A 57,671-nucleotide genomic window follows, 5' to 3' on the forward strand; every position below is an offset into this window, starting at 1 on the left:
CAGCAGCGAACTGGAGATCGGTCGGCGTGAAGCGGTGAACGTCACGCCGATATCTTTGACATCGGTTTTCCAGCTCAGCCCGCCCACCCAGTTGGTGACTTCAAAACCGAGCGGCGTGGTGCCGATATCGCCAGACCAGCGATCGTTATGCCAGCCAACGCCTATCGCCGTGCCTTCATCACGCTGGGTAAAGTCGCGGCTGCAGCCACCGGAGTTGTCATCATTACAGCTACCAAAGCGTTCGCTGTGGCTGCCATTGCTGGTGGCGAAGGTGCCTGCCGATACCAGCACATGATCGACGCGCACAAAGCTGCGACCGTCGGCCAGCGGGGTCTCCGCCTGCATCATGGTGGTGTGCGCGGTGAAATCGGAGATGCCGCCGGTGCCTTTATCGCGCGAATAATCCTGTTCGAGCGTGAAGGTGGTGTCCTGCTGACGATAGAGATCGGCGGCATCGCTGCGAATACCGCGCTTCAACCAGTCATCACTGGCGTCATTACGCGTCAGGCGGGTATAGCTGTCGTTATCCTGCGGCACGTCGCGGGTGATGCCGCTGGCGGCCATCGCCAGGCGATAATCCTGCTGCGCTGCATCCGGCTGTTGCTGCTGAGTTTCCAGACGTGCCGCATCGCGATAGACCAATACTTTGCTTTGCGACGGGGCTTCTTTGGCGGCGCGCATTTTTAAATCATTGAACAGCTGCTGCGCATGCGCCGCATCGCCGCTGTTTTGCCATGCCAGCGCCACGCGGCGTCCGCTGTTGATATTTTGCTGCGCCACGCTGGCGGGTAAAGCCTGCAGCGCTGTGCGTGCTTCGTCTTTGCGCTTCAGGGCGATAAGGGCTTCGATACGGCCCAGTGCTGCATCATTGTTGGTTGCATCCTGCTGCAGTACGTGTTGGTAACTCGCCAGCGCCGATTTCGCGTCGCCGCGTTCCAGAGCCCAATCCGCCAGGGTGATATCACGTCGCGTCGAGGCCGGTTGCTGTTGCAACAGTGCCAGCGCGGCAGATTCATTGCCGTTGGCGCGCAGCTCACTGGCACGGGCGTAGACTTTATCCTGCGTTAAGCGGTCCGCCAGCTCGTGCATATTGCTGTCCCAACGCGTTTCCGGCAGGCGATGCAGTGCCGCCAGTGCCGCATCATCCTGATCGCCGGACGAGAGCCACAGCGCCCAGGCATAGAGCGCGGCGGGTTCCTGCGCGTGCTGACGCACCATGGCATCCATCACCTGGGCGCCTTGTACTTCTTCGCCACTGCTGCGTAGCGCACCGGCTAAACGATACGAGAGCCAGATATCGTTGGGGTTATCCTGCGCGGCCTGGCGATATTTCACCACCGCCTGATGCCACTGACCTTGTTGGGCCAGCGCATCGGCTTCAGCCCGCAGGCTGTCGCTGCGCAGTGAACGCAACGTCTCCGCCAGCGACCGCTGTTGCGCGGTGGGCAGGGCATTGATAAACGCCATCGCGCGAGCCGGTGACTGCTGCTGATACAGCGCTGCCAGTCGGCGCACGGCGGTGGTATTGCTGCGATCCAGGCGCAGCGCCTGTTGCCAGTACTGTTCTGCCTGCGCGTCGTTTTTGCGCGCCTGCGCGACATCGCCGAGGCCAATCAACGCCCAGCTGTCACGGTTATCAATGGCCTGCGCACTGCGATACTGGTGTTCCGCACCGGCCGCATCGCCTTTTTTTAGCGCGTCGTCACCGTTGTTGATCGCCAGCCAGTAGCGGTTGGTTTGCAACAGTGATTGCCACTTGCCAATCTGGGTGCTGGCCTGTCCGGCCTGAATCGCTTTCTGCAGCCAGCCGATCGCCGCTGCGCGGTTATTGGCTCGCGCCTGCGCCTGACCCATCGCGCCCATCAGTTCGGCATCATTCGGGTTGGCTTTCAGCGCGGCGCTGAGTGACGCGATGGCACCTGCGCCTCCACCAGCATCGACCAGCGCCAGCCCGCGCATGCGTTGACGATAAGCGGGATCGGCCAGCAGCTTCTGCTGTCGGGCCAGTTCTTCCTCGCCGCGCTGTTGCGCATCACCGGAAGTGAATACCTGCAGATACTGCTTCAGACTGGCAACCGTGCTGTCTGACACCGGCTGATTTTGAATCTGTTGCAGCCAGAGTTCGGAGGCGGCATCACGCCCGCCGTCACGATTGGCCAGACGACGCAGCTGCACCAGCGCCTCGCCTGGCTGATTGTTATCAAACGCCATGCGCGCCAGCTGCAGTTCAACCCCAATATTGCCGGGATAACGCGCTTCCAGCGCCTGCAACTGGCGATAAGCGGTGGGCTGCTGGCCGGGTAAACGTGCCACCAGTCGCCAGTATTCCAGTTCAGTATTCACATCCGGGAACACGCCGTGGAACAAGGCATCCCAGGCCGTTTTCGCTTCTTCAACGCGACCTGCGGTGGCCAGCAAACGCGCCTGCTGCAGTTGCTGGCGCCCTTCAGCGCTCATCAGACGCAGGCCGGTTTCCGATTCACGCGTCGCCACGTCATTGGGCGCGACCTTCTTCAGTTCGTCCAGCAGCATCTGCGCTTTGGCCTGATCGCCCTGACGCAACGCCATGCGAATTTGCGCTGCCAGCACCTGCGGATTATCAGGGTCGATTTTTTCCAGGCGATAAAGCGACTGCTGCACCAAATCATACTTGTTGGTGGATTCACCGGTGCGAATCTGCATCAGCAGCCAGGCCACTGGTGACACCTGCGGGCCCTCGGCAGCCATGCCGGAGCCCGCCAGGATAGTGGCAATCAGCAGACCGAGTGGCAGTTTATTCATCGTCTTCCAGCTCGGCCAGGCGGCGACGGCTCACCATGCGCATCAGGCGCCATGCCATCAGTGCAAACAGTATCACCACCACCACGGCACAAATCGCCAGCCACACCGGATGCGTTGCCAGCAGATTCCACAGGCGCTCCCACCATGGAAGATGGCCGACGAAGTAGGTATCGCCGACGCGCACGCTGGTGACGCCCGATTCTCGCACAACGGTGGCAGAACCGAACACGGCAGCGCGCTTGCCGCTATCGAGCAGGGCATTATTCAGCAGATCCCAGCCGCGCGGGCTGTCGGCCAGCAGCGCAACCACGCTGCGCTGATCGTTAAACGGCGACTGGAAGCCGACGATGGCACCCATCGGGCCGCGTGAGCGGATACCGGTCTGGCTCTCTACCGCACGATCGCTGGCGGACACCGGTACATTCTGCGCGGTAATCGGGCGTGATGGCATGTTGATCCAGCTACGCGCCGCATCCGCCAGCAGGTTGATCTTTTTGTCATCCTGCAGATCCTGCGGAATGCCGCCGATCATTAGCAGGTCTGCGTCTTTATCTTTTGCCTGGTTCCAGTCATCGCTCATCTGCACGCGCAACGCCGGATAGCCGGTCTGGGCACCGATGGCGCCCAGTGCGTTCAGCATCGTGCTCACTTCACCGTTCGCGGGCTTCGGCTGTACTAACACCAGCGTCTGCGCCAAATCGGCATAACGGCTGTAAGGGAAACCGGCGTTGGCGTACGCGCCCAGTGAAGGCATTTCGATGTAGTGGCGATAGCCAGAGAAGTCGATGCTGGAGTTGTCATCGATCACCACATGGTGGCCCACCGCGGTGACGGTTTCGCAACGGCCGTCGGCGGTGCCACCAATAAAGGTGTTGGCGTAATCAAAGCTGAAGCGCAGTTGGTTGACCACGCCGAGGCGCAGCGCCGGGATGGTCAACTGGCGGTTGCTGTCCTGCAGGCCTTGCATCAGCGGAATGCGCATGATCTGCTGGCCTGCCGTGTCTTTCGGCGTCAGCGGGTAATCCTGCATGAATTGATTGTTCAGATGCACCGCCAGGCGCGAGCCATCTTGCTGGATCGGCGAGGTGTAGCGGTAAATCAGATCCATGTCGATGCCGCGTGCGCGGACCAGGAACAGGTCCGGTGGCAGGTTCAGCGTCAGACTGATCGGGTTCGGCTGCAAACCATCGGCCTGCAGCTGGTTCTGATACTGCGTCAGCTCGGCAAACGTGGTGCGGCGATCGGTGCGCACCCAGTTTGGCGCATCATAGGCCTGACGCGGTGCCAGCATTTTTACACTGTCGATGGTTGAGGTATCCCCGCGCAGCAGCAGTTCGCCTTGCGCAATACCTTCGACGGCGGTCAGCAAATCGTTGTCATCGCGGCCGAGAATCAGCAGCATTTTTTCGTAGGGATTGTCCGGCTGGCTCACCATTTCAACGGTCGGTTTCTCCACCGGTGGCAGATCTTTCAGGAAGTCCGGGCGATGATCGTTGGTGGCAAACACCACCGCATGCTGTTCTTTTGGTAACTGGTTATACAGGACCGGAAAGGATTGACCACGCCACTGTGCTTTGCTGCCGAACCACGAAGCCAGAATCCCTGCGGCACGCTGCTGCAGCAGGTTAGGCTGATTGCTGAACACCATTGGCAATTGCAATGGGCGGCTGTCGCGGGCATCAAAGAACGGTTCCGGGAAGTGCGACAGGTCGTTCTTTAACGGCAGCTTTTGCAGCGTCAGGTCGAGTTTGCTTTCTTTACCGATATCCATCCAGATGGTGCTGTTGGCCGGGTTTTCACACACGTTGGCGTAATGACCCACCAGTTCGAGGCGCACGCGGTTAAAGTCACCGATAAAGCGCGGATCGATCGGCAACTGAGTTTGATTTTCTTTGCCCAGCTGATCGGCGGTCACGGTGACCAGTCCCACCAATTCGTCGTTGAGATAGACCTTGAGTTGCGACAGCGTCGGAATCAGCGCCGGTGAAGGACGATAGCTGAGCGTCAGCATGGCGCGTGTCACCACTTCATCACTGCGCACGCCGAACTCAATCTGGCTGGTGGGCTCGGTGCCGCGCAGCGTCATGCTGCCCGGCGGCGGCGCGACCTGATTAAACATCAACTGGCTGTCGCGCAGCGGGGCATTGGCATCCAGCGGCTGGCTGACGACCGGCAGCGGTATCTGTGCACTGGCGCGCGGTGCTTCAGGGGCAGAAGGCTGCGGTGCGGCCTGTGCCAGCGTTGCAGTGCCCAGCAGCAGGGCAGTAAACCAGCTCAGTTTTCTCGTCATGGTCATATCATCAACTTATGAAAAATCGGTTTTGATTGCCGCAGGTGCGCGGCTAATGCCCTGCGGCAGCAGTGTTGCCAGCCAGCTCACCAGGGAAGTCAGTGCACGGAAAAGACGGCGCAGCGGGGCAGGGCCATACTCCGCCAGACGCAGGTAACCTTTGAAACCCAGCACCATAATATCGGCCAGACTCTGCACCGGTTTATCTTCCGGGAAGCCGTCCTGCCACAGCGCCCAGGTGTCGGCGCGGGCGAAGGTACACTGGATAAATTCAATATGCTGGCGGGTGGTGAGCTGATGCAGACGAATCCCCGCGCGACGGCCAAATACACGCTGAACCTGGCACGGGAAGCTGAACTCCTGCTGGCCACGGCGCAGCAGCAGCCACACCGGCTCATCCTCTTTCAGTGCATCCGCCTCACGCAGTTCAACACCGACACCACCATCTGAATAGTCGCGCAGGGTGCACGGCACCATATGGCCATCTTCACGTGCAATGGCGGCGGGCATGGCGATCTCCACGCGATGTGCTTCACGAATCTGGCGCGCTTCCACCGAAACCGCCACGGCACCGCCGAGAATAATCATGTTGTACACCACCCACACCAGGCTGACCCAGATGGTGAGTAACTCGTTGGCCGGGCCATACGCCATGCGCCAGAACGCCATGCCGATACCCGCGATATTCAACAGCACCAGCATCATATACGGCTTGGTGATCACCCAATCGAGATGGCGCTCTTCGACCAGGCCACCTTTGGCTGTGACGTTGAACTTGCCTTTGTGCGGGTTAAACAGCGCAACGGTGGTGGGGCGCGCGATATACCACGCCAGCACGGTTTCATACACTTCACTCCAGAACGAGTGACGCCAGCGTCCCTGAATGCGCGAGTTAGTCAGGCTGGTGTGCAGCATGTGCGGTAGCACATAGATGGCGATCGCCAGCGCCGGCGCGTAGATGATGTAGGCGTGGCATAGCAGAAACGCCAGCGGTGCCAGCAGGAAGATCAGACGTGGAATCCCGGCGAGGAAGTGCAACATGGCGTTGGCGTAGCACAGCCGCTGTACCAGCTTTAGGCCCTTGCCCATCAGCGGATTGTCGAGGCGGAAAATCTGCACCATGCCGCGCGCCCAGCGAATACGCTGGCCGATGTGTGCAGACAAACTCTCGGTGGCGAGGCCCGCCGCCTGTGGAATACGGATATAGGCGGAAGTGTAACCCTGACGATGCAGACGCAGCGAGGTGTGCGCATCTTCGGTTACGGTTTCCACCGCTATGCCGCCAATCTCATCCAGCGCGGCGCGGCGCAATACGGCGCAAGAGCCGCAGAAGAACGCCGCATCCCAGGTATCGTTACCGTCCTGCACCAGGCCGTAGAACAGCGAGCCTTCATTGGGGGTCTGGCGGAAGCGACCGAGGTTACGCTCGAACGGATCGGGCGAGAAGAAGTGGTGCGGCGTTTGTAGCATCGCAAGGCGGTGATCCTTCAGGAACCAGCCCATGGTCATCTGCAGGAATGAGCGCGTCGGTACGTGGTCACAGTCAAAAATCGCCACGTAATCGCTGCGGCAGGCCACTATCAATGCGTGATTGATGTTGCCGGCTTTGGCATGTTCGTGGGTAGGGCGCACCACGTAATTGATGCCCACGCTGGCGGCAAATTCGCGAAACTCCTCGCGGCTGCCGTCATCCAGAAGGTAGATGTTGAGCTTGTCCTGCGGCCAGTCGATGCCCATCGCGGCATAAATGGTTGGTTTCACCACGCTCAGCGGTTCGTTGTAGGTGGGCACCAGGATATCGACGCTGGGCCAGGAAGTGATCTCGGGTGGCATGGAGACCGGCTGGCGATTGAGTGGCCACAGCGTCTGGAAATAGCCCAGTACCAGCACCGTCCATGAGTAGGTTTCAGCGCCAATCAGCAGCAGACCGAATGTCAGACTCAGCGGATCGTCCCAGTTCAGGGTTTCAGTGTAGCGCCACCACAAATAACGACAGGAAATGGTGAGTGACAGCACAATCAGCATGATAGTAGAGAGGCGGCCCGGCACGCGGCGCACCATCATCGCCAGGCCCCACAGCAGCAGTACAAAGACAAATTGCGTGGTGATGCCAAATGGCTGTGAAATACACAACAGCGCCAGCAGGCTGGCGACAATCGCCGCGACCATAAACAGCAGCTGGCGTACACGCGGTGGCAGTTTCTGCAACTGCTGTTCGGTACGCAGATGAATGCCCGTTTTCGCTGTGTGCGCGGGAAGCGCTCCCAGCCACTGATAAAACTGCTGACGCCAGCGGAACAGGGGGCCAAACGCGTTAAACCGTTTACGCTCGCTGCGTGCGCTGTTGTCGAGCGGTAACACCAGCATCAGCCACAGGCTCTGCATGGCGTAACGCACAACGTCTAACGGGCGTGGACGTAGCGGCGAGATTTGCGGATAGTATCGCTGACGCTGTTGCAGCAAGCGCTGCCAGCCGGGCATTTCCAGCCGCAGCAGCGACCAGGCGAGCACACACCATAGCAGATGCAACATCACGGTTAAGCGGCCCGCGCCGTGCTGGCGCGCCACGCGGGCACGGCTTTGCAGCGCCTGCCAGGCCTGAGGTACCAGCAGCCAGCGCAACGGATTCACGCCGCACCGCCCGCAACGTTCAGCAATAGCCAGTTCGCCAGCGTATTGATTTCTTCGCTCGCCAGCGCATGAGGACGATATTCGCCCACCGGTTGTTTCATCATCAAGGCTTCTGCCAGTGCTTCATCGCGGTGAATCACCTGCGGAATCAGATTCTTTAGCGTGCGCAGCCACAGTTGATGCAGATCCTGTTGCAGCTGACTGTTGGCGTTGAATTGATTGATCAGAAACAGCGTGTGCGGCAAAAAACGCGGATGGTGCAACCGCAACTGGCAGTTAGCATCCAGCGATAGCACCTGCAGCAGGCGATCGGCGTGGAGGGTGAAGGATCGTTGCCACGGCAGCAGATCCGCTGGAAGGTCGAGGATCACCCAGCGATACTGTGATTTCAGGGCCGGCAACGCCTTCAGCAACGGCGTGGCGAACGAGGTGTCGGCGTTTTGCAGACTTGAGCACTGCTGAGAGGTTAATGCGCCAAACGGCAGGAAATCGAGACCGGTTTGATAGCGCTGCGCGCACTGCTGCCACGGCTGCTGTTCCAGCAGTGCGGGAACCCAGCCCTGGGTATGATTGAGCGGCAAGTTAAAATGGGCAGCCAGTTGATTCGAATCAGAAAAGTCGATGACCAGCACCGACTCCTGTAAAGCATTGAGCGCCCAGCCAAGTGCCGCACTGAGTGATGTTGCGCCACAACCGCCGCGCAAACCTTGTAAGGCAATGACCGGCATTAGCGTTCAGGCTCCTGGTCGGCGGATAATTCACGCAGCAGCGGCCAGCGCGTCAGCAGACTATTCAGTCGCTCTTCGCGGGCAATATCAATGTAACGAAATGCCTTAAGGGAAAAGGCTTCGCTCAGGGTATTAATGTCATCCTGATCTTCAGTGGTAGACGCGATCAGCGAAAAGGCATTCTCTGTTTTCATTACTTTTTGCCACCAAAAAACAGCAATGGATGAATTGTGGTTCTATTTTTTGTAAAGTTTAAACCCGGAAAAATGCGCAGACTATGTAAAAATCGATATCATTTGAGATAGCGCAGGTTTTAATTATTTCAGCAGTTCCAATCGTTGCCGTCTATATTAAACTAGCCTGGATTGTTCTGATCGCGAAACAAATATGAAAAATCGCTATGCGCTTGGCCTACAACAGGTTCAGCAGGAATTAGTTAACCTGCAAAATCCGGGGTTTTATTGGATTACCAGTCAGCGTCAGGAAGACGCGCGGGTACTGCTGCGTCAGGTGGTGAGCCATCAACAGGCGGCAACCCTGGTCAGTTCAGATGAGAAGCCTCAGTCTTTACTTACGCCGGACCCACTGACGGGCCCAGCGCGCATTCCCTTATTTTCGCTGCCGGCCAATAAAACCGGCCTGCAGCATCTGGAGAATGATTTCGCGCGTGTACTGAATAGCCGCAGTGGTTTAGTGCTGTTTTACAGCAATGCAGCGCTGTGGAGTAAATTATCCGAGGATGAACTCACGCTCTGGGTGAAACGCATGCGACGATTGTTAATCAAAAAACAAATCACGCTGCTACTGATCACTTCGGGGGCGTCAATTATTCATCTGCGTAATCATCTACAGCGTTATTTTCGCCAACTTGATGGTGTCGCACATTTAGAATTTCAACAGGATAGCTGGCAATATCGAATTAACTGGTGGTATTCCGCAGACAAATTACTGGCTGACCGTGCAATTCGATTGAGTTGTAATGAGAATCAATTCATTGCCATTAATGAAGTGGAACAAACTACGCCGCTTAGCCTCAATGATGAAAATCAGTTTCTGGCACAGGAAGGGGTGCTGGAAGGTGCGCCGCCGCTCTCCAGCCAGTGGCAACTGTTTAGCGACAATGAGAGCGTATTCTCGCGTGCCCAGCAGGCCAACGCTGCCACGGTCATTTTTAGCCTGGCCCATAACCAGGATATCAATGCCCTGGCAAAAATGGTCCATAGCTTGCGCCGCTCACGCGGTAACGCATTAAAGATTGTGGTGCGCGAAATTAGTACCAGTCTTAGGTATAGCGATGAGCGGTTATTGCTGGCGTGTGGTGTCAATGCCATCGTGCCCGGTGCACAAACGCTGTCACGCTTTCTCACCACGCTGGAAGGGATTCAGGGCCAGCAGTTTACGCGTCATGTTCCGGCCAACTTGCCCGCGCTGATGCAGGCATTACAGCCGCTGCAGCAAAAAGGGTATTTGCAGCTGGAGCCGTTCTGCGCGGCGGTACAGCAGCTGATGAGCAATACGCTGCTGCCGGAAAACGACAAGGGGCTGATGGTGGCATTGCGCCCGGTGCCGCAGCTGAAACCTGAGCAGATTCTGACGCTGTGTAAACCGCGTCGTTTTGGTGATTTGGTGACGCTGATTAACGATCGCATCTATCTGTTTCTATCATCCTGCCGCTTCAACGATTTGGATATCGCGTTGAAATCGATTTTCTCACTGCCGCACGATGAGTTGTTCAGTAATCGCGTGGTGTGGTTCGAGGACAACCAGATTTTGTCGGAAGTGCATAAGATTCGCCAGCTGACGCCGGTGGCGCAGCGTGAAGTGCCGATGGCACCGATTGAGGCCCCGCGGGCAAACAAGGTGTCCGCTTCTGACCTGCGTGGGGCGCAAACCCCGCAGCCTATTATTCTCAATCTCGATGGAGATCGCCGCTGATGACACTGATGGATTGGGTGCAGGTGGCGATCCTGCTGTTATTAATTTTACTGTTCCTGAAATCGTTGTTTGTGCGCTGGTTACCGCGCAGTAGCACCAGCCTGCTGATGCGTCTGCTGCCACCGCGTGCGCTGAAGTCGGAAGGGCAGTGGCAACGCAAATCTGCTAAAACGGATACCAAACCGTAATGAGTAATAACAAACCTTCGACGCTGCACGCTTCGTGGTGGCGCGGTCTCGGCGGCTGGAATTTCTACTTCCTGATCAAATTTGGTCTGTTGTGGTACGGCTACCTTAATTTTCATGCGCTGAGCAATCTGGTGTTCCTGGCGTGGCTGCTGTTCCCGCTGCCGTCACGTCGTTTGCATCGTGTGCGTCACTGGGTATCCTTGCCGATTGGCTTTGCGCTGTTCTGGCATGACACCTGGCTGCCGGGGCTGGAATCGATCATGAGCCAGGGTAGCCAGGTCGCGGGCTTCTCCTCAGCTTATCTGCTCGATCTGCTGGAGCGCTTTATCAACTGGCAAATGATTGGCGCAGGCTTTGTGCTGCTGGTGATCTATATGTTCGTGGCGCAGTGGATCCGCGTCACGGTGCTGGTTTCTCTGATGCTGATCTGGCTTAACGTGCTGACCATTGCCGGACCGGCGATGAATCTGCTGCCAACCAAAGCGGCGACACCGGAAGTGGCATTGAATAACCCTCCAGCCGCGACCAAAGCACCGGAGGGACTGGACCAGTCTGCACCACCGACCAGTGCCAATCTGACCTCCTGGCTCAATCGTTTCTACGACAGTGAGCGCCAGCGCGCCACCCATTTCCCGGATGCGCTGCCCGCGGATTCGCAGCCGTTTGATATTTTAGTGATTAACATCTGTTCGCTGTCATGGTCGGACATGGATGTAGCACAATTGCGTGACCATCCGCTATGGAAGCATTTTGATATCCTGCTGGACAACTACAACTCTGCCACCGGCTACAGCGGTCCGGCAGGGATTCGTTTGCTGCGCGCCAGCTGCGGCCAGACTTCACACTCCAATCTGTATAAGGCCACCGACCAGCGCTGCTATCTGTTTGATAACCTGGCGAAGCTGGGCTTTAAGCAGGAACTGATGATGGATCATACCGGCGTGTTTGGTAACTATCTCAAAGAGCTGCGTGAAGAGGGCAATTTGCAGGCACCGCTGATGTCACAAGCGGGAATTGCGCCAGAATTGACCTCCTTTGATGGTTCGCCAGTGTTCAATGACGGGCAATTGATGCAGCGCTGGCTCGACGATCGGACTAAAAGCAGCGATGCGCGCAGTGCCACCTTCTACAACCTGATTCCGTTGCATGACGGCACGCGCGAGTTGGGCAGCACGCGCACCGCTGACTGGCAGCCGCGCGCTAAAATGCTGTTTGATCAGCTGGATACATTCCTGACCAATCTGGAGAAATCAGGACGCCGCGTGATGGTGCTGGTGGTACCGGAGCACGGTGCTGCGCTGCAGGGCGATAAAATGCAGATGTCCGGTCTGCGTGATATTCCCAGCCCGAGCATTACGCATGTGCCGGTGGGCATTAAGTTTGTCGGGATGAAAGCGCCACACCAGGGACAGCCGTTGAGCATTGATACACCAACCAGTCTGCTGGCGATTTCCGAGATCATTTCCCGCGTGGTGGATGGTCAGGTGTTTAACGCGCCGAACGTCAATATGTCGGTGTTAGCGGATAATTTGCCGCAATCACCGGTGGTGTCCGAGAATGATAATGCGGTGGTGATGATGTATCAGGGCAAACCCTGGATTCGCCTGAACGGCGGCGATTGGGTGCCCTATCCGCAATAATCTCTCAATGGCGGTGCAGCAGGTTGCACCGCCAAATTCGGTGCACAATTCCTAATCACCGATTTATCTCGTGTTTCCCGCCTCTTTTCGACTTTATCCCGGCGCAAATCAAGGCTGACCTGCGATATACTCGCTGCGCATTTCATCTATACCCGTCATTCTTCAAGTTGCAGGTGCGTTGGCTGTGCTCATTTACCCCAGTCACTTACCTGAGTAAGCTCCTGGGGATTCATTCCCTTGCCGCCTGCCTGCACCTTGAATAATTTAGGGTATTCATAGTCGATTTAAGTGGTCGGGAGAGGGTTTTGTTGCGCGTCAGTCGCTCGTTAACGATAAAACAGATGGCAACGGTGTCCGCCGTGGCGATGGTGACCATCAGCATCTTTATCGTCATCCAATTATTCCACTTTGTGCAGCAGCGCAGAATCGATTACGCCCAGCAGATGGAAAATATCGCCCATACGGTGCGCCAGCCGTTGTCGGAGGCGGTGCTGAAAGGGGATATTCCGCAAGCCGAACGCATCCTGAATACGCTGAAACCGGCGGGCATTCTGTCGCGCGCCGATGTGGTATTGCCGAATGCGTTTCAGGCGCTGCACGCCGATTTTGTGCCGGAAAAACCGGTACCGCGCTTCGTGGCACGTCTGTTTGAACTGCCGGTGCAAATCACGCTGCCGCTTTATTCGGTAGAGCGTACTGGGCTGCCGAAGCCTATCGCCTATCTGGTGCTGCAGGCCGACTCTTCTCGGGTATACCAGTTCCTGCTCAGCACGCTCTCGACCATGATCACCACCTATTTGCTGCTGGCGCTGATACTTTCGGTGTCGATTAGCTGGTGTATCAATCGCCTGATCGTCCATCCTTTGAGAAGTTTGTCGCGTGATTTGCAGGAGTTGCCACCGCAGGCCATTCTCACGCACAAGCTCGACCTGCCGCATAATCATCGCGACGATGAAATCGGCATGCTGATCCGCAGCTACAACCGCAATCAGCAGGTGCTGGAGTCGATTCATGATGAAATGAGTCGCATGACCACCCATTTTGCTGTCACCGATCTGCCTAACCGCGCCCTGTTCCTCGCGTTGCTGGATCAGCACGCCAGCCATCGCCATAGCCGTCAGCCATGGGGATTGATGGTGATCCGTATCGAAACACTGCAGGAAGCCAACGGCGTACTGAGTGATGAGCAGCGCGATACGCTGATGCTGACGCTGGTAGAGAAAATTCGCAGCACCGTTGACGATCACACGTTACTGGCACAAACCGGGCCGAGCGATTTCGCGCTGCTGATGAAGCGCGCGCACAACCCGTTCCGCGCCATGCGTCTGGCGCGCAACCTGATGATTCGCATTAACCAGCCGGTGAACCTGCATCAACTTCAGCTGCGTCCAAACGCCAGTATTGGCCTGGCGCTGCATGATGACAGTGTCGTCAGTGCCAGCGAGCAACTCGACCGCGCGACCTCGGCAATGATGTCGGCGCGTCATCAGGGCAAAAACCAGATTCTGTTCTTTGATCCGGCGCTGACTGAGCGGGCGCAAAAACGCCTGACGCAGGAGCACGATATCCTGCAGGGGTTGCAGGATGGTCAATTTGCACTTTATCTGCAGCCGCAAATCAATATGCAAACCGGTGAGCTGGCGGGCGCGGAAGCGCTATTGCGTATGCGTATGCCGGATGGCAGCTATGGTTTGTCAGAAGAGTTTATCGCCAGCGCGGAAGAGATTGGGGTGATTTCCGCGATTGGGCGCTGGGTGTTTGAAGAAGCCTGCCGCATCCTTGCCGCGTGGCAGAAGCTCGGCATCAATATTCCGCTGAGCGTCAATATATCGGCAGTTCAGTTGCGTGACCCCAGCATGGTGAGCCATTTGCAAGGCTTGCTGGAGCGCCATCGTATTGCACCCGGCAATTTCGTGCTGGAAATTACCGAAACCGCGCAGATTGGCGATGCCGAGCAAGCGATTTCGCTGCTGCGTTCACTGCAGCAAACCGGCGTGGCCGTGGCGCTGGATGATTTTGGCATGGGTTACTCCAATCTCAATTACCTGCATCAGTTTAAAGCGCTGCCGGTGAACAAGCTGAAGATGGACCGCAGTTTTGTCGCGGCGCTACCGGATGATGACACCATGGTGCGTATTGTCGCGGCGATTGCGGACATCATTCATCTGGATGTTATTGCTGAAGGCGTGGAAACCGCTGAGCAGCGAGACTGGCTGCTGGCACGCGGAATTACTATAGGGCAAGGCTACTTATACGCTGAAGCGCTCCCTCTTAACGTCTTCAACCAACGCTGGCTTGACAGCTCGTCACATCCTGAATAATCACATTGTTTATTGATTTTTCTCACGAAATTGCAGTCAGATAGTTTGCTGAAGCGTTTCAGTTCATAGTTAGAGTTTTGTAACTTTTGTAAGGAATGTAAGGGTATATTAATCCTGTTATCGGAGTGTTATTTTCCCGCAATCGGTAAGGTTTTTCGCTTCCAGGCGGCTTGCCGCATGCGTTCTCCATAATAATGGCGGTGAATTCCGTCTATACCTGGACACCTGTTATGAAACTGTTCAAAAGCCTCTACTTCCAGGTGCTGGTTGCCATCGGCATCGGCGTCCTGTTAGGCCACTACTATCCTGAGTTAGGCGCGCAAATGAAGCCGCTTGGCGATGGTTTCGTTAAGCTGATCAAGATGATCATCGCCCCCGTGATTTTCTGTACGGTGGTGACCGGTATTGCCGGCATGGAGAGCATGAAAGCAGTTGGACGGACTGGCGCAGTTGCGCTGCTCTACTTTGAAATTGTCAGCACCATCGCACTGATTATTGGCCTGGTCGTGGTTAATGTGGTGCAGCCGGGCGCGGGGATGAACGTTGATCCCGCGACTTTGGATGCCAAAGCCGTGGCGGTTTACGCCCAACAGGCGCAAGAACAGGGTGTTGTTGCCTTCTTGCTTGATATTATCCCGGGTAGCGTGATCGGTGCCTTTGCCAGCGGTAATATCCTGCAAGTGCTGCTGTTCGCCATTCTGTTTGGTTTTGCCCTGCATCGTCTGGGTAACGCCGGTACTGTGATGTTCAACGTCATTGAGAGCTTCTCCAAAGTGATCTTCGGCGTTATCAATATGATTATGCGCCTTGCGCCGATCGGTGCCTTCGGTGCCATGGCGTTTACCATTGGTAAATACGGCGTGGGCTCACTGGTGCAACTCGGTCAGCTGATCATCTGCTTCTACATCACCTGCGTGCTGTTTGTGGTGGTGGTGTTAGGTTTGATTGCACGCTGGGCCGGCTTCAACATCTTCAAATTTGTTGCCTACATCAAAGAAGAGCTGCTGATCGTGCTGGGTACCTCTTCATCTGAATCTGCGCTGCCGCGCATGCTGGATAAGATGGAGAAGCTGGGTTGTAAGAAATCGGTGGTGGGTCTCGTTATTCCAACGGGATACTCTTTTAACCTTGATGGCACCTCGATTTACCTGACCATGGCGGCGGTATTCATTGCCCAGGCCACCAATGCGCACATGGATATCTTCCACCAGATCACGTTGTTAGTGGTGCTGCTGCTCTCCTCAAAAGGCGCAGCGGGCGTGACCGGCAGTGGCTTTATCGTGCTGGCGGCCACCTTGTCTGCAGTCGGACATTTGCCGGTAGCGGGTCTGGCGCTGATTCTGGGTATCGACCGCTTTATGTCCGAAGCGCGTGCATTGACCAACCTGGTGGGTAACGGCGTGGCGACGGTTGTCGTGGCGAAGTGGGTCGGTCAGCTGGATGAGAAGCAGATGAAAGCGACGCTTTCTTCAGCGAAAAAGGTCAATAACGCCTCACAAACCAGCGTCTGATCGTCTATTTGCGTTAATTTCCCGAGAAATGCCCGCTGTCGCTTGCCCTGACAGCGGGCATTTGCATAATAAACCCCATTGATTTTTTTCCCGATTTTTTACCTCGTTGCGCGACATCCTGACCTTCCTGTGGTCAAAGAGTCTGTTCTTCATTAAACGTGGCGGCTATGGGCCGCGCCGGTCACCAAAGATGTGACCGTACATGTCGCGATAACGAGCGTTGATCTGTTTATGTAGGGGTTCACATGCAGGGCACCAGAATTCGACTTTTGGTTGGCGGATTAATCCTTGCGGCATCCGGCTTTGGCGCGCACGCCGAGACACTCCAGCCCGATCCCGCGTGGCAGGAAGGCAAACTGGACAATGGTTTTAGCTGGCAGTTACTCACCACGCCACAACGTCCAAGCGATCGTATTGAATTACGTCTGATTGTTAACACCGGTTCACTGGTGGAGAGCGCTCAGCAAACCGGTTTCAGCCATCTGATACCGCGTCTGGCAATGGTGCACAACACCGCGCTGGATACCAATCAACAGCGTGCACTGTGGCAGCAAGCCATGGATCCGCAACGCCCGTTGCCGCCAGCGATCTCATCGTACGATTACACCCAATACAACCTGAGCTTGCCCAACAACCGCCCGGAGCTGCTGAAAGAAGCGCTGAACTGGCTGGCGGCGACCGCAGGGAAAATGACCATCAATGAGCAGGTGGTATCAACCGCGCTGACCGCGACCGATCCGATTGCCACCTGGCCGCCAAATACCCAGGATGTCTGGTGGCGCTATCGCCTGAAGGGTTCAGCGATGCTGGCGCACGATCCGGGCGAGCAGCCGCGTGCGCCGGTGGATATTGCACAGCTCAACAGCTTCTATCAGCAGTGGTACACGCCGGATGGCATGACCCTGTATGTGGTGGGCAACGTTGACAGCCGCAGCATGGCAGAACAAATCAACAAAACCTTCTCCGCGCTGAAGGGGAAACGGGTTGCGCCCGCAGCGCTGCCTACGCTCTCTCCTTTACCGCATCAGCCTGTCAACCTGGTGAATGGCGGGATGAGTCAGGATCGCCTGTCTCTGGTGTGGGATACGCCGTGGCAACCGATTCGTGACTCACAGAACTTACAGCACTATTGGCAGAGCGATTTGGCGCGTGAAGCGCTGTTCTGGCATGTGCAACGCGCTCTGGCGGACAGCAAAGCACAGAGCGTGCAGGTGGGCTTTGATTGCCGCGTGCTTTACCAGCGTGCGCAGTGTTCCATCAACATGGACAGCCCGAACGCATCGCTGGCGCAGAACATGAACCAGGTGGCGAAAGAACTGGCGGCAGTACGTGATAAAGGGTTACCGCAGGATGAGTTTGATGCGCTGATGGCGCAGAAGCTGCTGGAACTGAATAAGCTGTTCGCCACCTATGCGCGCACAGATACCGATATCTTGATGGGGCAGCGTCTGCGCTCGCAGCAAAATGCGGTGGTGGATATCGCGCCGGAGCAGTATCAAAAGCTGCGTCAGGCCTTTCTCAGTGGGTTGACGCGTGACCAGCTGAATCAGGAATTGCGCCAGCAGCTGACGCAGGAACTGACGATGGTGCTGATTCAACCCCAAGGTGAAGCTGAGACCAACGTGAAGATGCTGCAGGACGACTGGGATAAAGTGATGAAGGTACCGGATGCGCCTGCGGCACCGGCGGCTTCTGATGAAGCTAAACCGGAAAGTAACGGCAGCGCGAGCGCGACCGACCCGGCTCAACCCTCGTCATGACGCAGGATTTATCATTCATGGCCGAGTCATAAAGTCTTATGATTCATGGCATATGAGATCGCCAAAAAAATTTGAGTAGCAGCACAAAAGTGCCTTGAGGCGCTTTTGAACATCACATCCATGCAGCCACGTCGCTGCGTTTCAGGGCATGAATTATCCCTGAAATAATTTGAGCCGCATTAAGGCGGCAAGTATGTTCATCGCCAGTCACTGACTTAAGCCGGTGACTGGGGTGACTGCGTGCAGCCAGCGCCGCTGCGGTTCAAATTATGAAGGGGATTATGTCTTAGCGCGTAGCCATTCGGTGACCAGCATCGGCCAACTGGCGAGGGGCAGATCCGCGACGCCGCGAATGCCAAATCCATGGCCGCCTTTCTGATAAAAGTGAATTTCCACCGGCACCTTGTGCTCACGCAGGGCGCTGAAAAACACCATGCTGTTGTTTACCGAAACCGCGTCATCATCGCTAGCGTGAATCAGCAGCGTGGGCGGTGTCTGCGCATGTACGCGCGTTTCCATGGAATACGCATCAATCAACCTCTGATCCGGCCATGCGCCGAGCAGGCGAGTGCGCGAGCTTTCGTGTGCCAGACCGTCGCGCATGCTGATCACCGGGTAGAGTAGCACCATGGCATCTGGACGTGGCGAGAAGCTGTCGGCCTGATCCTGCACTGGATAAATTTTCTCACCAAAGCGCGTCCCCAGGCTGGCAGCCACGTGCCCACCCGCTGAGAAGCCCATCATCACAATGTATTTGCCGTTCATGCCGCGCTGCGCACGATCGCGCAACACGCGCACCGCACGTTGTGCATCGGCCAGTGGGGCATCGGGACCTTCGTGATGGCCATCGTAAGGCAGGCGATAAGTCATCACTGCCAGCGTATACCCCATCGATGTGAAGAACGTGGCGAGGGCACTGCCTTCACGGTCAATCAGCACTCGCTGATAGCCGCCGCCGGGCGCCACCAGCAGCGTAATGCCGTTGGAGGTTTCCGGGTGCCAGATTGCCATTTCAGGGCAACGCACGCCGGTCGCGGCGCGGTCATAAGGTTCGTACTCTTTGGCGAGATCGACAATTTGCGGTTGAGCGCGCGAATCACTCGCGCCTGGCGCATCACCGTGTGGCCAGATATTAATGATTTCTGTGTGCATAAATCAGTCCTGAGCGAGTCGTGTTGTCATTATTTTGTTCGCGGCCGGATTAACAGCGTCCTGCTGTTGTTGATTAAAACATGGTCTGTTTTCGCGCTGGCGTCCAGCCGAAAACCCACCATTTCTGCAGTTTCGGACTATGCCTGGCGGCCCGATTTCTGTCCGTAATCTATTGAATTTAAATTGATATGGTAAGGGTTGCTAAACTGGCGTAGGCGGATATGAGCCAAAGATGGATCGCTGGCGAGGTTAGTTAAAATTCACAGTGTAATCTCGGGATTTAAGGCAAATTATCCTGTGCATTGTGTAAGTCGTGATTATCAAATCAACAGCGGCAAAGTGAACGACTGGCGCCATGCATCGTGCCAACGGATATCCAGCGGCGCCACGCGTCGTGCCTGAAATAGCGCCGCTGGGAAATGTTGAGGGGAGGGTTATTGCGGCATAGCGCTTAAAGGGATAATGGCTCCGCGATGCTGGATCACCGTGCTGGCGGTGAGATGACCGCGCGCGGCCGCATCTACTGCCCTCCCTCCGGCTAAACGTACAGCCAGATAACCGGCGCTGAAAGAGTCGCCTGCGGCAGTGGTGTCGATCACCTTCTCTTTTGCCAGCTTGATGGCGGGCACTTCACGCAGCGGCTCATCGCCTATCGCCACTAAACAGGAATCGGCACCGCGTTTGATGGCAATTTCCTGCACACCGGCTTCGCGCGTGCGTGCAATCACTGCGTCCAGCGGCTGTTCACCCCACAGCAGGTGCTCATCATCCAGCGTCAGGAAGGCGATATCGGTGTGATGCAGCATCTCGGCATAAGCCTGTTGCGCGCTGGATTTGTCTGCCCACAGACGTGGACGATAATTGTTATCGAAAATGACCTTGCCACCGTTTTGGCGACAGGCGCTGAGCAGTGCCATCAGTTTCTCTCGGCTGGTGGCTGGCAGAATCGCCAGGCTTATACCGCTGAGATAGAGGTAATCGTAGTGGGCCAACTGGGCGCAAATCGCGTCAGACTCTGGGCCATCCAGCCAGAAGCGCGCAGCGGCATCATTGCGCCAATACCAGAAGGTGCGCTCGCCGTGTTCGTCGGTTTCAATGAAGTAGAGGCCCGGCATTTTATTGTCGAGGCGCTGAATGAGCTGGGTGTGAACCTGCTCCTGCTGCCAGGCAGCGATCATCTGGTCACTGAAACTGTCGGTGCCCAGCGCGGTGACATAGTCCACCCGCAACTGCTGGCTATCTGACTGGCGTGCCAGATAAACCGCCGTGTTTAGCGTGTCGCCGCCAAAACCACGTTTGATGTTCTCACCTTTTTCGGACAGCTCAATCATGCATTCGCCAATGATGGCAATGTTCTTCTGCGTCATGGTCTTCGGCCTGTAGTGAATTCTGCCCTCGAGTCTCGCGTCTGGTATGGCAGCTGTCAATGGTTTTTAAAACGATGTTTTAATTTAACTTAAGGTGCCTGCACCCACTTTCCACGGCGATTTAACGGACAAAGCGCCGCTTGTTTTGCCGATTAAGCCTGAAACGCGCTGATACACTCAACTGCTCGTGAGGTGGCTGAGACCAATAAAGTTATCGTGTTACTCGCCGATACTTGCCGCTGAGAAACAATTTGCAGGCACCCACCACCTACCAGGAAAAAACCATGGTGATGAACAATTTAAGTCATCGGCTGCCTATTTCAATTGAACTGGAGCAACAACAGGAAACGCGTTTCTTCTGGCAGCAGTGCCAACGATTCTATACTTTCCAGCCGATTTACCAGGTCTCCGGCCGTTTACTGGCTATTGAATTACTGACTGCGGTGACACACCCCTCCGCACCAGAGAAAAGGTTGTCGCCCGAAACCTATTTTGATGCGCTGACTATCGCGCAGCGCCTTGATGTCGTCGAGGAACAGCTTGAGCTGTTATTACAGTGGTCACACTTTTTCAGTCAGCGTCAGCTGGTGGCCTCGGTGAATATTGATGGTCCGACGCTGTTAGCCATTGAGCAGCATGACGATATCCGCCAGTTGATTACGCAACTCCCCTGGGTGCGATTTGAACTCACGGAGCACCACGCATTGCCGCAGGAAGAGATGGTGGCGAAGATGCCTGAACTGGGCCCGCTGTGGCTCGATGACTTTGGATCCGGCATGGCAAACTTCTCTGCGCTGACTGAGCTGCGCTATGACTACATTAAACTGTCGCGCGAACTGTTCATGCTGCTGCGCTCTACCGATGAAGGCCGCTCGCTGTTCTCCATGCTACTGGCGTTGATCAATCGCTATTGCAACGGCGTTATTGTTGAAGGCGTGGAGACCGAAGAGGAGTGGCAGCAGGTACGCAATTCACCTGCAATGGCGGCACAAGGCTATTTCTTCTCGCGGCCTGTTCCCTTCAGCACGCTGGAATCCCTGGCGCTCGAGCTTCCCTGATCCCGATCCGCAACGTCTCGACTACAGTTATGTGAGACGTTGAGGGCAAGGAGGAAGCAGAATGTCACGTACGGGAAAAGTCCTGAGTTGGGTTTTCGGGATTTTATTGTTGTTGGTTGTGGTGGTGGTGGTGATTATCGCCACGTTTGACTGGAACCGCCTGAAGCCAACCATCAACCAAAAAGTCTCCACTGAGTTAAACCGGCCTTTCGCCATTCGGGGCGATCTGGGTGTTGCCTGGGTGCGCAATCGCGAAGAACCCGGTTGGCGCAGTTGGGTGCCGTGGCCGCAGGTGCATGCTGATGACATTATGCTGGGCAATCCGCCGAATATTCCCGATGTCACCATGGTGCATTTGCAGCGCGTTGAAGCTACGCTTGCGCCGCTGGCGCTCCTGCATAAACAGGTTTTTTTGCCGTGGATTAAAATGCAGCAGCCCGATGCGCGGCTGGTGCAGACGGCGGATAAAAAGAATAACTGGACCTTCAACTTAGCCAGCAGCGAGAACAGCGATGCCAATGCGCCGCCTTCTGCCTGGTCTTTCCGCCTCGATAATATCCTGTTCGATAAAGGCCAGATTCGTTATCGCGATGCCATCAATAAAGCCGATGTGACCGTCACCCTTAATCCACTGGGCAAACCGGTGCCTTACGCGCAGGTAGCGGGCGGTAACGACCAGCAGAAAGGCGCGGGCGATTTTGTCTTTGGCTGGCAGGCGGAGGGGACATACAACGATCAGAAACTGACTGGCGACGGCAAGATCGGCGGCATGCTCTCGTTGCGCAGCAAAACCACACCGTTCCCACTGCAAGTTGATTTGCGCAACGGCACGACGCGCGTGCGCGTTGACGGGACGTTGCAGGATCCTTTAAATCTCGGCGGGCTGGATGTGCGTCTGCGCTTTGCTGGCGATACGCTGGCGAATCTGTACGGTTTAACCGGCGTGCTGCTGCCTGATACGCCGCCGTACGAAACTGACGGCCATTTGATCGCGCGCTTCAATGAAGAGAAAGGGCCGCTGTTCCGTTACGAAAACTTCAATGGGCATATTGGCGATAGCGATATTCACGGCTCGCTGGCTTATCACCAGGTGAAACCGCGCCCAACGTTGACCGGAGAATTAACCTCGAACCAGTTGCGCATGGCGGATTTAGGCCCGCTGATTGGCGTAAATTCGGGCAAGGGCAGTGAGAAAACCCAGCAGGCTAAAGCCCAGCGTGGTGACGCTTCGACTCAACCGGCCGATCGCGTGCTGCCACATGACAAGTTTGATACCAAAAGCTGGGACGTGATGGATGCGGATGTGAAATTCAGCGGAAAACGCATCGAACACAGCAGCAAGCTGCCGCTTAGCGACCTTTATACCCATCTGCAGTTGAAAAACGGTGACCTGCTGCTCGATCCGCTGCGCTTCGGCATGGCGGGCGGTAGTATCAACTCCACCATTCATCTGGAAGGGGATAAAAGCCCGATGCGCGGTCGCGCGGATTTGCATGCGCGTAAGCTGCAACTGCGTCAGCTGTTCCCGAATGTCACGGCGATGCAGCGTAGCCTGGGTCAGTTAAACGGCGATGCCAGCCTGAGCGGTACCGGCAACTCGGTGGCGGATATTCTGGGGACCAGCAACGGCGAGCTGAAACTGCTGATGAATGACGGATTGATCAGCCGTAGTCTGATGGAAATTGCCGGCCTGAATGTCGGTAACTATGTGGTCGGCAAACTGTTTGGCGATGATGAGGTGCGCATCAACTGTGCCGCCACCGATCTCAATATCCGTCAGGGTCTCGCCACGCCGAAAGTGTTTGTGCTGGATACGGAGAATGCGGTGATTAATGTCACCGGCAACGTTAACTTTGCCAATGAAAGGCTGGACTTATCCATTAATCCAGAGAGCAAAGGCATTCGTATCATCACCTTGCGATCGCCACTGTATGTGCGTGGCACCTTCAAAAATCCGGATGCGGGAGTGAAAGCCGGGCCGCTGATCGCACGTGGCGCTGCTGCGGTGGCGCTGGGCGCAGTGGTGGCGCCGGCCGCCGCACTGCTGGCACTGATTTCACCCAGTGATACAGATGCCAACCAGTGCAGCAACGTGTTGCAGCAGATGAAAAGTAAAAAGTGATCAGTTGCGCCACAGAACTTTGATGATGTGATAACCAAAGGCGGTTTTCACCGGCCCGTAAGGTTGCAATAGCGGGCAGGAGAACACCGCCTTATCAAAGGTGGGCACCATCTGGCCTTTACGGAATTCACCCAGATCGCCGCCGTTACGTCCCGATGGACAGGTGGAGTGTTTTTTTGCCAGCTGCTGGAAGTTTGCGCCCTTTTCCAGTTGGGCCAGCAGGGATTTGGCCTGCGCTTCATCCTTGACGAGGATGTGCAAAGCTGCCGCGGTTTTCGCCATGTTGGTGTCTCTGTATGTATGTATAATGTTCGGCGCATTATATCCCCGTCCTACTTCAAATTGCAGGTGCGTTGGCTGCGTATGCTTGATACGGTGACTGATTGAGTCAGTTTCCGGGAGTCGCTCACCTGTCCATATTCCTGCCATGCGAAATCGTCAGGGGATCTCCTTTTCATTAGTTGAGTGATATTCCGTTATGCGTTTAAACCCCGGCCAACAACGTGCTGTCGAATTTGTCACCGGTCCCTGCCTGGTGCTGGCCGGTGCAGGCTCGGGTAAGACCCGCGTCATCACCAATAAAATCGCCCATCTGATCCGCGAGTGTGGCTATCAGGCGCGCCATATCGCGGCCGTCACCTTCACCAATAAAGCCTCGCGTGAGATGAAGGAGCGTGTCGCGCAAACCCTCGGGCGCAAAGAGGCGCGCGGCCTGATGATCTCCACCTTCCATACGTTGGGACTGGAGATCATCAAACGTGAATACAAAGCGTTAGGAATGAAAGCGAGCTTCTCGCTGTTCGACGATCAAGATCAGCTGGCGCTGTTGAAAGACCTTACTAAACAGTGGCTGGAGGAAGACAAAACGCTGTTGCAGCAGCTGATCTCCACCATTTCCAACTGGAAGAATGATCTGGTCGATCCGCAGGGTGCGGCTGGCCTGGCCAAATCCCAGCGCGACCAGATTTTTGCCCACTGCTATCAGCTGTACGACCAGCATCTGAAATCCTGCAACGTACTGGATTTCGACGATTTGATTGCGCTGCCGACGCTGTTGCTGCAACGCAATCAGGAAGTGCGCGAGCGCTGGCAGCAGCGTATTCGCTATTTATTAGTTGATGAGTATCAGGATACCAACACCAGCCAGTATGAGCTGGTGAAACTGCTGGTGGGCGCGCGGGCGCGTTTCACCGTGGTCGGTGATGATGACCAGTCAATTTACTCCTGGCGTGGCGCACGACCGCAAAACCTGGTGTTGCTGAAAGAGGACTTTCCGACGCTGGAAGTGGTGAAACTGGAGCAGAACTATCGCTCAACCCAGCGCATTTTGAAGTCAGCTAACATCCTGATTGCCAATAATCCGCATGTGTTTGAGAAGCGCCTGTTCTCCGAGCTGGGTGAGGGCAGCGAGCTGAAGGTGCTGAGTGCCAACAATGAAGATCATGAGGCCGAAAGGGTCGCCGGTGAGTTGATTGCTCATCACTTCGTTAATAAAACCGCCTATAAAGATTATGCAATTCTCTATCGCGGCAACCATCAGTCACGTGTCTTTGAAAAGCAGCTGATGCAGAACCGTATTCCTTATCGCATCTCTGGTGGCACCTCGTTTTTCTCGCGCCCGGAAATCAAAGATTTGCTGGCCTATCTGCGCGTACTGACCAATCAGGAAGACGACAGTGCTTTCCTGCGTATCGTTAACACGCCGCGCCGTGAGATTGGGCCTGCCACGCTGCAGAAGCTGGGTGAATGGGCCAACTTACGCAATAAAAGTCTGTTCAATGCCAGCTTCGATATGGGGCTGGAACAGACGCTGAGCGGGCGCGGACTGGAGCATCTGCAGCGTTTTACTCAATGGCTGAATGAGATTATCCAGCTGACGGAACGCGAACCGGTGAATGCGGTACGCGATCTGATTCGCGGTGTCGATTATGAAAGCTGGTTGTTTGAGACCTCGCCAAGCCCCAAAGCCGCCGAAATGCGCATGAAAAACGTCAACACGCTGTTCCAGTGGATGACCGAGATGCTGGAAGGTGACGAACTCAATGAGCCGATGACGTTGGCGCAGGTGGTGACGCGCTTTACGCTGCGCGACATGATGGAACGCGGCGAGAGCGATGAGGAGAGCGATCAGGTGCAATTGATGACCTTGCACGCCTCCAAAGGGTTGGAGTTCCCGTATGTTTATCTGGTCGGTATGGAAGAGGGGTTGTTACCGCATCAGAGCAGCATTGATGAGAACAACATCGAAGAGGAACGCCGTCTGGCCTATGTGGGCATTACCCGCGCGCAAAAAGAGCTGACCTTTACCCTGTGCCGTAAACGTCGTCAGTATGGCGAACTGGTGCGTCCGGAACCGAGCCGCTTCCTGATGGAGTTGCCGCAGGATGATGTGGTGTGGGAGCGCGAGAAAAAGGTGATCAGCGCCGAGGAGCGGGTGAAAACCGGGCAGACGCGCGTCGCGGGCTTACGTGCGATGCTGGAGAATGCGAAGAAGGGGTAAATCCCCCGCCGTTCGTTCAGGCCAGGCCTGTAGCGATAACCGTTGCGAGCGTAGCGGAGGCAAGACGAAAAGCTCCCGGCAAAGCGGAGTTCACATGCCGTCAATGAGCATTTGACGGGAGCTTTTCAACGCAGCATCAGCAAGCGCAGCAGGTTTGATTAAGAGATAGTCAGCAACCAGTGCACATAAGACTGGTAATGACTCTCTTGTTCCAGCAACTCGGCACGCAGCGGATGTGCATCCAGCCAGCCAGCAGGGAGTGTCAGGTGCAGCGCATCATCATCCGCCTGTAAACGAACCGCAGGCAGCGTGTCATCGCGACGACGGCTGGAGAAAATAATCGCCAGACGCAGTAAACGGCTTAAGCGTTCCGCCATACGTGGTGGCACAGCGTTCTGCTGCGTCAGTAAAGCGAGATCGATACTGCCACTCTGATTCTGCAGCAGGCAGGCGAGCATTTTTTTCTGTGCGGGCGTAAAACCAGGAAGATCGAGATGGCGAATCAGGTAAGCGGCGTGCTGGGGTGCCTGGCGGAAATCGACGCTCAGGCCTATTTCGTGAATTGAACAGGCGCTCAGCAGCAGATCGCGACATCGGTTATCCAGCTTCCAGACAGTGCTCACCTGGCGGAAAAAGCTTTCAGCCAGCTGACGCACGCGGCTTGCCTGCTCCACATCGATAGAGAAGCGGCGCTGGACGTTTTGCAACGTGCGGCTACGAATGTCGCGGTCAATCGGCAGATGCAGCATGCCGTACACCAACCCCTCACGCAGTGCGCCACCGGCCAGCGTCATGCTGTCGATGCTTAGTTCATGGAAGATAGCGATCAGAATCGACAGGCCGCTGGGGAATACCAGCGCGCGCTCGAGTGTCAATCCTTCGATTTCCAGCTCTTCCAGCTTGCCGCACTGAATCGCACGCTGTTTTAGCTGCTGCAGCTTGCTCAGGGTGATGCGTTCATCCATGCCCTGCGCAACCATAATTTCCTGCAGTGCCTGCACGGTGCCAGAAGCACCGACGCAGATCTGCCAGCCTTTTTCGCGCAGTGCCGCCGCGACCGGACGAATCATGTCACGGGCCGCTAATTCAGCCTGCTCGAAATTCTCTTTCGCCAGGTGACGATCGCCAAAGTAGCGTTCCAGCCAGGTGACGCAGCCCATCGACAAACTAAACAACGTGGTTGCGTGCGAACCCTCGCCGGTGACCAGCTCGGTGCTGCCGCCGCCGATATCCACCACCAGGCGCTGATCAGAGCCTCCGGTAGTGTGGGCAACACCTTGATAAATAAGGCGTGCTTCTTCCTCGCCGCTGATGACATTCACCGGGCAGCCAAGAATTTCTTCGGCGTGAGTCAGGAAGTCCTGGGCATTTTCAGCAATACGCAGCGTAGCCGTGGCGACTACGCGGATTTGCTCGGGGGGAATATCTTGCAGCTGTTCAGAGAAGAGTTTCAGACATTGCCAGCCACGCTGCATCGCCTCGGCGGAGAGGTGATTGGCTTTGTCCAGACCGGCTGCCAGACGTACCTTACGCTTTATACGCGCAATGGTCTGAATACTGCCGGACACTTCGCGCACCACCAACATATGAAAGCTGTTAGAGCCTAAATCAATCGCAGCATAAAGTGACGATGCGCTCAGCATGGTGTGCTTAACTCGAACGTTTACGGTTGTTATTGCGCGGCGCGCCGCTACGACGGTTGCTGTTGTTCCCGCCACGGCGTGGGCCGTTTCCAGAACGGCTGCGCTGCAGACGTTTCGGCGGAGGCAGCTCACTCATCAGTGCTTCACTGCTGTACTTACTCACCGGAATACCGTGACCAATGTACTCTTCAATCGCTGGCAGGTTCAGTGCGTACTCTTCGCACGCCAGGCTGATGGAGTGTCCGCTGGCACCCGCGCGGCCGGTACGACCGATGCGATGCACGTAGTCTTCACGGTCGTCAGGCAGATCGTAGTTGAACACGTGGGTCACTGCAGGAATGTGCAGACCTCGCGCCGCAACGTCAGTCGCGACCAGAATATCCACATCACCTTTGGTGAAGTCATCCAGAATACGCAGACGTTTTTTCTGTGCCACATCGCCCGTCAGCAGACCTACACGGTGACCGTCCGCGGCCAGATGGCCCCAGATATCTTCACAGCGGTGTTTGGTGTTGGCGAAGATGATGGCGCGGTCGGGCCACTCTTCTTCGATCAAGGTTTGCAGCAGACGCATCTTCTCTTCATTCGAAGGGTAGAAAAGTTCTTCTTTGATGCGGTGGCCGGTTTTCTGCTCCGGTTCCACTTCCACGTATTCAGCGTTGTTCATATGTTCGAACGCCAGTTCACGTACGCGGTAAGAGAGGGTCGCCGAGAACAACATGCTCAGACGCTGGGTGGCCGGCGGCATGCGGCGGAACAACCAACGGATATCTTTAATAAAGCCAAGATCGAACATGCGATCGGCTTCATCCAGAACCACGACCTGAATGGCGCCGAGGTTGATGTGATTTTGTTTCGCATAGTCGATGAGGCGACCGGTGGTGCCCACCAGGATATCGACGCCATCGGCCAACACTTTCAGCTGTTTGTCGTAGCCGTCACCGCCATAAGCCAGACCCAGTTTCAGACCCGTGACTTTCGACAGTGGCTCTGCATCGGCATGGATCTGCACAGCAAGTTCACGCGTCGGGGCCATGATCAGCGCACGTGGCTGATTAATCTGGCGGCCTTCAGCGGCTGGATGAGAAAGAAGATGATGAAACGTTGACGTCAGGAACGCCATCGTTTTGCCGGTACCGGTTTGCGCCTGACCCGCAACATCACGCCCTGAAAGCGCAAAAGGCAGTGCCAACGCCTGAATAGGCGTGCAGTTAGAAAAGCCTTTGGTATCAAGGGCTTCAACCACCTGTGGGTGCAGGGCGAAGTCGGAAAACTTCTGTTCAGTTAAGTGTGTTTTGCTCATAGTGTGGTAGAATATCAGCTTACTAGCGCTTTACGAAAGCGTATCCGATGAAATAAAGTCAACCTACGTTGGTATATTTTACGCCAATTCGCCAGGCACAATCTTTGGAGTTAAACATGAGCAGCGATAAAATCGTTCACTTGACCGATGACAGTTTCGACACTGACGTGCTGAAAGCCGACGGTGTCACTCTGGTAGATTTCTGGGCTGAATGGTGTGGTCCTTGCAAAATGATCGCCCCAATTCTCGACGAAGTCGCAGAAGAGTACGACGGTAAGCTTACCATCGCCAAGTTGAACATTGATGACAACCCGGGCACTGCGCCTAAATATGGCATTCGTGGTATCCCGACACTGCTGCTGTTCAAGAACGGTGAAGTGGCTGCGACCAAAGTAGGCGCCTTGTCTAAAGGCCAGCTGAAAGAGTTCCTGAACGCTAACCTGGCCTAAGCCCGGCGCGGTGTTGTTCCGCAGTGGTGAATTTTTTCGCCACTGCTGGACGTCTCCCTTCAGGCGTGTTAAGTTGACCTCACTGCATTACGCACTTACCTTGTAGTTTGCATCTAAAGTTTTCCCTTGTCAGACCCTGCTCGCATTGAACGTTATCGTGGTTTGGCAATCTGATGACTAGCACATTCGGCATCACCTTTCGACCATCTCTTCGTTTCCTATCGCCACATCAGACGATAATCGTCGAGCAGAGTTGAAAAAGAGCCATTAACGGCATGGAATTTTTGCCATACCACCCACGACAATCATTTCGAGAATTACCCCGAGTTTAAGAACCCTCACTATGAATCTTACCGAATTAAAGAACACGCCGGTTTCTGAGCTGATTACCCTCGGCGAAAATATGGGTCTGGAAAACCAGGCACGTATGCGTAAACAGGATATTATTTTCTCTATCCTTAAACAGCATGCGAAAAGTGGCGAAGACATCTTTGGTGATGGTGTGCTGGAGATATTGCAGGACGGATTTGGTTTCCTCCGCTCTGGAGACAGCTCCTACCTCGCCGGTCCCGATGATATCTACGTTTCTCCCAGCCAAATCCGCCGCTTCAACCTCCGCACTGGTGACACCATTTCTGGTAAAATTCGCCCGCCAAAAGAGGGTGAACGTTACTTTGCGCTGTTGAAAGTTAACGAAGTTAACTACGACAAGCCGGAAAACGCGCGTAATAAGATTCTGTTCGAAAACCTCACGCCACTGCACGCAAACAATCGTCTGCGTATGGAGCGCGGTAATGGCTCAACCGAAGATTTGACCGCTCGCGTACTGGATCTGGCATCGCCGATCGGTCGCGGTCAGCGTGGTCTGATCGTGGCGCCACCGAAAGCCGGTAAAACTATGCTGCTGCAGAACATCGCACAGAGCATTGCGTACAACTATCCGGATTGCGTGCTGATGGTGCTGCTGATTGACGAGCGTCCGGAAGAAGTGACCGAGATGCAGCGTCTGGTGAAAGGCGAAGTCATCGCATCCACCTTCGACGAACCGGCTTCACGCCACGTTCAGGTCGCTGAGATGGTGATCGAGAAGGCTAAGCGCCTGGTCGAGCACAAGAAAGACGTTATTATCCTGCTTGACTCCATCACCCGTCTGGCGCGTGCTTACAACACCGTGGTACCGGCTTCCGGTAAAGTATTGACCGGTGGTGTGGACGCCAACGCCCTGCATCGTCCGAAGCGTTTCTTCGGTGCAGCACGTAACGTGGAAGAGGGCGGCAGCCTGACCATCATCGCGACTGCGCTGGTTGATACCGGTTCGAAGATGGACGAAGTGATTTACGAAGAATTTAAAGGTACAGGTAACATGGAACTGCACCTGTCGCGTAAAATTGCTGAAAAACGTGTCTTCCCGGCGATTGATTACAACCGCTCCGGTACCCGTAAAGAAGAACTCCTCACCACGCAGGAAGAGCTGCAGAAAATGTGGATCCTGCGCAAAATCATCCATCCAATGGGTGAAATTGACGCGATGGAGTTCCTCATCAATAAGCTGGCGATGACCAAAACCAACGACGAATTCTTCGATATGATGAAGCGTTCGTAAGTTGGCGATATTGGATCGCTAAGCGAAGCGATTCGGTCGCACAATTTGCCAGGATTTATTGCTAACGCCACGTCTTAACGTGGCGTTTTTCATTTATGGGCATTAGGATTAGCCCAGTCAGGAAGAAATATAATGATTGTGCCAGAAAGGTGCTGGTTTTTTCAGCAATCAGACTTTTCTCAGGCAGAATTCGGACAAAGGATATACGGCAATGGCAAGAATCTTGCTTATTGTTGTCGATGATTTTAGCTGAGAGCGTTAACGTGAATTTACTCACTATGAGTACTGAGCTTGGTTTTGTTTTTCTGTTTACTTTAGTGTTCCTATTTTTTGCCCGTAAAGCCGCTAAAAAAATTGGGCTGGTAGACACACCTAATTCAAGAAAACGACACCATGGCGCCATTCCGTTAGTGGGTGGGATCTCCGTTTATGCGGGGATTTGCTTTGCTTTCTCTATTTCAGATTATTATTTACCCCATGCGGCACTCTATTTAAGTTGCGCAGGGGTGCTGGTGCTGGTGGGTGCACTGGACGATCGGTTCGATATCAGCGTTAAAATCCGCGCATTAGTACAAGCGGCGGTGGCCATCGTGATGATGGTCGGCTCAAAACTGTATCTGCTGAGCCTCGGATTTATCATTGGTCCGGTGGAATTGGTTGTTGGACCATTTGGCTATGTACTTACACTGTTCGCCGTTTGGGCGGCCATTAACGCCTTTAACATGGTGGATGGCATTGATGGCTTACTGGGTGGGCTGGCCAGTGTGACCTTTGCCGCCATGGGCATCATCCTCTTTTTCGACGGGCAAACCAGTCTTGCGATGTGGTGTTTCGCCATGATCGCCGCCACCATCCCCTATATTTTGCTCAATCTGGGTCTGATTGGCCGCCGCTATAAAGTGTTTATGGGCGATGCAGGCAGCACCATGATTGGCTTCACCATTATCTGGATCCTGCTGGAAACCACCCAGGGTTTGAGCCATCCGATTACGCCGGTCACGGCACTGTGGCTGATCGCCATTCCGCTGATGGACATGGTGGCAATTATGTATCGCCGCCTGCGTAAGGGGATGAGTCCGTTTTCAGCTGACCGCCAGCACATTCACCATTTGATCATGCGTGCCGGTTTCACTTCGCGTCAGGCCTTTGTGCTGATTACCGTGGCTGCAGCGCTGTTGGCCGGTATTGGTGTGCTGGGCGAATACCTTGCCTTCATCCCCGAGTGGGTGATGCTGGTGCTGTTCCTGATGGCCTTTTTCCTTTACGGCTATTGCCTTAAACATGCCTGGCGTGTGGCGCGCAAAATCCGTCGTATTAAACGCCGCTGGCAAAGCAGTGGCGAAGATAAAAAATAAATTACCCCGATTAGTACCCCGATAAGGACTTTTGTTATGACCTCTGTCGTTGTGGAGAACGAACTGGATGTGCGCGGCCTTGGCTGCACGCTGTGGCGCGGCAAGCGCTGGATCATCGGCTTTGCGCTGCTGTTTGCCTTATTGGCATGGCTCGCCTCGATGCTGATGAAACAAGCCTGGAGCACTACCGCCGTTACCGATCGTCCAACGGTTAACATGCTGGGTGACTTCTTCGTGCAGCAGCAATTCCTCAATAATCTCGATGTGCGTAACAACACGCTCAATCTCAACACGCCCGCCCCAACGGTGATGGATGAGGTCTATCAGGAGTTCACTATGCAGTTGGCCTCCTGGGACACGCGCCGTGATTTCTGGCAGCAGACCGATTACTTCAAAAGTCGCAAAAGTGGCAACGCGCACAACGATGCCGCGCTGCTGGATGATTTGATTACTAATATTCAGTTCACGCCTGCGGAAACGGCGCATAACACGCTGGATAACATTAAGCTGATTGCTGAAACCGCCGGCGATGCAAATAACCTGCTGCGTCAATATATCGCCTATGCCAGCGAACGCGCGGCGCGCCATTTGAATGCGGAGTTGAAGGGTGCATGGCAGGCGCGCAGCGCGCAGCTGCAGGCACAGGTTCATCGCCAGCAGGAAGTGGCACAGGCGGTGTTTGATCGCCAGCGTCAACGTATTGAACAGGCCTTAAAGGTCGCTAGTCAGCAGGGCATCAAAGAAAACCGTGCACCGGCTATTGGCGAAGCGCTGCCTGACAGCGATCGCTTCCTGCTCGGGCAGCAAATGCTGCAGGCTCAGCTCGATACATTGCAAGCCAGCGGGCCCGCTTACGATTTGAGCTATGATCAGAACAGAGCGATGCTGGGCACGTTGCAGGCAGGCGCGCAGTTGGATAAGCCCTTCCAGACTTACCGCTATCTGCGCACGCCTGAAGAGCCGGTGTCGCGCGACAGTCCGCGCCGAATGTTTATGATGATCATGTGGGGCGTCATTGGCGCGCTGGTGGGTGCAGGTGTGGCGCTGGTGCGCCGTCCTCGTCCGACGTCACCAACGAGCCATTAAGAGAAGCCACGTGAAAGTTCTGACCGTATTTGGCACGCGTCCTGAGGCGATAAAAATGGCCCCGCTGGTGCAGGCACTGGCGCAGGACCCGGCGTTTGAATCGCGCTTGTGCGTGACCGCGCAGCATCGTGAAATGCTCGATCAGGTGCTGCGGCTGTTCAAGCTGCAGCCCGATTACGATCTCAATATCATGCGCCCGGAACAGGGGCTGACGGAGATCACCAGCCGCATTTTGCAGGGGATGAAAACGGTGCTCGCCGATTTTCAGCCCGATGTGGTGCTGGTGCACGGTGATACCACCACCACTTTTGCTGCTAGCTTAGCCGCTTTTTATCATCAGATTCCGGTGGGGCACGTCGAAGCAGGATTGCGCACCGGCAACCTGATGTCGCCCTGGCCGGAAGAGGCTAACCGCACCTTAACCGGTCATCTGGCGAGCTACCATTTCACCCCAACCGAGAGTTCGCGGCAGAATCTGCTGCGTGAAAATTTGCCGGATGACTGTATCGTTGTTACCGGCAATACGGTGATTGATGCGCTGCTATGGGTGCGCGATCGGGTGCTGGATGATGGCGATCTGAATGCACGTCTTGCAGCACGTTATCCGTTCCTTGATGCGGATAAAAAACTGATTCTGGTCACCGGCCATCGTCGTGAAAGCTTTGGCGGCGGTTTTGAACGCATTTGCAGCGCGCTGGCGCAGATTGCACGTCAGCATCCGCAGGCGCAAATCGTCTATCCGGTGCACCTCAATCCCAACGTCAGCGAGCCGGTAAATCGTATCCTGAGTGGTATCGACAATATCATTTTGATTGAGCCACAGGAGTATCTACCTTTTGTCTGGCTGATGAACCGTTCCTGGCTGATCCTCACCGATTCCGGTGGTATTCAGGAAGAAGCGCCATCGTTGGGCAAACCTGTTCTGGTCATGCGTGATACGACTGAGCGTCCGGAAGCGGTGGATGCGGGCACAGTAAAACTGGTCGGTACCGATATCAACCGGATTGTCGAAGAAGTCAGCCTGCTGCTGCAGGACGAGGAAGCCTGGCAGAGGATGAGTCGCGCGCACAATCCGTATGGCGATGGACAAGCCTGCTCGCGCATCCTGCAGGCACTGAAACAACACAGAGTATAATTATGCGTTTTGAAACCATTTCCGTTATCGGACTGGGCTACATTGGGCTGCCAACGGCGGCCGTTTTTGCCTCAAAGGGAAAAAAAGTGATCGGCGTGGATATCAATGTCCGCGCGGTCGAGACCATTAATCGCGGCGACATTCACATTGTCGAGCCGGAGTTAGGTGACGTGGTGCGTGAAGCCGTGCAGGCAGGTTTTCTGCGAGCTACCACGCAAGCCGAAGCTGCGGATGCCTTCTTAATCGCCGTACCTACGCCGTTTATCGGCGATCATCAGCCGGACCTGAGCTATGTACAGGCAGCCGCGTTGTCGATTGCACCGGTGCTGAAAACGGGTGATTTGGTGATCCTCGAATCGACCTCACCGGTTGGCGCGACCGAACAGATGGCCGCCTGGCTGGCGGAGGCACGTCCTGACCTGCGTTTCCCGCAGCACGGTGATAACTGTGACGTGTTTATCGCTTACTGCCCGGAGCGCGTGCTGCCCGGCAAAGTGATGGTAGAGCTGCTGGAAAATGACCGTGTGATTGGCGGCATGACGCCTGCGTGCTCAGCACGGGCCAGCGAACTGTATCGCATCTTCCTGCGCGGCGAATGTGTGGAAACCAACGCGCGTACTGCCGAGATGTGCAAACTCACGGAGAACAGCTTCCGCGATGTGAATATTGCGTTTGCCAATGAGCTATCGCTGATTTGTGCGGAACAGAAGATCAACGTGTGGGAGTTGATTGCGCTGGCGAACCGCCATCCACGCGTCAACATTCTGCAGCCCGGACCAGGTGTTGGTGGCCACTGTATCGCTGTCGATCCCTGGTTTATCGTGGCGCAAAATCCGGAACTGGCGCGTCTGATTCGTACCGCGCGTGAAGTGAATGATGCGAAACCGACGTGGGTGTTAGATCAGGTCAAACAGCAGTTGGCGGATTGCCTGACTGCCAGCGGCAAACGTGCTTCTGAGGTGACGATTGCCTGCTTCGGCCTGGCGTTTAAACCGAACATTGATGATTTGCGCGAGAGCCCGGCAATGACAGTGGCGCACCTGATTGCCGAGTGGCACAGCGGCAGCACGCTGGTGGTAGAACCGCATGTGGCAGACATTCCTGCGCGACTGGCCCATGAAGCGGCTCTGGTTTCCACCCAGGATGCATTGCAGCAAGCAGATATCATCGTGATGCTGGTTGATCACGCGCAGTTCCGCGCTATCGATGCCAGCGAGATCACGCAGCAGTGGATTATCGATACCAAAGGTGTCTGGCGATGAAACAGTTCCTGGTGACAGGTGGCGCAGGCTTTATTGGGTCCGCACTGGTGCGATTTCTGATTGAGCAAACCGACCATCAGGTGGTGGTGGTGGATAAACTCAGCTACGCAGGCAATTTAGCCTCTCTGGCTTCAATACAGAATGATGCGCGCTATGCCTTTGAGCAGGTGGATATTTGCGACCGAGCCGAACTGGATCGTGTCATGGCCCAATATCAACCGGATTGCATTATGCATCTGGCCGCAGAAAGCCATGTGGATCGCTCGATTGATGGCCCGATTGCCTTCATCGAAACCAATATCGTGGGCACCTATCAGTTACTGGAAGCCGCACGCCATTACTGGAATGGTATGGCGGATGAGCGTAAAAAAGGCTTTATCTTCCATCACATTTCCACTGACGAAGTGTTTGGCGATTTGCATGGCAGCGATGATTTCTTTACCGAAACCACGCCGTATGCGCCCAGCAGCCCTTATTCAGCGACGAAAGCCAGCAGCGATCATTTGGTTCGCGCCTGGTTACGCACTTACGGCTTGCCGATCATCGTCACCAACTGTTCGAACAATTATGGCCCTTATCACTTTCCTGAAAAATTGATTCCACTGACTATCATCAATGCGTTGGCGGGTAAGCCTTTGCCGGTGTATGGCAACGGCAGCCAGATTCGCGATTGGCTGTATGTAGAGGATCATGCGCGAGCACTCTACAGTGTGGTGAGCAGCGGCAAAGTGGGTGAAACCTATAATATTGGTGGTCACAACGAACGCCGTAATATTGAGGTGGTGGAAACCCTGTGCGATCTGCTGGACGAACTGGCACCGCAGCAGCGCGCCACGCATCTGACGCGCTATCGAGATCTGATCACTTTTGTCACCGATCGTCCCGGTCACGATCTGCGTTACGCCATTGATGCCAGCAAAATTGCGCGTGAATTAGGCTGGATGCCGCAGGAAACCTTCGAAAGTGGAATTCGCAAAACCGTGCAGTGGTATTTGGCAAACCCACAATGGTGGCAGGCGATTCTCAACGGTAGCTATCGTGGTGAGCGGTTGGGTTTAACCACGCCGCGCTGAGGCGCAATACAGGAGCAGCAACGATGAAAGGTATCATCCTGGCGGGCGGTTCGGGCACGCGTTTGCACCCTATTACTCGCGCTATCTCAAAGCAGCTACTGCCAGTTTACGACAAGCCGATGATTTACTATCCGCTGTCGGTGCTGATGCTGGCGGGGATCCGCGAGGTCCTGATTATCACCACGCCGGAAGATCGCGCGCACTTCGAGCGTTTGCTCGGTGATGGCAGCGAGTTCGGCCTGCAGCTAGAGTATGCTGAGCAACCCAGCCCTGATGGTTTGGCGCAGGCGTTTATCATTGGTGAGTCCTTCATTGGCAATGACAGCTGCTGTCTGGTGCTGGGCGACAACCTCTATTTTGGCCAGGGCTTCAGTCCGAAACTGAAAAAAGTGGCTGCGCGCAGTAGCGGTGCGACGGTGTTTGCCTATCAGGTGATGGATCCCGAGCGGTTTGGTGTGGTGGAGTTTGATGACGACTTCAATGCGCTTTCCATTGAGGAGAAGCCGCAGCAACCTAAATCACGTTGGGCGGTAACCGGCCTCTACTTCTACGACAATCGCGTGGTGGAGTTTGCCAAACAGGTGCAGCCTTCTGCACGGGGCGAGCTGGAAATCACCGCGATTAACCAGATGTATCTTGAGCAGGGTGAACTCTCCGTCGAGTTGCTGGGACGAGGTTTTGCCTGGCTGGATACCGGTACACACGACAGTCTGATTGAAGCGAGTATGTTTGTTCAGACCGTGGAGAAACGTCAGGGCTTTAAAATTGCCTGCCTGGAAGAGATTGCGTGGCGCAACGGTTGGCTAAGTGACGAACAGTTGCTGGCGGCGGCGCAAGCGTTGACCAAAACCGGCTACGGCCAATACCTGATGGATGTTCTCCATGCCCGTCCGCGTCAGTATTAACCCCCTTGAGTGGGAAAGCGATTTCTTTGGCGTGAACAGCGCGCGTATCGACCTGGATGGCGACTTCACCCTTGCCGACGCGCTGCAACAGCCAGATACGTTGTGGCAGGCCAAAGTGCCCGCCGAGCGCACCGACGCCATTGATGCCTTAAGCCAGCACGGTTTTCAGTTGGTGGAAGGTGAGGCCGATCTGGCTATCAATATCAAACGCACCGAGCGCCAGGTTGGCGTGCGCATCGCGCGTGAAGCACAGATCCCGGCATTGCGTGAGGCGGCATCGCATGCCTTTCGCCAAAGCCGTTTTCGTGCGCCCTGGTTTAACGCCGATGACAGCGGTCGTTTCTATGCACAGTGGATTGAAAACGCGGTACGCGGCACCTTTGATCACCAATGCCTGGTGGCCAGCGACGAATCCGGCCAATTACAAGGCTATGTCTCGATGCGTGAAGTGAACGGTGATGCGCGTATCGGCCTGCTCGCCGTGCTGCCCGCAGCGCAAGGGCAGGGCATTGGTCAACGCTTGCTGTTGGCGGCAGCGGATTGGGGCCGCGTGCGGCAACTTGAACGACTGCGCGTCGCGACCCAGCTTAGCAATCTTACGGCGATGCGCCTCTATTTACGCAGCGGTGCACGCCTTGAAAGCACCGCCTACTGGTTTTACAGGACAGCTACATGATCCCATTTAATGCGCCGCCAGTCGTGGGCAGTGAACTTGAATATATGCAGTCGGCGATGGCCAGCGGCAAACTCTGCGGTGACGGTGGATTTACCCGCCGCTGTCAGCAGTGGATGGAGCAGCATTTTGGCAGCAAAAAGGTGCTACTGACGCCATCCTGCACCGCCTCACTGGAAATGGCCGCGCTATTAATCGATATCCAGCCCGGCGATGAAGTGATCATGCCGAGTTATACCTTTGTCTCTACTGCCAATGCTTTTGTGCTGCGCGGTGCCGTGATCGTGTTCGTCGATGTGCGCCCCGATACGCTAAATATCGATGAAACCTTGATTGAAGCGGCGATCACCGAGAGAACCCGTGCGATCGTGCCGGTTCACTACGCGGGCGTGGCCTGCGAGATGGATAGCATCATGGCGCTGGCGGCGAAGCATCAATTGTTTGTGATTGAAGATGCGGCGCAGGGGGTGATGTCGCAGTACAAAGGACGTGCGCTGGGCACTATTGGTCATATTGGCTGCTTTAGCTTCCACGAAACCAAAAATTACACCGCCGGTGGCGAAGGTGGTGCGACGCTGATTAATGACGCGAAGCTGGTGGAGCGCGCTGAGATCATCCGTGAAAAAGGCACCAACCGTAGCCAGTTCTTCCGTGGTCAGGTGGATAAGTACACCTGGCGCGATATCGGTTCGAGCTATTTGATGGCAGATCTGCAAGCTGCCTACCTGTGGGCGCAACTCGAAGCGGCTGAGCGTATTAACCAGCAGCGTTTGCGACTGTGGCAGCGCTATTATGATGCCCTGCAACCGCTGGCGGCGGCGGGACGCATCGAGCTACCAGTGGTGCCGGAAAACTGCCGCCACAATGCGCACATGTTTTACATCAAACTGCGCGACAGCGACGACCGTCAGGCACTGATTAACTGGATGAAAGAGGCGGAAATCCTCACGGTGTTCCATTACATCCCCTTGCACTCTTCGCCAGCCGGTGAACGTTTTGGTCGCTTGCACGGTGATGACCGCTTCACCACCAAAGAGAGTGAGCGCCTGCTGCGCCTGCCGCTGTTTTATAACCTGTCGGATAACAATCAGCGCACCGTTATTAGCTCACTGTTGAGTTTCTTTGCCTGATGTCGTTAGCCAAAGCTTCAGTCTGGACGGCCTCATCGACGTTGGTAAAAATCATTGCCGGACTGCTGGTGGTGAAACTGCTGGCGGTCAGCTTTGGGCCAGAAGGGGTTGGCCAGGCCGGTAACTTTCGCCAGATGATTACCGTATTAGGTGTATTGGCCGGGGCGGGCATTTTCAACGGCGTGACCACCTACATCGCGCAATTTCAGCAGCAACCTGAGCAACTGCGTGCCGTGACGGGTACGGCATCCACCATGGTGATTGGCTTCTCCACGCTGGTGGCGCTGGTGTTCTTGCTGGCAGCGGGGCCGATCAGTCATGCGCTATTTGGTCACGACGACTATGCCAACGTGGTGCGCATCGTGGCTTTTCTGCAGTTTGGCATTGCCTGGGCCAATTTGACACTGGCCTTGCTCAAGGGTTTTCGCGATGCGCGCGGCAATGCGCAGGCGCTGATTATCGGTAGTCTGGTGGGCGTGCTGGGTTATGTGTTGTGCTGGTGGCTGGGTGGATATGCCGGAGCGTTAGTCGGCTTAGCGCTAGTGCCTGCACTGTTGGTGTTCCCGGCACTGCTGATGCTGCGCCGTCATCGTCAGGTACTGCCACTGCGCTGGTTAACACCGAGCTGGCAGCCGGATTTGGCGCGAAATCTGACAAAATTCACCCTGATGGCGCTTATCACCTCCGTGACCCTGCCAGTGGCGTGGGTGATGATGCGTAATCTGCTGGCCGAACAGCAGGGGTGGGCGCAGGTAGGCCTGTGGCAGGGTGTGACCAGTATTTCCGATGCCTATCTGCAATTTATCACGGCGACTTTTAGTGTCTGGTTACTGCCGACGCTGGCGCGACTGGAAAGTAAGCCGCAGATTGCGCGTGAAATTGGGCGTGCGCTGCGTTTTGTGTTACCTGCAGTGGCGGCTGCGAGTTTCTGCGTGTGGTTACTGCGTGACATTGCCATCTGGCTGCTGTTTTCACCGCAGTTTACCGCGATGAGGGACCTGTTTATCTGGCAGTTATGCGGTGACGTCTTTAAAGTTGGCGCCTATGTTTTCGGATATCTGGTGATCGCTAAAGCTTCACTGCGCTTTTATATTTTGACGGAAATCAGCCAGTTTGTGCTGTTAACCGCGTTCTCACATTGGCTGATTCCATTACATGGAACCGCCGGAGCCGCACAAGCCTATATGGCGACTTACGTGCTCTACTTCGCCCTTTGCTGTGGCGCCTTTATGATTTATTGCCGAAAAAAATGACTTTATTTCACGTGCTGGGATCGGATATCCCACATCATAACCATACGGTGTTGCGCTTCTTTGATGAGGTGATGAGCACCGAATTGCCGGGTGCTGGACCGCGCCAGTTTATGGTGGTGACTTCAACGCCTGAAGCGATGCAAGCCTATACCGCGCTGCAAATCGAAAGCTATCCCAGCAAGCGCGCACTTGCACAGGCGGTAATGTCCCGTGCGGCTGATCGTGCGCAACGCTTCTTCTTTCATGGACAGTTTAATCCGCAAATCTGGCTGGCTTTGCTCAGTGGTAAATTACGGCGTGAGCAGGCGTTCTGGCATATCTGGGGCGCTGATTTGTATGAAGAAGGGCGTGGCCTGAAGTATCAGTTGTTTTATCTGCTGCGCCGCCTGGCACAGCGTCGCATTGCTCACGTGTTCGCAACGCGTGGGGATTTGCACTTTTTTCAACAACGCCATCCGTGTGTGCCCACTTCACTGCTCTATTTCCCAACACGCATGCCCGATGCCGCAGTGCCGGGCGGTAGCACGAGCGGTGATTTCACCGTGCTGTTGGGTAACTCAGGCGATCGCAGCAACAACCATATTGAAGGCCTGCAGGCGATTCGAGCGCAGTTTGGCGATAGGGTGAAAATACTGATCCCGCTGGGCTACCCGGAAAATAATCATGAGTACATCGAAGAGATCAATACGGCCGCGCAGCGCCTGTTCCCCCAAGGTCAGGTAACCTTATTGCGCGACAAGATAGATTTTGACACCTATCTGCAATTGCTCAGCGACTGTCAGCTCGGCTATTTTATGTTCGAGCGCCAGCAAGGCATTGGCACGTTATGTCTGCTGATTCAGGCCAATATTCCCTTTGTGCTGAACCGAAAAAATCCGTTCTGGCGCGACCTCAGCGAACAAGGGTTGCCGGTTCTTTTTAGTGAAGATGCACTGGATGCGTCGAGTGTGGCTGAAGCTCAGCGTCAGCTGGCACAGTGTGATAAATCCGCGATTGCCTTTTTCGCCCCTGGTTATCTGGCTGGCTGGCGCAACGCGTTGAGCCTGAGTGAAAGGGAGAGAACATGAGCCTGATGCAGTTTAGTGGTCTGCTGGTGGTTTATCTGTTCTCGCTAGGTTTCATTTTGACGCTGACCTGGCGGGAATTTAAACGGGTGCGTTTTAACTTCCACCTGTTCTTCACCATCCTTTTTTTACTGACCTTTTATTTCGGGTTCCCCCTCACCAGTGTGCTGGTATTCCGCTTTAATGTTGAAGTGGTGCCGCCGGAGTACCTGTTACAGGCGTTGCTGGCCGCGACCAGTTTTTATGCGATTTATTACGTCAGTTATAAAGTCCGGTTGAGGCCGATCAACGCTGCACCGCGCAAACCCTGGTTGCAGATGAACCGAGTCGAAACCCATCTTACCTGCCTGTTACTGGCGCTGGTGGCGATTGGCACGGTCACGGTGTTCTTCATGCACAACGGGTTACTGTTGTTCCGACTCTCTGCGTATAACCAGATTTTCTCCAGCGAAGTGTCCGGCGTAGCGCTCAAACGCTTCTTCTACTTCTTTATTCCGGCGATGCTGATTCGTTATTTCCTCAACCCGACGCAGCGCCAGTGGCTGGGGTTTTTGCTGGTGTCGGTGGCATTTGGTTTACTGACCTATGCGCTGGTGGGCGGGACGCGCGCCAATATCATCATCGCCTTCGCCCTGTTCCTGTTCATCGGCATTACGCGCGGCTGGATCACCTTGTGGATGCTGGTGGGCGCAGGCGTGATGGCGATTGCGGGTATGTTCTGGCTGGCGCTGCGCCGCTATAACCTCGATGTGGTGGGCGACGAGGCGTTTTACACCTTCCTGTATCTAACACGTGATACTTTCTCACCCTGGGAAAACCTCGCGCTGTTGTTGCAGAACTACGACAAAATTGATTTCCAGGGCTTAGCACCGATCTGGCGTGACTTTTATGTCTTTATCCCGAGCTGGCTCTGGCCTGGCCGTCCATCGATTGTGCTCAACAGCGCCAATTACTTTACCTGGGAAGTGCTGAACAACCATTCAGGACTGGCGATTTCGCCGACGCTGCTGGGCTCGCTGCTGGTGATGGGCGGCGTGTGGTTTATTCCGCTGGGCGCGATTGCCGTCGGCTGGCTGATGAAAGGGTTCGATAACCTCTATCTGCAAGGCCGTGATGCTTCAAACCGCTATAGCGGGGCGATTCTGCAGAGCTTCTGCTTCGGCGCGGTCTTCAATATGATCGTGCTGGCGCGTGAAGGGCTGGATGCTTTCGGTTCGCGCGTGGTGTTCTTTTGCATTATTTTTGCCGCCTGCATGGCGGTGGCTAAATTGCTGTACTGGCTGTTAGCGCGCGCGGGTTTAATTCGCCCGCGCAGCGAGCCGGTGGTTCACAGCCTGTCTTAACCTTTGGGAAAATGATTCATGAAAACCGATAAGCCGCGCTATAACCTGCGCGGTGTCGATCTTCACGCCTTTAACGACATGGACAGCTTCCTGCACTTCTTGCTGCCGGATGGCAAACCGCGCTGTGGTACGCTGGTGGCGATGAATGCAGAAAAGATGCTGACGCTGGAAGAAGATGCGCAACTGCGTGCACTGATTGCTGAAGCGGAATTTAAATATCCGGATGGCATTAGCATCGTGCGCTCCTTACGTAAGAAGTATCCGCAGTTGCAGGTGAACCGCATCGCCGGTGCCGATCTGTGGGAAGCCCTGATGGAGCGCGCAGGCCGCAGCGGCATTCCGGTGTTTCTGATTGGCGGTCGTCAGGCTGTGCTGGGTGAAACCTGTGACAAACTGCGTCGTCAGTGGAATGTGAACATCGTCGGCAGTCAGGATGGCTATTTTGCCCCGGCAGAGCGTGAAGCGTTGTTTGCGCGCATTGCGGCCAGCGGTGCACAGATTGTCACGGTGGCGCAGGGCTCGCCGCGTCAGGAGTTGCTGATGCGTGATTGCCGCGCGCACTGGCCGCATGCGCTCTACATGGGCGTGGGCGGCACCTACGATGTTTTCACCGGCCACGTTGCGCGTGCACCGCGAATCTGGCAGAAATTAGGTCTGGAATGGCTCTATCGTTTGATTCGGCAGCCATCGCGTTGGCGCCGCCAGTTAAAACTGCTGAAATATTTGCGCTATCATTGGCGTGGCGATCTTTGATATCGCCGATTTATTCAGCAATATCATCAGTGCAGGCAGCAAAACTGCATTAATAATCGACGGAATGCACAAAGCGTAATCAAACGCGTTTTTTTTATAAAAAAGCGCTGGACAGTATGAGGTCAAGCCCGTAGTATGCCCATCCGCAACGGCGCTACGCGCCCGTAGCTCAGCTGGATAGAGCGCTGCCCTCCGGAGGCAGAGGTCTCAGGTTCGAATCCTGTCGGGCGCGCCATTTAGTTTGTGCGCAAGAGCTTCGGTGGTTGGTTTTAACCGCGTTATGCAGTGAAAATAGTAAGCAGAGATGCTTACGCACCAGAATTATGGTGGCTATAGCTCAGTTGGTAGAGCCCTGGATTGTGATTCCAGTTGTCGTGGGTTCGAGTCCCATTAGCCACCCCAAATTTTGCTGGGCACGCGATGGTGGCGGAATTGGTAGACGCGCTAGCTTCAGGTGTTAGTGTTCTTACGGACGTGAGGGTTCAAGTCCCTCCCTTCGCACCAGGCAAAATTACGCGGTAGCGTGAAGAAATAAGATACAGAAAAAATCGGCGAGTAGCGCAGCTTGGTAGCGCAACTGGTTTGGGACCAGTGGGTCGGAGGTTCGAATCCTCTCTCGCCGACCATATTCGAAAAGCCTGCTTGAAAAAGCAGGCTTTTTTCGTTTTATCTTTCCCTAAACTGATCTTATCCTTTTCAGCAACTCAGCAACTCAGCAACTCAGCAACTCAGCAACTCAGCAACTCAGCAACTCAGCAACTCAGCAACTCAGCAACTCAGCAACTCAGCAACTCAGCAACTCCGAATCTCCCGGCTTCTCAACACCATGCGGCTTCTTAAATCACACCACCGGCTGTTGTCGTCATAATGAGACTCATAACCCATTGATATTAAATGGACTGACAGTTCCTTGCATTGGTTGTCGTTGAGAGGAGACAGTTATTGAGGGGAGTGTTGCGAAATAACGACGCACTTCTCAGCCTGAAGTGAGGCCGCACGGTTATCTTTCTGATTTAAAATAACTTATCTCTGAATCTGCAATTCTGGCACGGCTTATGCAATAATAATCCTGTAGATGCTCATTCCACCTCTTATGTTTGCTGATGCTACATAAACCTGGGAATGATGCAGAGCCCCTTACGGTATCCGTTGTCCAGCCTGGCAGTTATTGCGCACGCTTTACTGCAGTAAGAAGGACATTACGTTGAGTCGGATACCATCAGTTGTCTGAACGACCTGATCTTACACCTGCTTATGGCAGGTGTTTTTTTATCTGCGATTTACCCTCACGCCGCTACTCTTCAGGCAAAAAAAAGCCGGGACAAGCCCGGCGTGCACAAAAGTAACAATCGTTAAATTAAGCGTTTGGATTCGTCTTCAAGGTGAGAAGCAGACCTTCACGGCGCATTTGAGCAGCGTCCTCGGGGCGATGCAGGCGATCATAGACATCGGCCAACCAGGCATAATCAAAAGCATCAGGGCGTTGTGCCAGTGCCTGCTGGAAAGCTTCAGCGGCCTGTTGCCACTCACCGTGGCGCATCAGCATCTGGCCCAAGGTGCTGTGCAACAGCGGCGTTGCGCCATGTTGTTTGATTTGCTGGCGCAGCGCTTTCTCCAGCGATTGCGGATCGCCACTTTTAATGCGTGGCATTAACAGCACCAGGCGATCGTCATACTGGCGCTTCAATCCTTCCAGCACGATGCTTTGTGCAGTATCAGGGGCATCACACTCAATCAGATGTTCCGCCATCGCCACCTGCAGCGCCGTTTCCTGACGCGTTTTACGGCTCTGGTTTTGCCACCACTTCTTCAGGCCTTCGCTGCCTTGATCGGCCATGGCCTGATTCATCATGCCTAGCCAGGCTTGCTGTTGTAGCGCCTCACGATGGGCTTCATCGTTAACCTGTGATTTCTGCATGGAGGGCAGAATATCCAGCAACGCGCCCCATGCGCCGGTGCGAATATAAGCCTGTTCAGCCAGACGCAGCACTTCCGGATGACGCGGTGCGACTTCCAGCAATCGGTCAATGCCATGACGGGCGGCGTGATCTTCATTACGTGCCAGTTGCAGGCGTACGCGGGTGATTTCAACCGGAATGGTGTCGTTCTCGGACAGCTCAGACGCACGTTCCAGATGTTGATTGGCACGCACTTCGTCACCACGCTGCTGCGCCGCTTCGGCTGCCAGCAGATAGTTAGCCACCGGCTGATCGGCGTGATCGGCATTCTTCGACAGCAGTTTTTCAACTTGCTTGTAATCACCTTCCGCCAGCTTCATCAGAGCGCTCTGCGTGTGACGCTGTGCGCTGCGGCGTTTACGTCCAGTGAACCAACCACGCGTGCGTGCACCGGTGCGGAATACGCGGCGTAAAATCCATTCAATGAACAGAATCACCAGCAGACTGAGAATCAGGATGATTGCCAGTCCCGTAACGCTGGTTTCCACGTTCCAGTTATCAGTCTGAATCAGCACGTAGCCCTGGTGGCCGGCAATCATCGGCCCCAATACCACGCCTGCGATCAGCAGCAGGAAAAGCACCAATACTTTCAGCATGCTTAGCCTCCCTGTTGATCAGCCGGAACCGATGGCTGCGCCAGCAGGTTGCGCACGCGCGTCTGCATCAATTTTTCCAGCAGCGCCTGACTTTCCAGCGTATCCGGCACATCCATTGAGATGTTTTGCTGACTCAGCTCATCCAGCTGTGCGAGGAAGGCTTTGGTGGCAGCGTCGTTGGTGTCATACCAGGCGCGCACCCAGGTTGAGACCGCATCAATCGACTGTTTGTAGATTTCATCCTGATGACGTGGCACAGCCTGGGCGGCAATCAGCAGACGTGAACGAATGTTTTCACGCAGGTAAACGTCCTGATTCGGTGCCAGTAGCGGCTGTGCGGTGTTATCACGGCGGCGGATGGTAATGAAATCATCCATAAAGTTATGCCAGCTCTTCACCAGGTTTTGACGCCATTCGTGCAGCGAGCTGGAAAGCTCTCCGCCATCGGCATCCATCGGTGAATCATCACTGTCATTGTCAGCCAGACGCAGATTATCGACGCCGTTCGACAACTGATTGAGTTTGAGGATGATGCCATCGTAATCGACCTGGCTCACCGTTGAGAGAGAACTGATGTCCTGCGTTAAGGCACGACGCACGTTCATCACGCTCGGGTCATTCATATCGGCCAGGCTGGTATCGGCGCTTTTCAACAGCGCGGCGGCGGTGGTGACATCCTGATCGCTCCACAGCTTGCGGCCCGCCAGTTTTACGAGATAATCCGCTTGCGCCAGCAGCCAGGTGCGGGTGTCATTGCCGGAGATCGTCGCGACTTTATCGCGCAGGGTTTCCAGCTCTTTGGCGCTGTTGTCCTGCTGGGTACGCGCTTCCTGCAACGCTGTGTTCGCGGTGTCCAGTTGTTGCGTCAGCTGCTGTTTGTCGCTGCCCAGTTGCTGCTGCAGGGCGCTCAGCTGTTCACTCAGGTTCTGGTTTGTCTGAGCCTGTAAATCGGCCTGATGTTTCCCATTGAGGTAAAGTCCCGCGCCAATCGCCAGCGCAATCACAATCGCCACCGCACTCAGTACTTTGCCATCGCTTTTTTTATCGCGAGGCTTTTTACCGTCTGGCGTGGGGGAAGTGTCCGCAGGGGTGGTTTCTTCAACCATGGCGGAGGAGGCTTTTTGTTCCGTCATTATGGCTCATCCCATTGTTAAGTTCAGCGTAACGCGCGCAGCAGCGCATCGTTATCAGCACCATCGGCTACCTCAATATCCTGCCAGCCTAATTCGGCGGCCTGAGTAGCCAAACGTTCACTGACGACCACCAGTCGACAGTGCAATAACCATTCCCGACGATCGATTGGCGGAAACAGTGCAAAGAGTTGTTGTAACATCTCACCGCTGGTGACCACCAGCGTGGTAATTCCACGATCGCGCCAGCGACGGCCCTCAATCGCGCCCTCATAATACTTTTCACACCGTTGATAGCACTCGCAGTATTCCACCTCGGCGCCGCGTTCCAGCAGGGTTTCAGCCAGTAACTCACGGCCTGGGCTGCCGCGCAAAATCAGCGCACGCTTGCCTTTTACCTGTTGCAGACGGTTGAGGCGCACTAACTCTTCGCTGGTCTCCCGCGCATGAGGATAGTCTACTTTCAGATGACTGACGGTATGCAGTGCCAGCGCGGTGCTGCGCCCTATAGCATAGTAGTCGAGTGTTTCGGGCCAGGTGAGGGCACTCTGCTGTAGCGCTGGATGGGCAAACAGCACCACCTGCTGTGACAGCAGAAACACCAGATCGCCCGGCCGTAAAGCCGCCAGTTTTTGCGGCAATTGTTGCAGATCGCGACCCGGCGTGAATTCAATCAGCGGTAAAGTCCACGCCAGTTTTCCCTGGGTTCGCAGACGCGAAACCAGTTCACTGGCAGCGGGTTCCGGGCGGGTCACGAGAATGGTCATGCGGGTGTTTGCCCCTGATAAACGTCGCGCAGAATGTCGCGGGCGCCGCCATCCAGCAGCTCTTCTGCAAGGGAAATCCCCATTTGCACGGCGTTTTCGCGCGGACCACGGCGTTCACCTACCACCATTTGCTGGCCATCCGGTGAGCCGACTAAGCCACGTAACCATAGCTGATTATCTTCCAGCACGGCAAAGCTGCCGATCGGTACCTGACAACCCCCTTCGAGGCGTGTGTTCATCGCGCGTTCAGCGCGCACACAAACATCGGTGTCGTCGTGATTCAGCGCCTGCAATAAGGTAATCAGTTCGTGATCATCAAGGCGACATTCGATGCCGACGGCGCCCTGGCCCACGGCGGGCAGCGAGATTTCAGCGGGCATCGCCTGACGAATGCGGTCGTCGAGGTTCAAGCGCTTTAGGCCTGCCGCGGCCAGAATAATGGCGTCATATTCTCCGGCATCCAGCTTACCTAAACGGGTGCCCACGTTCCCGCGTAACGAACGTATGATCAGATCGGGACGACGCGCGCTGAGCTGACACTGACGACGCAGACTGGACGTCCCCACAATCGCGCCCTGTGGCAGTTCATCAATGCTGTTATACAGGTTGGAAACGAAGGCATCACGCGGGTCTTCACGCTCGCAGATGGTGACGAGGCCCAGGCCTTCCGGGAAATCCACCGGCACATCCTTCATGGAGTGCACCGCAAGATCGGCACGGTTTTCCAGCATTGCCAGTTCAAGCTCTTTGACAAAGAGGCCTTTTCCACCGACTTTAGCCAGCGGTGTGTCGAGGATGATGTCGCCTTTGGTGACCATAGGCACCAGCTCAACCTGCACGCCCGGATGTGCTGCCATCAGGCGTTGTTGGACATATTGTGCCTGCCATAAAGCAAGGGGACTTTGTCTGGTAGCAATTCTGAAAATTTTGTTTAACATGCTGTTAACCATTTTGATCGTTCATCGATTATCCTATCATTGATAGGGGAATGCTGTCAGTTTCAACGGATTGAAAAGGCCTCGATGTCAGTTGTTACGCATTATTGCGTCATTTTCTGACGTCTAAGTCCGAAAAAGCAGGGCTACATGGGGAACGTGCTAAACTGTCATGTAGCGCAACTTTCTTTACGGTCAATCCTCCAGGTGTTAGATTGATCACGTTTCCAGCAATAATTTGCCCAACATCTTTATTATTAAGCGGCAGGTTTTGGAAACAGGGTGCTTAACACTGGGACAATCAGGCGAAACGTCTTGTACCTCTACATTGAGACACTGAAACAGAGACTGGATGCAATTAACCAGCTGCGCGTTGATCGCGCACTGGCTGCTATGGGACCTGCCTTCCAGCAAGTCTACAGTCTGCTGCCAACATTACTGCACTATCATCACCCGCTGATGCCGGGCTACCTTGACGGTAGCGTTCCCCACGGCGTCAGCTTCTTCACGCCTGATGAAAACCAACAGCATTTGTTGCAACAGTTGGCAGGCGATCAGTCTCTGGATCTCAGCACTGCGGTCAAAGGTGAACGTCCGATTACCGGCATTTACTCGATGGGCAGTACCTCGTCCGTCGGTCAGAACAGCGTGTCCGATCTCGACATCTGGGTGTGTCACCAATCCTGGTTAGATAATGAAGAGCGCCTCAATCTGCAGCGCAAGTGTACCCTGTTGCAGAAATGGTGTGTGTCGATGGGTGTGGAAGTCAGTTTCTTCCTGATCGACGAGAATCGTTTCCGCCACAATGAGAGCGGCAGCCTCGGTGGTGAAGACTGCGGTTCTACCCAACATATTTTGCTGCTGGATGAGTTCTACCGTACCGCTGTGCGTATGGCCGGTAAACGCATCCTGTGGAACATGGTGCCCGGCGAAGAAGAGCACCATTACGACGATTACGTGATGTCACTCTATTCACAAGGCGTGTTGACGCCGAATGAGTGGCTGGATCTCGGCGGCCTCGGCACGCTGTCAGCCGAAGAGTACTTCGGGGCCAGCTTGTGGCAGCTGTATAAAAGCATCGATTCACCGTACAAAGCGGTGCTGAAAACCCTGTTGTTAGAAGCGTACAGCTGGGAATACCCAAACACGCAATTGCTGGCGATGGATATCAAACAGCGCCTGCACGATGGCGAAATTGTCTGCTTCGGTCTCGACCCTTATTGCATGATGCTGGAACGCGTGACGCGCTATCTGACCAGCGTCGATGACATGGCGCGCCTCGATTTGGTGCGTCGATGTTTCTATTTAAAAGTGTGTGAGAAGCTCTCGAGTGACGATCACCACCATCACCGCTCAGGCTGGCGTCGCGAGATTCTTTCGCAGCTGGTGAAAGAGTGGGGTTGGGATGAAGAGAAAATTGCGGTATTGGATAACCGCGCCCAGTGGAAAATTGAGCGTGTGCGTGAAGCGCACAACGAGTTGCTGGATGCGATGATGCAGAGCTATCGCAACCTGATCCGTTTTGCCCGTCGTAACAATTTAAGCGTCAGTGCCAGCCCGCAGGATATCGGCGTGCTGACGCGTAAACTGTATGCCGCGTTTGAAGCGTTGCCGGGCAAAGTGACGCTGGTGAATCCACAGATTTCGCCTGACCTGTCGGAAGATAATCTGACCTTTATTCATGTGCCGGAAGGTCGCGCCAATCGCGCCGGTTGGTATCTTTACAACCAGTCGCCGGACATGAGTTCGATCATCAGCCATCAGCCGCTGGAATATAACCGCTACCTGAACAAGTTAGTGGCGTGGGCGTGGTTCAACGGTTTGCTGACCAGCAAAACGCGTTTACATATGAAGGGCAACGAATTCTGCGATCTGCCGCGTTTGCAGGAGTTGGTGAACGATGTGTCGAGCCACTTCCCGCTGCGTGTACCTGCGCCGACGCCAAAAGCGTTGTACAGCCCGTGCGAAATCCGTCATCTGGCGATTATCGTTAACCTCGAACACGATCCGACCTCCGCCTTCCGCAATCAGGTGGTGCACTTTGATTTCCGCAAGCTGGATGTGTTCAGCTTCGGCCAGCAGCAACAGTGCCTGATTGGTAGCATTGATCTGCTGTACCGCAACTCATGGAATGAAGTGCGTACGCTGCACTTCAGCGGTGAGCAGGCGATGATCGAAGCGCTGAAAACCATTCTCGGCAAAATGCATCAGGACGCCGCACCGCCGGATACGGTGGAAGTGTTCTGCTACAGCCAGCATCTGCGCGGTTTGATTCGTACCCGCGTACAGCAGCTGGTGTCTGAGTGTATTGAGCTGCGTCTGTCGAGTACCCGTCAGGAGCCAGGCCGCTTTAAAGCGCTGCGCATGGCGGGCCAGACGTGGGGCTTGTTCTTCGAACGCATGAGCGTCTCGGTGCAGAAACTGGAAAATGCGGTGGAGTTCTACGGCGCGATTTCCAACAACAAGCTGCACGGTTTATCGATCAAAGTGGAATCGAATCAGACGCCATTACCGCCGGTGGTGAACGGCTATGCCAGCGAAGGCATCATTCAGTTCTTCTTTGAAGACACCAATGACGATCGCGGCTTCAATATTTATATCCTCGACGAAACCAATCGCGTTGAGGTTTATCACCATTGCGAAGGCAGTAAAGAAGAGCTGGTGCGTGACGTGAGCCGTTTTTACTCCTCGTCGCATGATCGATTCACCTATGGCTCCAGCTTTATCAACTTCAACCTGCCGCAGTTCTACCAGATTGTGCACGCGGGCGATCGCTTCCAGGTGATTCCATTCCGCAGCCAGACGCTGACACAGCTCTGTGCGACGCAGCCCGATAACGACAACGGCGATTTCCAGCCGCGCTACCAAATGCACTGATCCCGCCTGCGTTCGCGCGGTGGGATAGGCTTTTCCTCTGACATGCGCCCGGATTTGCGGGTATTTCCTGTTGCTTTTACAACGTCAACTGCGATGATAAGCAGCCAAGGCTTAAGGACAGGAAGAGCAGACAGAATGAGACACATGATAAGTCAGCTGGGTATCGCGCTGGCACTGGTCAGCCTCGCAGGCTGTGGCCTGAAAGGACCGCTGTATTTCCCGCCCAAAGATCAGCCGACCAAACAAAACCAGCAGGTCACCCAACAGCAGCAAAAAGCGGCGCAGGATGCTGACGTTAACGGTTTGGTCACCAGCAAATCGGGTTCACAGGCGAACTAATCTCTATGAGTAATCCGGCGGAGCAGAAAATGCAGTTCTCGAAAATGCACGGTCTCGGCAACGATTTCATGGTTGTGGATGCTGTGACGCAAAACGTCTTTTTTTCGCCGGAACTGATTCGCCGTCTGGCGGATCGGCATCTGGGGATCGGTTTCGATCAGCTGCTGATCGTCGAACCGCCTTACGATCCGGATCTCGATTTTCATTACCGAATTTTCAACGCCGATGGCAGCGAAGTGGCTCAGTGCGGTAACGGTGCACGCTGTTTCGCTCGCTTTGTGCGCCTGAAAGGGCTGACCAACAAAAGCGACATCCGCGTGAGTACGCAAACCGGGCGTATGGTGCTGAGCGTGACCAGCGATGAGCTGGTACGTGTCAACATGGGTGAACCCAACTTCGATCCGCAACAGGTGCCGCTGCGCGCCAATAAAGCGGAAAGCCTGTATCTGCAACGTGTTGCGGAGCAGACCGTGATGTTTGGTGCGGTGTCGATGGGCAACCCGCACTGTGTGATTCAGGTTGAGAGTGTGAAAACGGCCGCCGTGGAAACCCTCGGTCCGCTGCTGGAAAGCCACGAACGCTTCCCCGAGCGCGTCAACGTGGGCTTTATGGAAGTGGTTAATCCTGAACACATTCGTCTGCGCGTGTATGAACGCGGCGCGGGTGAAACCCAGGCCTGTGGCAGCGGCGCTTGCGCAGCCGTTGCCTGCGGCATTCAGCAAGGCATTCTGGCGGAAAAAGTTCGCGTTGATTTGCCTGGCGGAACGCTGCATATCGCCTGGAAAGGAGTGGGTCAGCCGCTGTTTATGACCGGGCCAGCCACACACGTCTACGATGGGTTTATTCATCTATGAAAAATGTCGAAGAGCAAACCGACAGCGCGGTTTTGCTGGACGATCAGTCGGTAAGCGCCTTCCTGCGCCAGAACCCCGATTTCTTTATTCGCAATGCGCGCCAGGTTGAACAGATGATGGTGCCGCACCCGGTGCGCGGCAGCGTGTCGCTAGTAGAGTGGCACATGGCGCGTCAGCGCAACCACATCCAGCAGCTGGAAGAGGAAATCACGCTGTTGATGGAGCAGGCCACGGCCAACCATCAACTGTTCGATCGTCTGCTGGGGTTACAAGGCCATCTTGCCGCGGCGGACAGCCTGCAGGAAATGTTAACGCGTCTGCACCGTTGGGCGCGTGAGTTGGGTCTGGCCGGCGCCAATGTGCGGGTGTTCAACGACCATTGGCACATCGGCGCACCTTCTGATTTCACCCAGTTGGGTCTTTCTCGTCAGGCTTTTGAGCCGCTGCGTATTCAACGCTTTGGTGCTGAACATCATTACCTTGGCAGCCTGAATGGCCCGGAGTTACTGCTGTTGTTGCCTCAGGCGAAAGCCATCGGGTCGGTGGCGATGTCGCTGATGGGCGAACGCGGCGAGCTTGGCGTGCTAATTTTCAGCAGCCGCGACAACCAGCATTATCAAGCGGGCATGGGCACTTTGCTGTTACAGCATCTGGCGCAAATGCTGCCGGATCTGCTGTCTCGCTGGATTGAACGCGCATGAGTGACGTCAGCCCGTTGCAGCCAGCCGTTGAGGGCTTTCTGCGTTATCTGAAAGTCGAACGCCAGCTCAGCCCGTTGACGCAAAAGAATTACACCCGCCAGTTGCAGACGATGACCGCGATGGCCGATGAGATGAAGATCGCCTCATGGGCACAACTGGAGCCCGCACAGGTTCGTCAGTTGGCGGCTCGCAGCCGTCGTGCCGGACTCGGGCCCAGCAGTCTGGCATTACGTATGTCAGCACTGCGCAGTTTTCTTGACTGGCAGGTCAGCCAGGGGATGCTAAGCGCCAATCCGGCCAAAGGCATCTCCACGCCGCGCAATGCTCGTCATCTGCCAAAAAATATGGATGTCGACGAGGTTAACCAGCTGCTGGAAATCGACCTGAACGATCCGCTGGCGGTGCGCGACCGCGCGATGCTGGAGACCATGTACGGCGGCGGTTTACGTTTGTCGGAGCTGGTGGGCATGGATTGTCGTCATGTCGATCTCGACGCCGGTGAAGTGTGGGTGTTGGGGAAAGGCAGTAAAGAGCGACGTGTGCCGATTGGTGGCACGGCGGTGACCTGGCTGCAACACTGGCTGCCACTGCGTGCAAGCTTCGCGCCGCAGGATGATGCAATGTTTGTTTCCAGTCGCGGCACGCGTATTTCAGCGCGTAACGTGCAAAAGCGCTTTGCCGAGTGGGGCATTAAGCAGGGCGTGGCCAACCATATTCATCCGCATAAACTGCGTCACTCGTTTGCGACCCATTTGCTCGAATCGAGTGGCGATCTGCGTGCGGTGCAGGAACTGCTCGGGCACGCTAATCTGTCGACCACGCAAATCTATACCCATCTCGATTTCCAGCATCTGGCGACCGTGTACGACGCGGCGCATCCACGTGCTAAACGAGGAAAGTCTGAATGAAGTTCTACCGCCCGCTGGGCCCGATCAAAGCGATCACTTTCGATCTCGACGATACGCTGTATGACAACCATCCGGTGATCCGTAAAACCACTGCCGAATCCCACGCCGCGTTGCAGGCCTTCCATCCGGCATTGCGTGAATTCACCCCCGCTGATTATCAGGCGCTGCGTGACGAACTGCTGGCGCGTGAGCCGGAAATTTACCACGACGTGTCTGAGTGGCGCCGCCGCTCGGTTGAGCTGGCAATGATCAATATCGGCTTATCCGCTGCTGAAGCCCGCGCCGGTGCCAGCGAAGTGATGGGTGTATTCCATCAGTGGCGCAGCGAAGTCGAGATGCCGAATGAGACGCATCAAACGCTAACGTGGCTGGGCGAGCGCGTCCCGCTGGTGGCGATCACTAACGGCAATGCCTGTCCGGAAAAGCTGGGGATCAACCACTACTTCCAGTTCGCCCTGCGCGCCGGCCCGCACGGCCGTGCTAAGCCGTGGCAGGATATGTATCAGCTGGCGGCTGAGCGTTTGAACATCGCACCTGAGCATATTCTTCATGTGGGCGACGATCTCACCACCGATGTGGTCGGTTCAATAAACGCGGGCATGCAAGCCTGCTGGATCAACCTGCGCGATGGCAATCTGATGAAGATTGATGATGCGCGTTTGCTGCCGCACGTCGAAATTCATCAGTTGGCATCGCTGACCTCGCTGCTATAATGCTGTATGTTCATCCAGCTAATGGCTGGATGATGGCAGGCATTTCCTGACGCACAAATCGTAGCGGCACCCTTCATTTTGAGATGAATAGCGCCGCTACAAATGGTGCGTTGACTGAATGCTGAGAAACCGCATTTCTCAATTCTCCTTTTATTATTTTGGCAAAACGGTGCTTATGGACGTTTCTGATCTGCTTAACGGCTTGAATGACAAACAGCGCGAGGCGGTCGCCGCGCCGCGCAGCAATCTGCTGGTGCTGGCCGGGGCAGGCAGTGGCAAAACGCGCGTGCTGGTGCATCGCATTGCCTGGCTGCTGTCGGTAGAGAACTGCTCGCCTTACTCGATCATGGCGGTGACCTTTACCAACAAAGCGGCGGCTGAAATGCGCCATCGTATCGATCAACTGATCGGCACCAGTCAGGGCGGTATGTGGATTGGTACCTTCCACGGCCTGGCGCACCGTTTACTGCGTGCCCATCATCTTGATGCCAATCTGCCGCAGGATTTCCAGATTCTCGATAGCGACGATCAGCTGCGCCTGCTCAAGCGTCTGATCAAAGCCATGAACCTTGATGAGAAACAGTGGCCTGCACGCCAGGGCATGTGGTACATCAACGGCAAAAAAGATGAAGGGCTGCGTCCAAAACACATCGAAAGCTACGGTAATCCGATTGAACAAACCTGGCTGCGCATCTATCAGGCTTATCAGGAGGCTTGCGATCGCGCGGGCTTAGTGGATTTTGCCGAACTGCTGCTGCGTGCGCATGAGCTGTGGCTGAACAAGCCGCATATCCTGAATCATTACCGCGAGCGTTTTAGCAACGTGCTGGTGGACGAATTCCAGGATACGAACAACATCCAGTACGCGTGGATCCGTATGCTGGCGGGCGATACCGGTCGTGTGATTATCGTCGGGGATGACGATCAGTCGATTTACGGCTGGCGTGGCGCGCAGGTCGAGAACATCCAGCGCTTCCTGCAGGATTTCCCTGGCGCGGAAACCATTCGCCTGGAGCAAAACTACCGCTCGACCAATAACATCCTGAAAGCGGCTAACACGCTGATCGCCAATAACAATGGTCGCCTCGGTAAAGAGTTGTGGACCGATGGCAGTGACGGCGAAAAGATATCCCTCTACTGCGCGTTTAACGAATTAGACGAAGCGCGCTTCGTGGTCAACCGCATCAAAACCTGGCATGAGAACGGCAATGCGCTGCAGGATTGCGCCATTCTCTACCGCAGCAACGCCCAGTCGCGCGTGCTGGAGGAGGCGCTGTTGCAAGGCAGCATGCCGTACCGTATTTACGGCGGCATGCGCTTCTTCGAACGCCAGGAGATCAAAGATGCGCTGGCGTATCTGCGTCTGATGGTGAACCGCAATGACGATGCCGCGTTTGAGCGCGTGGTGAACACGCCAGTGCGCGGCGTGGGCGATCGCACATTGGATGTGGTGCGCCAGACCGCGCGCGAACAGCAATTAACGCTGTGGCAAGCGACGCGTGAACTGCTGCAAAACAAAGCCCTGGCGGGACGTGCGGCTTCCGCGCTGCAGCGCTTCTGCGAGCTGGTGGATTCGCTGGCCACGGAAACCGCCGATATGCCACTGCACGTGCAGACCGATCGCGTGATCAAGGATTCCGGCCTGTGGATCATGTACGAGCAGGAAAAGGGCGAAAAAGGCCAGGCACGTATCGAAAACTTAGAGGAGCTGGTGACGGCAACGCGTCAGTTCAGCTATCAGGACGAGGACGAAGATCTGATGCCGCTGCAGGCGTTTCTGTCGCATGCGGCGCTGGAGGCCGGTGAAGGTCAGGCCGACAAATGGCAGGATGCGGTACAACTGATGACCATGCACTCGGCGAAAGGTCTTGAGTTCACT

The 57,671-nt window shown here is 55.3% G+C and carries 44 protein-coding genes and 4 tRNA genes (2 of these 48 running past the window's edge); 34 read left to right on the top strand and 14 right to left on the bottom strand.

What is annotated here, in order from left to right:
- The 5 genes in view from bcsC to bcsR are tightly spaced (at most 9 nt apart) and all read right to left on the bottom strand, a layout consistent with a single transcriptional unit that may run on beyond the window.
- Positions 1-2,781, bottom strand: the 5' portion of a protein-coding gene (gene bcsC / locus CRO33_RS13735; RefSeq protein ID WP_097118494.1) for a cellulose synthase complex outer membrane protein BcsC. It extends 693 nt beyond the left edge of the window; 2,781 of the gene's 3,474 nt are visible here — the first part of the coding sequence; the start codon lies at positions 2,779-2,781; its stop codon lies off the left edge, out of view.
- Positions 2,774-5,077, bottom strand: coding sequence for a cellulose biosynthesis cyclic di-GMP-binding regulatory protein BcsB (gene bcsB, locus CRO33_RS13740; protein ID WP_097118495.1), 2,304 nt, complete (start codon positions 5,075-5,077; stop codon positions 2,774-2,776). The genes bcsC and bcsB overlap by 8 nt, the downstream gene beginning before the upstream one ends.
- 9 nt (positions 5,078-5,086) lie before the next feature.
- Complete coding sequence (gene bcsA / locus CRO33_RS13745) at positions 5,087-7,702, bottom strand: UDP-forming cellulose synthase catalytic subunit (protein WP_097118496.1); 2,616 nt, start codon at positions 7,700-7,702, stop codon at positions 5,087-5,089.
- Positions 7,699-8,430, bottom strand: coding sequence for a cellulose biosynthesis protein BcsQ (gene bcsQ, locus CRO33_RS13750; RefSeq protein WP_097118497.1), 732 nt, complete (start codon positions 8,428-8,430; stop codon positions 7,699-7,701). The genes bcsA and bcsQ overlap by 4 nt, the downstream gene beginning before the upstream one ends.
- Complete coding sequence (bcsR, locus tag CRO33_RS13755) at positions 8,430-8,624, bottom strand: cellulose biosynthesis protein BcsR (RefSeq protein ID WP_034827811.1); 195 nt, start codon at positions 8,622-8,624, stop codon at positions 8,430-8,432. The genes bcsQ and bcsR overlap by 1 nt, the downstream gene beginning before the upstream one ends.
- 193 nt (positions 8,625-8,817) lie before the next feature.
- Here bcsR and bcsE point away from each other — a divergent pair, with 193 nt between their 5' ends.
- The 6 genes from bcsE to CRO33_RS13795 all read left to right on the top strand — a co-directional run bounded on the left by bcsE (position 8,818) and on the right by CRO33_RS13795 (position 17,785).
- Entirely contained in the window at positions 8,818-10,365 is a 1,548-nt protein-coding gene (gene bcsE, locus CRO33_RS13760; protein WP_097118498.1) for a cellulose biosynthesis protein BcsE, read from the top strand.
- Positions 10,365-10,553, top strand: coding sequence for a cellulose biosynthesis protein BcsF (gene bcsF / locus CRO33_RS13765; protein ID WP_038643825.1), 189 nt, complete (start codon positions 10,365-10,367; stop codon positions 10,551-10,553). The genes bcsE and bcsF overlap by 1 nt, the downstream gene beginning before the upstream one ends.
- A complete protein-coding gene (gene bcsG / locus CRO33_RS13770; protein WP_097118499.1) occupies positions 10,553-12,193 on the top strand; it encodes a cellulose biosynthesis protein BcsG in 1,641 nt (546 codons plus the stop codon). Before bcsF ends, bcsG begins: the two co-directional genes overlap by 1 nt.
- Positions 12,194-12,501: 308 nt before the next feature.
- Positions 12,502-14,514 carry a biofilm formation regulator HmsP gene (gene hmsP / locus CRO33_RS13780; RefSeq protein WP_176505774.1) on the top strand — a complete coding sequence of 671 codons (2,013 nt, stop codon included), beginning with the start codon at positions 12,502-12,504 and terminating at the stop codon, positions 14,512-14,514.
- Positions 14,515-14,744: 230 nt separating this feature from the next.
- Positions 14,745-16,025 carry a dicarboxylate/amino acid:cation symporter gene (locus tag CRO33_RS13785; RefSeq protein ID WP_034827821.1) on the top strand — a complete coding sequence of 427 codons (1,281 nt, stop codon included), beginning with the start codon at positions 14,745-14,747 and terminating at the stop codon, positions 16,023-16,025.
- 245 nt (positions 16,026-16,270) lie between these two features.
- Positions 16,271-17,785 carry a M16 family metallopeptidase gene (locus tag CRO33_RS13795; RefSeq protein ID WP_097118502.1) on the top strand — a complete coding sequence of 505 codons (1,515 nt, stop codon included), beginning with the start codon at positions 16,271-16,273 and terminating at the stop codon, positions 17,783-17,785.
- A 279-nt stretch (positions 17,786-18,064) separates the two neighbouring features.
- Here the strand turns inward: CRO33_RS13795 and CRO33_RS13800 are convergent, their stop codons facing one another.
- Both CRO33_RS13800 and CRO33_RS13805 read right to left on the bottom strand, forming a co-directional pair.
- On the bottom strand, positions 18,065-18,937 hold the full coding sequence (locus CRO33_RS13800) for an alpha/beta hydrolase (protein WP_034827823.1): 873 nt from the start codon (positions 18,935-18,937) through the stop codon (positions 18,065-18,067).
- Positions 18,938-19,371: 434 nt separating this feature from the next.
- Entirely contained in the window at positions 19,372-20,304 is a 933-nt protein-coding gene (locus tag CRO33_RS13805) for a sugar kinase (RefSeq protein ID WP_097118503.1), read from the bottom strand.
- Between the two features lie 284 nt (positions 20,305-20,588).
- Here CRO33_RS13805 and pdeH point away from each other — a divergent pair, with 284 nt between their 5' ends.
- Both pdeH and CRO33_RS13815 read left to right on the top strand, forming a co-directional pair.
- Positions 20,589-21,362 carry a cyclic-guanylate-specific phosphodiesterase gene (gene pdeH / locus CRO33_RS13810; RefSeq protein WP_038643818.1) on the top strand — a complete coding sequence of 258 codons (774 nt, stop codon included), beginning with the start codon at positions 20,589-20,591 and terminating at the stop codon, positions 21,360-21,362.
- 61 nt (positions 21,363-21,423) lie between these two features.
- Positions 21,424-23,484: an AsmA family protein gene (locus CRO33_RS13815; protein WP_097118504.1), complete on the top strand. Its 2,061-nt coding sequence runs from the start codon at positions 21,424-21,426 to the stop codon at positions 23,482-23,484.
- On the opposite strand, the gene ppiC is transcribed toward CRO33_RS13815, so the two are convergent.
- The gene (gene ppiC / locus CRO33_RS13820) at positions 23,485-23,766 is read right to left on the bottom strand and encodes a peptidylprolyl isomerase PpiC (RefSeq protein WP_097118505.1); all 282 of its coding nucleotides are present in this window, start codon (positions 23,764-23,766) and stop codon (positions 23,485-23,487) included.
- 196 nt (positions 23,767-23,962) lie between these two features.
- Here ppiC and rep point away from each other — a divergent pair, with 196 nt between their 5' ends.
- The gene (gene rep, locus CRO33_RS13825; RefSeq protein ID WP_097118506.1) at positions 23,963-25,984 is read left to right on the top strand and encodes a DNA helicase Rep; all 2,022 of its coding nucleotides are present in this window, start codon (positions 23,963-23,965) and stop codon (positions 25,982-25,984) included.
- Positions 25,985-26,142: 158 nt separating this feature from the next.
- Here rep and gppA read toward each other — a convergent pair whose 3' ends face one another.
- Positions 26,143-27,627, bottom strand: a complete 1,485-nt coding sequence (gppA, locus tag CRO33_RS13830; RefSeq protein WP_097118507.1) for a guanosine-5'-triphosphate,3'-diphosphate diphosphatase — start codon at positions 27,625-27,627, stop codon at positions 26,143-26,145.
- 7 nt (positions 27,628-27,634) lie between these two features.
- Positions 27,635-28,930, bottom strand: a complete 1,296-nt coding sequence (gene rhlB / locus CRO33_RS13835) for an ATP-dependent RNA helicase RhlB (protein ID WP_038643814.1) — start codon at positions 28,928-28,930, stop codon at positions 27,635-27,637.
- Between the two features lie 116 nt (positions 28,931-29,046).
- Here rhlB and trxA point away from each other — a divergent pair, with 116 nt between their 5' ends.
- The 18 genes from trxA (at position 29,047) to CRO33_RS13925 (ending at position 44,640) form a co-directional block, all read left to right on the top strand.
- Positions 29,047-29,379: a thioredoxin TrxA gene (gene trxA, locus CRO33_RS13840; RefSeq protein WP_003851963.1), complete on the top strand. Its 333-nt coding sequence runs from the start codon at positions 29,047-29,049 to the stop codon at positions 29,377-29,379.
- A gap of 343 nt (positions 29,380-29,722) precedes the next feature.
- Positions 29,723-30,982, top strand: coding sequence for a transcription termination factor Rho (gene rho / locus CRO33_RS13845; protein ID WP_034827837.1), 1,260 nt, complete (start codon positions 29,723-29,725; stop codon positions 30,980-30,982).
- Positions 30,983-31,260: 278 nt separating this feature from the next.
- A complete protein-coding gene (gene wecA, locus CRO33_RS13850; protein WP_097118545.1) occupies positions 31,261-32,337 on the top strand; it encodes a UDP-N-acetylglucosamine--undecaprenyl-phosphate N-acetylglucosaminephosphotransferase in 1,077 nt (358 codons plus the stop codon).
- 36 nt (positions 32,338-32,373) lie between these two features.
- Positions 32,374-33,423 (top strand): ECA polysaccharide chain length modulation protein, encoded by a 1,050-nt coding sequence (gene wzzE, locus CRO33_RS13855; RefSeq protein ID WP_097118508.1) that lies wholly within the window; start codon positions 32,374-32,376, stop codon positions 33,421-33,423.
- A gap of 10 nt (positions 33,424-33,433) precedes the next feature.
- The gene (wecB, locus tag CRO33_RS13860) at positions 33,434-34,558 is read left to right on the top strand and encodes a non-hydrolyzing UDP-N-acetylglucosamine 2-epimerase (RefSeq protein ID WP_034827841.1); all 1,125 of its coding nucleotides are present in this window, start codon (positions 33,434-33,436) and stop codon (positions 34,556-34,558) included.
- Positions 34,559-34,560: 2 nt separating this feature from the next.
- On the top strand, positions 34,561-35,820 hold the full coding sequence (gene wecC / locus CRO33_RS13865) for a UDP-N-acetyl-D-mannosamine dehydrogenase (RefSeq protein WP_097118509.1): 1,260 nt from the start codon (positions 34,561-34,563) through the stop codon (positions 35,818-35,820).
- Positions 35,817-36,893 carry a dTDP-glucose 4,6-dehydratase gene (gene rffG, locus CRO33_RS13870; RefSeq protein ID WP_097118510.1) on the top strand — a complete coding sequence of 359 codons (1,077 nt, stop codon included), beginning with the start codon at positions 35,817-35,819 and terminating at the stop codon, positions 36,891-36,893. Before wecC ends, rffG begins: the two co-directional genes overlap by 4 nt.
- 23 nt (positions 36,894-36,916) lie before the next feature.
- Positions 36,917-37,798 carry a glucose-1-phosphate thymidylyltransferase RfbA gene (rfbA, locus tag CRO33_RS13875; protein WP_097118511.1) on the top strand — a complete coding sequence of 294 codons (882 nt, stop codon included), beginning with the start codon at positions 36,917-36,919 and terminating at the stop codon, positions 37,796-37,798.
- Positions 37,776-38,474: a dTDP-4-amino-4,6-dideoxy-D-galactose acyltransferase gene (rffC, locus tag CRO33_RS13880; RefSeq protein ID WP_034827844.1), complete on the top strand. Its 699-nt coding sequence runs from the start codon at positions 37,776-37,778 to the stop codon at positions 38,472-38,474. The genes rfbA and rffC overlap by 23 nt, the downstream gene beginning before the upstream one ends.
- Positions 38,471-39,601: a dTDP-4-amino-4,6-dideoxygalactose transaminase gene (gene rffA / locus CRO33_RS13885; protein WP_097118512.1), complete on the top strand. Its 1,131-nt coding sequence runs from the start codon at positions 38,471-38,473 to the stop codon at positions 39,599-39,601. The genes rffC and rffA overlap by 4 nt, the downstream gene beginning before the upstream one ends.
- Entirely contained in the window at positions 39,601-40,854 is a 1,254-nt protein-coding gene (gene wzxE, locus CRO33_RS13890; RefSeq protein WP_097118513.1) for a lipid III flippase WzxE, read from the top strand. The genes rffA and wzxE overlap by 1 nt, the downstream gene beginning before the upstream one ends.
- Positions 40,851-41,921 (top strand): TDP-N-acetylfucosamine:lipid II N-acetylfucosaminyltransferase, encoded by a 1,071-nt coding sequence (locus CRO33_RS13895; protein WP_097118514.1) that lies wholly within the window; start codon positions 40,851-40,853, stop codon positions 41,919-41,921. The genes wzxE and CRO33_RS13895 overlap by 4 nt, the downstream gene beginning before the upstream one ends.
- Complete coding sequence (gene wzyE, locus CRO33_RS13900) at positions 41,918-43,261, top strand: ECA oligosaccharide polymerase (protein WP_097118515.1); 1,344 nt, start codon at positions 41,918-41,920, stop codon at positions 43,259-43,261. The genes CRO33_RS13895 and wzyE overlap by 4 nt, the downstream gene beginning before the upstream one ends.
- An 18-nt stretch (positions 43,262-43,279) precedes the next feature.
- Positions 43,280-44,014, top strand: a complete 735-nt coding sequence (gene wecG / locus CRO33_RS13905; protein ID WP_097118516.1) for a lipopolysaccharide N-acetylmannosaminouronosyltransferase — start codon at positions 43,280-43,282, stop codon at positions 44,012-44,014.
- A gap of 158 nt (positions 44,015-44,172) precedes the next feature.
- Positions 44,173-44,249 (top strand) — tRNA-Arg (locus CRO33_RS13910).
- A 91-nt stretch (positions 44,250-44,340) separates the two neighbouring features.
- A tRNA-His gene (locus tag CRO33_RS13915) sits at positions 44,341-44,416 on the top strand.
- A gap of 15 nt (positions 44,417-44,431) precedes the next feature.
- A tRNA-Leu gene (locus CRO33_RS13920) sits at positions 44,432-44,518 on the top strand.
- 45 nt (positions 44,519-44,563) lie between these two features.
- Positions 44,564-44,640: transfer RNA gene (locus CRO33_RS13925), tRNA-Pro, on the top strand.
- 731 nt (positions 44,641-45,371) lie between these two features.
- Here CRO33_RS13925 and hemY read toward each other — a convergent pair.
- From hemY to hemC, 4 genes are read right to left on the bottom strand one after another with little or no spacing between them, the layout of a single operon-like run.
- Entirely contained in the window at positions 45,372-46,568 is a 1,197-nt protein-coding gene (gene hemY, locus CRO33_RS13930) for a protoheme IX biogenesis protein HemY (RefSeq protein WP_097118517.1), read from the bottom strand.
- Between the two features lie 2 nt (positions 46,569-46,570).
- Positions 46,571-47,701 (bottom strand): uroporphyrinogen-III C-methyltransferase, encoded by a 1,131-nt coding sequence (gene hemX, locus CRO33_RS13935; RefSeq protein ID WP_034827857.1) that lies wholly within the window; start codon positions 47,699-47,701, stop codon positions 46,571-46,573.
- 23 nt (positions 47,702-47,724) lie between these two features.
- Positions 47,725-48,465 (bottom strand): uroporphyrinogen-III synthase, encoded by a 741-nt coding sequence (hemD, locus tag CRO33_RS13940; RefSeq protein WP_034827859.1) that lies wholly within the window; start codon positions 48,463-48,465, stop codon positions 47,725-47,727.
- Complete coding sequence (gene hemC / locus CRO33_RS13945) at positions 48,462-49,403, bottom strand: hydroxymethylbilane synthase (RefSeq protein WP_097118546.1); 942 nt, start codon at positions 49,401-49,403, stop codon at positions 48,462-48,464. Before hemC ends, hemD begins: the two co-directional genes overlap by 4 nt.
- Before the next feature lie 312 nt (positions 49,404-49,715).
- On the opposite strand from hemC, the gene CRO33_RS13950 reads away from it, so the two are divergent.
- The 7 genes from CRO33_RS13950 to uvrD all read left to right on the top strand — a co-directional run.
- Positions 49,716-52,277: a class I adenylate cyclase gene (locus CRO33_RS13950; protein ID WP_097118518.1), complete on the top strand. Its 2,562-nt coding sequence runs from the start codon at positions 49,716-49,718 to the stop codon at positions 52,275-52,277.
- 135 nt (positions 52,278-52,412) lie between these two features.
- A complete protein-coding gene (gene lptM / locus CRO33_RS13955) occupies positions 52,413-52,616 on the top strand; it encodes an LPS translocon maturation chaperone LptM (protein WP_097118519.1) in 204 nt (67 codons plus the stop codon).
- Between the two features lie 29 nt (positions 52,617-52,645).
- On the top strand, positions 52,646-53,470 hold the full coding sequence (gene dapF / locus CRO33_RS13960) for a diaminopimelate epimerase (RefSeq protein WP_058960398.1): 825 nt from the start codon (positions 52,646-52,648) through the stop codon (positions 53,468-53,470).
- The gene (locus tag CRO33_RS13965) at positions 53,467-54,171 is read left to right on the top strand and encodes a DUF484 domain-containing protein (RefSeq protein WP_034827865.1); all 705 of its coding nucleotides are present in this window, start codon (positions 53,467-53,469) and stop codon (positions 54,169-54,171) included. Before dapF ends, CRO33_RS13965 begins: the two co-directional genes overlap by 4 nt.
- Positions 54,168-55,079 carry a tyrosine recombinase XerC gene (xerC, locus tag CRO33_RS13970; protein WP_058960365.1) on the top strand — a complete coding sequence of 304 codons (912 nt, stop codon included), beginning with the start codon at positions 54,168-54,170 and terminating at the stop codon, positions 55,077-55,079. Before CRO33_RS13965 ends, xerC begins: the two co-directional genes overlap by 4 nt.
- Positions 55,076-55,792 carry a 5-amino-6-(5-phospho-D-ribitylamino)uracil phosphatase YigB gene (gene yigB / locus CRO33_RS13975; protein WP_097118520.1) on the top strand — a complete coding sequence of 239 codons (717 nt, stop codon included), beginning with the start codon at positions 55,076-55,078 and terminating at the stop codon, positions 55,790-55,792. The genes xerC and yigB overlap by 4 nt, the downstream gene beginning before the upstream one ends.
- A 175-nt stretch (positions 55,793-55,967) precedes the next feature.
- On the top strand, positions 55,968-57,671 hold the 5' portion of the coding sequence (gene uvrD / locus CRO33_RS13980; RefSeq protein WP_097118547.1) for a DNA helicase II. It continues 459 nt past the right edge of the window; the window shows 1,704 of its 2,163 coding nt (coding positions 1-1,704); its start codon is at positions 55,968-55,970; its stop codon lies beyond the right edge, outside the window.

The sequence above is a fragment of the Pantoea sp. GL120224-02 genome, assembly GCF_900215395.1.
Classification (GTDB): Bacteria; Pseudomonadota; Gammaproteobacteria; order Enterobacterales; family Enterobacteriaceae; genus Pantoea; species Pantoea communis.

What these genes read in the sequence shown, in the direction of transcription:
- bcsB (WP_097118495.1), bottom strand. Translation starts at nt 5,077, where the DNA reads ATGACCATGACGAGAAAACTGAGCTGGTTTACTGCCCTGCTGCTGGGC.
- bcsQ (WP_097118497.1), bottom strand. Translation starts at nt 8,430, where the DNA reads ATGCCGGTCATTGCCTTACAAGGTTTGCGCGGCGGTTGTGGCGCAACA.
- bcsR (WP_034827811.1), bottom strand. Translation starts at nt 8,624, where the DNA reads ATGAAAACAGAGAATGCCTTTTCGCTGATCGCGTCTACCACTGAAGAT.
- bcsE (WP_097118498.1), top strand. Translation starts at nt 8,818, where the DNA reads ATGAAAAATCGCTATGCGCTTGGCCTACAACAGGTTCAGCAGGAATTA.
- bcsF (WP_038643825.1), top strand. Translation starts at nt 10,365, where the DNA reads ATGACACTGATGGATTGGGTGCAGGTGGCGATCCTGCTGTTATTAATT.
- bcsG (WP_097118499.1), top strand. Translation starts at nt 10,553, where the DNA reads ATGAGTAATAACAAACCTTCGACGCTGCACGCTTCGTGGTGGCGCGGT.
- CRO33_RS13785 (WP_034827821.1), top strand. Translation starts at nt 14,745, where the DNA reads ATGAAACTGTTCAAAAGCCTCTACTTCCAGGTGCTGGTTGCCATCGGC.
- CRO33_RS13795 (WP_097118502.1), top strand. Translation starts at nt 16,271, where the DNA reads ATGCAGGGCACCAGAATTCGACTTTTGGTTGGCGGATTAATCCTTGCG.
- CRO33_RS13800 (WP_034827823.1), bottom strand. Translation starts at nt 18,937, where the DNA reads ATGCACACAGAAATCATTAATATCTGGCCACACGGTGATGCGCCAGGC.
- CRO33_RS13805 (WP_097118503.1), bottom strand. Translation starts at nt 20,304, where the DNA reads ATGACGCAGAAGAACATTGCCATCATTGGCGAATGCATGATTGAGCTG.
- pdeH (WP_038643818.1), top strand. Translation starts at nt 20,589, where the DNA reads ATGGTGATGAACAATTTAAGTCATCGGCTGCCTATTTCAATTGAACTG.
- CRO33_RS13815 (WP_097118504.1), top strand. Translation starts at nt 21,424, where the DNA reads ATGTCACGTACGGGAAAAGTCCTGAGTTGGGTTTTCGGGATTTTATTG.
- ppiC (WP_097118505.1), bottom strand. Translation starts at nt 23,766, where the DNA reads ATGGCGAAAACCGCGGCAGCTTTGCACATCCTCGTCAAGGATGAAGCG.
- rep (WP_097118506.1), top strand. Translation starts at nt 23,963, where the DNA reads ATGCGTTTAAACCCCGGCCAACAACGTGCTGTCGAATTTGTCACCGGT.
- gppA (WP_097118507.1), bottom strand. Translation starts at nt 27,627, where the DNA reads ATGCTGAGCGCATCGTCACTTTATGCTGCGATTGATTTAGGCTCTAAC.
- rhlB (WP_038643814.1), bottom strand. Translation starts at nt 28,930, where the DNA reads ATGAGCAAAACACACTTAACTGAACAGAAGTTTTCCGACTTCGCCCTG.
- trxA (WP_003851963.1), top strand. Translation starts at nt 29,047, where the DNA reads ATGAGCAGCGATAAAATCGTTCACTTGACCGATGACAGTTTCGACACT.
- rho (WP_034827837.1), top strand. Translation starts at nt 29,723, where the DNA reads ATGAATCTTACCGAATTAAAGAACACGCCGGTTTCTGAGCTGATTACC.
- wecA (WP_097118545.1), top strand. Translation starts at nt 31,261, where the DNA reads ATGAGTACTGAGCTTGGTTTTGTTTTTCTGTTTACTTTAGTGTTCCTA.
- wzzE (WP_097118508.1), top strand. Translation starts at nt 32,374, where the DNA reads ATGACCTCTGTCGTTGTGGAGAACGAACTGGATGTGCGCGGCCTTGGC.
- wecC (WP_097118509.1), top strand. Translation starts at nt 34,561, where the DNA reads ATGCGTTTTGAAACCATTTCCGTTATCGGACTGGGCTACATTGGGCTG.
- rffG (WP_097118510.1), top strand. Translation starts at nt 35,817, where the DNA reads ATGAAACAGTTCCTGGTGACAGGTGGCGCAGGCTTTATTGGGTCCGCA.
- rfbA (WP_097118511.1), top strand. Translation starts at nt 36,917, where the DNA reads ATGAAAGGTATCATCCTGGCGGGCGGTTCGGGCACGCGTTTGCACCCT.
- rffC (WP_034827844.1), top strand. Translation starts at nt 37,776, where the DNA reads ATGCCCGTCCGCGTCAGTATTAACCCCCTTGAGTGGGAAAGCGATTTC.
- rffA (WP_097118512.1), top strand. Translation starts at nt 38,471, where the DNA reads ATGATCCCATTTAATGCGCCGCCAGTCGTGGGCAGTGAACTTGAATAT.
- wzxE (WP_097118513.1), top strand. Translation starts at nt 39,601, where the DNA reads ATGTCGTTAGCCAAAGCTTCAGTCTGGACGGCCTCATCGACGTTGGTA.
- CRO33_RS13895 (WP_097118514.1), top strand. Translation starts at nt 40,851, where the DNA reads ATGACTTTATTTCACGTGCTGGGATCGGATATCCCACATCATAACCAT.
- wzyE (WP_097118515.1), top strand. Translation starts at nt 41,918, where the DNA reads ATGAGCCTGATGCAGTTTAGTGGTCTGCTGGTGGTTTATCTGTTCTCG.
- wecG (WP_097118516.1), top strand. Translation starts at nt 43,280, where the DNA reads ATGAAAACCGATAAGCCGCGCTATAACCTGCGCGGTGTCGATCTTCAC.
- hemY (WP_097118517.1), bottom strand. Translation starts at nt 46,568, where the DNA reads ATGCTGAAAGTATTGGTGCTTTTCCTGCTGCTGATCGCAGGCGTGGTA.
- hemX (WP_034827857.1), bottom strand. Translation starts at nt 47,701, where the DNA reads ATGACGGAACAAAAAGCCTCCTCCGCCATGGTTGAAGAAACCACCCCT.
- hemD (WP_034827859.1), bottom strand. Translation starts at nt 48,465, where the DNA reads ATGACCATTCTCGTGACCCGCCCGGAACCCGCTGCCAGTGAACTGGTT.
- hemC (WP_097118546.1), bottom strand. Translation starts at nt 49,403, where the DNA reads ATGTTAAACAAAATTTTCAGAATTGCTACCAGACAAAGTCCCCTTGCT.
- lptM (WP_097118519.1), top strand. Translation starts at nt 52,413, where the DNA reads ATGAGACACATGATAAGTCAGCTGGGTATCGCGCTGGCACTGGTCAGC.
- dapF (WP_058960398.1), top strand. Translation starts at nt 52,646, where the DNA reads ATGCAGTTCTCGAAAATGCACGGTCTCGGCAACGATTTCATGGTTGTG.
- CRO33_RS13965 (WP_034827865.1), top strand. Translation starts at nt 53,467, where the DNA reads ATGAAAAATGTCGAAGAGCAAACCGACAGCGCGGTTTTGCTGGACGAT.
- xerC (WP_058960365.1), top strand. Translation starts at nt 54,168, where the DNA reads ATGAGTGACGTCAGCCCGTTGCAGCCAGCCGTTGAGGGCTTTCTGCGT.
- yigB (WP_097118520.1), top strand. Translation starts at nt 55,076, where the DNA reads ATGAAGTTCTACCGCCCGCTGGGCCCGATCAAAGCGATCACTTTCGAT.